We start from the raw sequence: 56683 nt of genomic DNA on the forward strand, positions 1-56683 counted from the left end.
GCTGGCCCGCCTCGGCGAGTCGATCGACGTCATCCGTGAACTCGCCGAGGGCCGCGAGGCGCTGGTGGACGGCAAGCCGCTGCGGCTGCCATGGGTGCGGGACGGGAAACTGCCGGTGTGGATGGCCGCGTACGGGCCGAAGGCGCTGGCCATGGCCGGCGCCCAGGCCGACGGCTTCATCCTCCAGCTCGCCGATCCGTATCTCACCGAGACCATGGTCAAGGCGGTCCGGACGGCCGCGTCCGACGCCGGACGCGACCCGGACTCGGTCACCATCTGCGTCGCCGCCCCGGCCTATGTGAGCGACGATCTCGCCCACGCGCGCGACCAGTGCAGATGGTTCGGCGGCATGGTCGGCAACCATGTCGCCGATCTGGTGAGCCGCTACGGCGAGCACTCCGGCCTGGTGCCCGACGCTCTCACCTCGTACATCAAACAGCGCGAGGGCTACGACTACAGCCACCACGGCCGCGCGGGGAACCCGTCCACGGACTTCGTGCCCGACGACATCGTGGACCGCTTCTGCCTGCTCGGCCCCGTGGAGGCGCACATCGAGAAGCTGAAGGCGCTCAAGGCCCTGGGCGTCGACCAGTTCGCCGTCTACGACATGCATGACGCGAAGGAGGCGACCATCGACACGTACGGCTCCGAGATCATCCCGGCGCTGGCGGACTGAGCCGGTCACCGCACGGGCGCCCCGCCCCCGCACGGATCGGGGCGCCGACGACCGGTTACGGCACCCGGGCCGTCCACTCGTCCGTACCGAACTTCGTCCCGGCCAGCTCCCGGGCCCGCGCCATCTCCTCGTCGGTGACCTTGCCCTCCGTCAGACCGTACCGCCCCCGGAAGGACGCGATCATCCGCTCGATGACGGCCTCGCGCGGCAGACCCGTCTGGCGGCGCAGCGGATCCACCCGCTTCTTCGCGCTGCGCGTGCCCTTGTCGGAGAGCTTCTCCCGGCCGATGCGCAGGACTTCGAGCATCTTGTCGGCGTCGATGTCGTACGCCATCGTCACGTGGTGCAGGACGGCGCCGCCGCCCACCACCCGCTTCTGCGCGGCGCCCGCGATCTTGCCGGCCTCGGTGGCGATGTCGTTGAGCGGCTGGTACCAGGCCTTGATGCCCATGTCGCCGAGCGCGCCGAGCACCCAGTCGTCGAGATACGCGTAGCTGTCGGCGAAGGTCAGACCGTTCACGAGGGAGTCGGGGACGGACAGCGAGTACGTGATGGTGTTGCCGGGCTCGATGAACATGGCGCCGCCGCCCGAGATCCGCCGCATGACCGTGACGCCGTGCCGCTCGGCGGCCTCCGGGTCCACCTCGTTGCGGAGCGACTGGAAGCTGCCGATCACCACGGCGGGGGAGGCCCACTCCCAGACCCTCAGCGTCGGCGGGCGGCGGCCGGCCGCGACCTCGGTCGTCAGGACCTCGTCCAGGGCCATGTGGAGCGCGGGCGACTGCGGCTCCATATGGACGAGCTGCCAGTCGTAGTCCGTCCAGTCCGTGGCGTGCGCCAGTGCGCGCCGTACCGCGATGGCGACACCCTCGCTCGTCAGCCCGTACATCTGGGTGCCGGGCGGAAGAGCCGTCTGGACGCGGGCGGCGAGACCCGCCGCGTCGAGGCCGGCCGGCGCGCCTTCGAGCGCCCCGTCGATGGCGTGGATCGCCTCGTCCGGCTCCAGGAAGAAGTCCCCGGCGACCCGGACATCCCGCAGCACGCCGTCCCGCGCGTCCAGATCCACGACGACGAGTTTGCCGCCCGGCACCTTGTACTCACCGTGCACCGCTGTGCCTCCAGCTCCTGCCGCGTCACCTCACGCGTGAACGCGGGTCTGCTGCTGTGCAACGCACGGGCCCGGGGGGATCATCCCGGGCCCGGCCGACCCGGGGAGTCAGCCGACGGGCAGGCGGGCGCAGTGGCGGCAGGCGCGGGCCGAGGAGGCCACCAGGCCGTGCAGGAGGGCGGTGACCACGCCGGCGACCGTGACCACCGGCCAGTTCGTGGTCAGTGGCGACACGACCGTGAGCGCGACCATCGCGACCACCATCGCCACGCAGGCCGTTGTACCGGCCCACGCGACGGCCAGCGGCAACCGCCGCGGGGTCCGCAGCCTCCGGGCGAGCACGCCGGTGGCGGCGAGCGCCGCCACCGCGAGCAGGGTGGCGACGGCCGCGACGGCCGCCAGCTGGACGGCGACCAGCTGCGGTGTCCGCTGAAGCTGCCAGTCCTGCCCCGAGGTCCAGATCAGATGCCAGCAGGCGATCAGGAACGGGACGGTGAGGGCGACGGACAGGGCGGTCCGCCGGGTCTGCGCGATGGTCAGCTCCCGCTGGCAGCTCGGTGCCAGCTCCTCGGGTGTGCCGAACTCCCGCACCGCCAGCCGGGCCGCCCGCTCGTAGGGCACGCCCTCGCGGGTGTGCGCCTCCACCGTGTCGGTGAGACCGTCCCGTATCTCCTGGATCATCCGGGACTTGGCCCGGCCGGGGCCGTGCAGCGCGTCGGACAGGGCGGCGACATGGGCCGCGACGGGGTCGGGCGCGCTCGGACCGTTCCCGCTGCTCGTGTCGGTCGTCCCGCTCATGACGCGGGCCGAGGCGCCGGGGCGGTGGCGGCCGGGTTCAGGACCGAGCCGATCGCCGCCGTGAACTCGCGCCATGCCGTCCGCTCGCTCTCCAGGCTGCCGCGTCCGGCGTCGGTCAGCCGGTAGCAGCGCCGGCGCCGCTCGCCGACGGACTCCCAGCTGCTGCCGAGCAGTCCCAGCCGTTCAAGTCTGTTCAGGGCCGGATAGATCGTGCCCGTACGGAGCTGGAGCGCGCCCTCGCTCCGCTGCTGGACCGCCGCGATGATCGCGTAGCCGTGCAGCGGGCCGGGTTCGAGCACGGCCAGCAACAGTCCGTCCAGGTGTCCACGCACCGCGTCTGCCTTCATGAGTAGACAGCCTACTCATGGAACGCGTTGACGTGGTACCTATTGGCAGCCAACATATTCACGCTTCTGTCCGAAGGGGCCCCGCGGTGACCAAGCTGCTGCTGTCCATCCATGTCCTCGCCTCGATCCTGGTGGTCGGGCCGATCGCCGTGGCGGCGTCGTTGTTCCCCCGCTATGTGCGCCTGGCCGGGGAGGACGGCCGCTCCGCGGGCGCCGCGGCGCTGCTCCACCGGATCTGCGGCGGTTACGCGATCGTCGGGGTCGCCGTCCCGGTCTTCGGGCTCGCCACCGGCGCGCAGCTCGGTGTCCTCACCGACATCTGGCTGATCACCTCGATCGTGCTGACCTCGATCGCCGCCGCCATACTGGCGCTGGCCATCCTGCCCGGCCAGGAGAAGATGATCGAGACGTCGGGGGCCGGCGCCCCGGCCGGCGAAACGTCACGCGCCGCGGCCCGGCTGGCCGGTCTGACCGGGGTCTTCAACCTGCTCTGGGCGGTGGTCGTCGTCCTGATGATCGTGCGCCCGGGGTCGACGACGGGCGCCTGAGGCGCGTAGCGAATCACGCGGCGGTTTCAGAAGAGACCCGTCCGACGGCGAACTCCCGCACAGGGACCGTGCGGGACCGCGCGAACCGCCGGTGCGGGACGGCCGTCGATGTGCACCTCGATCGTGCCGAGTAAACCGAAGTCCACCCTCATCCCGACCGCCCGCTTGATCAGATTGATCAGAACCCTAGTTTGAATATCACGCGGTTGACGGTTGTTGATCAGTGTCGACCGGTGCCGGTGAGAGGGGGCGTGGGGCGATCGATAGCCTGCTGGGGGTGCGTACGGGGGAGACGGCTGGTCCGGACGCCCGGAATCTCCCCGGGACCGGTCCCCGAGCACCGATCGGCCGGACCGATCGACAGACCCTAGGTGAGAGGTCGTATGTTCACTACCCGTCCCACCCTCCAGGGCACCTTCGGCATGGTGTCCTCCACCCACTGGCTCGCCTCGCAGTCGGCGATGGCCGTGCTGGAGGACGGTGGAAACGCCTATGACGCCGCCGTCGCGGCCGGGTTCGTCCTGCATGTCGTGGAGCCGCACCTCAACGGTCCGGCCGGCGAGGTGCCGATCATCCTCGCCCCGGCCGGAGGCGAGGCCCAGGTGCTCTGCGGCCAGGGACCCGCGCCCGCCGGAGCCACGATCGAGCACTACCGCTCCCTCGGCCTCGAACTCGTCCCCGGCACCGGACCGCTCGCCGCCGCCGTGCCCGGCGCCTTCGACGCCTGGATGCTGCTGCTGCGCGACCACGGCACCAAATCCCTGGAGCAGGTGCTGCGTTACGCCATCGGCTACGCCGAGGACGGCCACGCCCCCGTTGAGCGGGTCGGCGAGACCGTGGAGAGCGTCCGCGAGCTGTTCGAGACCGAGTGGACCTCGTCCGCCGACGTCTACCTGCCCGGCGGACGGTCCCCGGCGCCCGGAGAGCTGTTCCGCAACCCCGCGCTGGCCACCACCTGGCGCCGGCTGACCGCCGAGGCCGAGGCGGCCGGCGGTGACGACCGCGTCGCCCAGATCGAGGCCGCGCGCGACATCTGGCGCCGGGGATTCATCGCCGAGGCGCTGATACGCGCGTCCGGCCGGCCCACCCTCGACACCAGCGGCTCCCGCCACACCGGGACCCTGACCGCCGCCGACCTGGCCGGGTGGTCCGCGACGTACGAGGCGCCCGCCACATACGACTGGAACGGCTGGACCCTGTGCAAGGCCGCCGGCTGGAGCCAGGGCCCTGCCTTCCTCCAGCAACTCGCGCTGCTTCCGCCCGCGCCCGAGCTTCCCGCGTACGGCTCCGAGGAGTACGTCCACCTCCTTACGGAGGGCTGCAAGCTGGCCATGGCCGACCGGGAGGCCTGGTACGGCGACGCCGCCGACGTACCGCTCGCCACCCTCCTCTCGGAGCCGTACAACATCGCGCGCCGCGCGCTTCTCGGTGACAAGGCCTCCTACGAACTGCGTCCCGGCAGCCCCGGCGGACGTGTGCCCGTCCTCAGCGCCCACGCGACCGCCGTCGCCGCCGGTGAGGCGGGCTTCGACGCGCTCGGCGTCCCCGCGGCGGGCGCGGGCGAGCCGACCGTCGCCCGGAACGGCTCGACCCGCGGCGACACCTGCCACCTCGACGTCGTGGACCGCTGGGGCAACATGATCGCCGCGACACCGAGCGGCGGCTGGCTCCAGTCCAACCCGGTCGTGCCCGAACTCGGCTTCCCGCTCGGCACCCGCCTCCAGATGACCTGGCTGGAGCCCGGACTGCCCAACTCGCTCACCCCGGGCCGCAGGCCCCGGACCACGCTCACACCGTCCCTCGCCCTGCGGGACGGCACGCCCGTCATGGCCTTCGGCACCCCCGGCGGTGACCAGCAGGACCAGTGGCAGCTCCACTTCTTCCTGGCCGTCGCGCTGCGCCCGGCGGTACGGGGCGGGCTCGACCTCCAGGGCGCGATCGACGCGCCCAACTGGCACAACGACAGCTTCCCCAGCTCCTTCTATCCGCGCGGGATGCGGCCGGGCAGCCTCACCGTGGAGCCGTCGATGGACGCGGCCGTAGTGGAAGGACTGCGCCGCAGGGGCCACGACGTCGCCGTCGGCGAACCCTGGTCGGAAGGGCGGCTCTGCGCGGTCGCGCGGGACCCGCGGACGGGCGTCCTGTCGGCCGCGGCCAATCCGCGAGGCATGCAGGGATACGCGGTGGGCCGCTAGGTCGTCTTCGAAGGAGCGCCGTCCGCCCGCGGGCCAGGCGGGACTTTGAAGGCACGACCTAGGGTCTGTCTTCGACGACACGGCCTGGGGGCGCCTTTGCGGTCAGGCGGGTCGGCGTGTGGACGCCGGCCCGCCACCGAGTCGTCATCTCCGCTCCCACCTGCCGTGTCGTACCCCTGTGGTTCTCTTGAGGAATGATCGATGACTTCCTGAACGGTGACCTTTCCGCGGTCGAGGCGGCGATGCGTGACGCGGCCGCCGCCGAGATCATGCCGCGCTTCCGGCAGCTCGCCGCACACGAGATCGTCGAGAAGTCCGGCCCCCACGACCTGGTGACCAGCGCCGACCGGGGTGCCGAGGAGCATCTGACGGCGGCCCTGACGGCGCTGCTGCCCGGCTCGGTGGTGGTGGGCGAGGAGGCGGTCCACGCCGACCCCGCCGTGTACGGGGCGCTGCGCGGGGAGGCGCCCGTGTGGATCGTCGACCCCGTCGACGGGACCCGTCAGTTCGTCCGGGGCGAGCCTGGTTTCTGCACGCTCGTCGCGCTCGCCCAGGGCGGCGAGGTGCTGGCCTCCTGGACGTACGCGCCCGCGAGGGACGAGATGGCCACGGCCGTACGAGGGCGGGGCGCCTGGCTGGACGGCACCCGGCTGCGGTGCGGTGCGCCCGAGCCCGGCGCGGTTCTGGACGTCGCGATCTCCCACCCGGACTACACCTCGCCCGAGGAGAAGCGCGCGCTTCTGGGGGTCCGCGACGCCGACGACATCGCCGCCCGCCCTTGCGGCTCGGCGGGGCTGGAGTATCTGGCCGTCGCGCTCGGCCGGCTCGACGCCGTCGCCTTCAGCTGGGAGCTCGCCTGGGACCACGCGGCGGGCCTGCTGCTGGTGGCGGAGGCCGGGGGCGCGCAGATGACGCTCACGGGTGAGCCGTTCCGTGTCACGGGCGGCAACGCGCTGCCCTTCACGGCCGCGCGGGACGAGGCGACCGCGCGGCGCATACGGGAGCGCCTGCTGGCGGGCGCGTGGACGGAGGAGGAGGCGGGCGCGGGAGCGGGACCGGCCTCGGGAGCCTGAGGGCGACCGGGCGACCTGCCCCGCGGCCGTATCCGTCGCCCCGCCGACAGAGTGTCAGAGGCCAGGAATATCCTGGTTCCTCTGGCCATCGGCTGACGAAGGAGTCCGAAGGTGCCGTCGATGCTCGATGCCGTCGTCGTGGGTGCGGGACCCAACGGCCTGACCGCCGCTATCGAGCTGGCACGACGTGGATTCTCCGTCGCCGTGTTCGAGGCCCGCGACACCGTGGGCGGGGGAGCGAGGACCGAGGAGCTCACCCTCCCCGGTTTCCGCCACGACCCCTGTTCCGCCGTACACCCGCTGGGCGTGGGTTCGCCCGCCTTCAACGACATGCCCCTCGGCCGGTTCGGTCTGGAGTGGCTGCACCCCGAGCTGCCGATGGCCCACCCCTGGGACGACGGCACGGCCGCCGTGCTGTCCCGCTCCGTCGCCGAGACCGCGGCCTCCTTCGGCCCGCGGGACGCGGGGGCGTACCGTCGGCTGCTCGCCCCGTTCCTCGGCAAGTGGGACTCGTTCGCACGGGACTTCATGGCGCTGCCCCCCAGGGGCCTGCCGCACGACACCCTCACGCTCGCCCGCTTCGGGCTCGCCGGGCTCCCCAGCTCGAATCTGCTGATGAGGCGGTTCCGGGACGAGAAGGCCAAGGGGCTGTTCGCCGGTCTCGTCGCCCATGTCATCGCCCCGTTGAGCGGGATCGCGACCGGCGGCGTGGGCCTGATGTTCGCGCTCGCCGCGCACGAGAACGGATGGCCGCTGCCGCGTGGCGGCTCCCAGTCCATCTCGGACGCGCTCGCCGCGTATCTGCGCGACCTCGGCGGCACGATCCACACCGGCTTCGAGGTCAAGAGGCTCGACGATCTGCCGCCGGCCAGGGCGTACGTCTTCGACACCTCCCCGACCGCGCTCGCCCGTATCGCGGGGCTCGGCCGGGTGTACGACTCCTACCGGTACGGCCCCGGTGTCTTCAAGATCGATTACGCGCTGGACGGCCCCGTGCCCTGGACGGCGGAGGCCGCGCGCCGGGCCGGCACCGTCCAAGTGGGGCCCACGAAGGGCGAGATCAGCACCGCGCTGGACCTGGCGTACGGCGGCAGCGCCCCCGCCACGCCGTTCCTGATCACCGCGCAGCCCAGCCTCGTCGACCCGTCCCGTGCCCCCGAGGGCAAGCATGTCTTCTGGGCGTACGGCCATGTCCCGCACGCCTGGGAGGGCGATCTGACCGAGGCGATCGAGCGGCAGATCGAGCGCTTCGCGCCCGGCTTCCGGGACCGCGTCCTGGCCCGCGCGACCGCGGGCCCGCCGGAGCTCGCGGTCCGCAACGCCAATTACGTGGGCGGGGACATCGCCAGCGGCTCCGTCGCCGGGCTGCGGCTGCTGCTGCGGCCCAAGCTCTCGCTGTCGCCGTACAGCACCCCGCACCCCGCGGTCTTCATCTGCTCGTCGTCGACCCCGCCGGGCCCGGGCGTGCACGGCATGTCGGGGCAGAACGCGGCGAAGGCGGTCTGGCGCAAGCTCCGCGCGACAGCCTGACCGCGCGCGTCCCGGACGACCCGCCGCCGGCCGGGTCGGTCCTCCCCATCAGCCCGTGGCGTGCCCCCATCACCCCGGGACGTTCCTCGGAGGCGGGACCCACCGATATTCCTGAGACGCTGTTGGCGTCCGGTGTTTACGGTCGGCACGCCCCGTACGGAGAGGGCGAGAGCCCCCCACCCATCGAGGTCGAGGCGGGCGTCGACGCCGCGCCGCGCAGCGAGCGCGCCACGCGTAGGTGATCCCGAAGTACGGCCCGGCCCCACCGACCGTCGCCGGCTGTTCGCGACGTGCGACGCCACCACGGCCGAAGAAGGGGATGGACCTCCATGACCACCATCACCGCCACCGACGGCACCGAGATCTTCTACAAGGACTGGGGCACGGGCCGCCCCGTCGTCTTCAGCCACGGCTGGCCGCTGAACGCAGACGCCTGGGACGGCCAGCTCCGTCTCGTCGCGGAGAACGGCTTCCGCGGCATCGCGCACGACCGGAGGGGACACGGCCGCTCCGGCCAGCCGTGGCAGGGCAACGACATGGACACCTACGCCGACGACCTCGCCCAGCTCCTGGAGACGCTGGACGTCCGCGACGCCGTCTTCGTCGGGCACTCCACGGGCGGCGGCGAGGTCGCCCGCTACATCGGCCGGCACGGGACGTCCCGGGTCTCCAAGGCGCTGCTGCTCAGCGCGATACCCCCGCTGATGCTGCGGACCGACGACAACCCCGACGGCACGCCCCTCGATGTCTTCGACGGTCTCCGCGCGGGCCTGGCCGCCAACCGCTCGCAGTTCTACGAGGACCTCACGGACCAGTTCTACGGCTTCAACCGCCCCGGCGCCGCCATCTCGCAGGGTACCCGCGACGCGTTCTGGCTCTGGAGCACGCAGGTCGGCATGAAGGCGGCGTACGACTGTGTGAAGGTCTTCTCCGAGACGGACTTCACGGAGGACCTCGTGCCCATCGTGGCGGCCAGCCCCAAGTCGGCCGAGCTGATCAAGGACGCCACGCTGAAGGTCTATCCGGGCCAGCCGCACGGTCTGTACGGCGACCACGAGCAGGAGTTCAACTCCGACCTCATGGCTTTCATCAGCTGAGGCGGGCGGGCGTTCGCCGGTCGGCCTCCTGGGCGCGCGGACGAACGCGGACGAACGCGGAAGAGCGCGGGCAGCACGAGGTCGATGTCGGATTCTCGCCAGCGTCCGGCGCCCCGGGTGCCGGATGCTTGACGCATGCACACCGACACCGAGCGCTGCCTGCGTGCCGTCCGGTCCAAGGACGCGCGATTCGACGGATGGTTCTTCACCGCCGTCCTGACCACGGGTATCTACTGCCGCCCCAGCTGCCCGGTCGTGCCCCCGAAGGCCGAGAACATGGTCTTCCACCCGAGTGCGGCCGCCTGTCAGCAGGCCGGCTTCCGCGCCTGCAAGCGGTGCCGGCCGGACACCAGCCCCGGCTCGCCCGAGTGGAACGCCCGCGCCGACTCGGTCGCCCGCGCCATGCGCCTGATCCAGGACGGGATCGTGGACCGCGAGGGAGTCACGGGACTCGCCGGGCGGCTCGGCTACTCGGAACGCCAGATCGAACGGCAGCTCCTCGCCGAACTCGGCGCGGGGCCGCTCGCGCTGGCGCGCGCCCAGCGGGCCCAGACGGCGCGGCTGCTCATCGAGACGACCGCGCTGCCGATGGCGCAGGTCGCCTTCGCCGCCGGGTTCTCGTCCATCCGCACCTTCAACGACACCGTCCGTGAGGTGTTCGCGCTCTCGCCGACCGGCCTGCGGACACGAGGGGCCAGGCGTTCGGACACCGCCCCCGAGGCCGGGACACCCGGGGTGATCTCCCTGCGGCTCCCCTTCCGCACACCGCTCAATCCCGACAACCTCTTCGGACATCTCGCGGCCACCGCCGTCCCCGGGGTCGAGGAGTGGCGGGACGGCGCGTACCGGCGCACGCTCTGTCTTCCGTACGGGCACGGCATCGTCGCCCTGACACCGAGGCCCGACCACATCCGCTGCCGGCTCGCGCTGACGGACCCGCGCGATCTCACCGTCGCCATCAGCCGCTGCCGCCGCATGCTGGACCTGGACGCCGACCCGGTCGCCGTCGACGAGCAGTTGCGTACCGACCCGCTGCTCGCGCCGCTGGTCGACAAGGCGCCCGGCCGCCGGGTGCCCGGCACCGTCGACGCCGCCGAGTTCGCCGTTCGCGCGGTACTCGGCCAGCAGGTGTCGACCGCCGCGGCCCGCACACACGCCGCGCGTCTCGTGAACGCCCACGGCACCCCCGTGGACGATCCCGAGGGCGGCCTCACCCATCTCTTCCCCACGCCCGGGGAGCTCGCCGAACTGGACCCCGAGGCCCTCGCGCTGCCGCGCAGCCGCCGCACCACGCTCATGACGCTGGTCGAGGCGCTGGCCGACGGCACGCTGCCGCTCGGCGCGGACAGCGACCGGGACGAGGCCAGGGCCCGCCTGCACGCGCTGCCCGGCTTCGGCCCGTGGACCGTCGAGGCGATCGCGATGCGCGCGCTCGGCGACCCCGACGCCTTTCTGCCGACGGATCTCGGTATGCGCCGTGCCGCGCGGGCACTCGGGCTGCCGTCGACACCCGCCGCGCTGACCGCGCGCGCCGCCGCCTGGCGGCCCTGGCGCGCGTACGCGGTCCAGTACCTCTGGGCCACCGAGGACCACGCCATCAACGTCCTTCCCGCATAAAGGAGTTCACCGCATGACCAGCGGCATGACCAGCAGATCGCACACCGTGGTCGACAGCCCGTACGGGCCGCTGACGCTCGTGGCCACCGACGGGGTGCTGAGCGGTCTCTACATGGCCGGGCAACGCCATCGCCCGCCCCAGGAGAGCTTCGGCGAGGCCGACGCCCGGCCGTTCGACGGTGTGATCGACCAGCTCGACGAGTACTTCGCGGGCGGGCGCACCGAGTTCGACGTGCCGCTGCGGCTGCACGGCACACCGTTCCAGCGCGGTGTCTGGGAGCAACTGCTGGCCATCCCGTACGGCGAGACGCGCAGTTACGGTCAACTGGCGGGCGCGCTGGGCAAGTCGGGGGCGTCGCGCGCGGTCGGACTGGCCAACGGCAGGAACCCGGTGGGCATCATCGTGCCGTGCCACCGGGTGATCGGATCGACGGGCGGCCTCACCGGATACGGCGGCGGGCTGGACCGCAAGCAGCGCCTGCTGGTCTTCGAGGGCGCGGCGAGCACGTTGGGCGCGGCGCCCGCCGGCACGATCACGAGGGCGGGCGTGGCGGGGACGCTCTTCTGACGACCCCGCGCCCGCCCGACCCGCCCCGGGCCGTCAGCTCGCGTGGAACCGCTTCAGCAGCGCGGGCAGCGCCGTACCGATCGGCTCGCGGATGACCTCGTCGGCCTGCCCGTCGTACGGCGTCGGCTCGGCGTTCACGATCAGGAGCCGCGCGCCGTGCTCGGCCGCGATCCCCGCGAGCGAGGCGGCGGGCTGCACCTGGAGCGTGGTGCCGACGGCGATGAAGACGTCACACGCCTTGGTGATCGACATGGCCTGCCCGAGCACCTCCGGATCCAGCCGTTCGCCGAACATCACCGTCGCCGACTTCAGGACGGCACCGCACACGGTGCACGGCGGATCCTCCTCGCCCGCCTCGACCCGGGCCAGCGCCTCCTCCATCGTGGAGCGGGCGTGACACCCGGTGCACACCACCGCCCGCGCCGTGCCGTGCAGTTCGAGCACCTTACGGGCGGGCGTGCCGGCGAGCTGGTGGAGCCCGTCGACGTTCTGGGTGATCACCCGGACCGCCCCGTCGACCGCCTGGTCGAGCTCGGCGACGGCTCGGTGGGCGACATTCGGCCGGGCGCGGAAGGCCGGGCTGTCCCGGCGCATCCGCCACGAACGGCGGCGGATGTCCGGGTCGTTCATGTACGTGTCGTACGTGACGAGCTTCTCGGCCCCGGGATCGCGCCGCCACACGCCGCCCGGACCGCGGTAGTCGGGAATGCCGGAGTCGGTGGAGATCCCGGCGCCGCTGAAAATCGCGACGAGAGTCATGCCGCGAGGGTACGCAGCGGAGCCGGGACGGGGCGACAAGATATGCGTCAGGGCTGGTGGATGTGGCCCACGTGCCCGATGTGACCGGGATGGGGCGCGTGGCCGGGGTAGTCGGAGTCTTCGGTCGTGCCGTCGGTGACGGCCGTGGGGACCGGGGCGAAGGGGGTCGGCACCTCGCCCGTCCAGCGGTTCATCACCGCCTTGCCCGTCTGCTTGGTGACACCGTCCTCCACGACCGTGCCGGCCTCCGCGAGGTAGTACCGGCCGTCGTCGAGCGAGACCAGACCGTACTGGCCGGTGGACTCCCAGCCGTACGTACCGGACGCGGGGTGGTGCAGCCCCCGTGCGAGCAGCGGCAGCAGCCGCCCGCGTTCGGGCTCCGGCTGGCCGGCGACGGGCCCGGAGACCGGGCGCCTGGAACCGTCCAGGACGAAGAGCGAGTAGTTCGGGAACTGGGTCTTGGTCCCCTTGTACGCGGCCAGCAGCCAGTTGCCGGTGTACGCGTCGTAGTCGAGGTTCTGCACGCCGTAGGTGGTGTTGCCGGTGTAGCTGAAGTACTTGCCGTCGGGCGAGCCGGGGCCGCTGGTGTGCGGGTCGGCCTCGGTGAGCGGGCGCTCGTACTTCTTCCAGCGCCGGATGTCGTACTGGAGCAGGACCTGGTTGTCGTTGTCCTGCCGGGTGGTGTTGGCGTAGACGCCGTACGCGACGGTGAGCAGCGCCCGCGACGGGCGGTGTGCGGCGCCGCGGCGCTTGTCGTCGAAGGCCGGGCCGAAGGCGACGCCGTCGATGCCGCTGCATCCGTAGCGGTGGTCGGCCGTCTTCGCGGTGTCGCCGTCGAAGACGCCGTTGCCGTCCATGTCGGCCGTGTAGTCCTCCACGACCTCCTTCAGATGGACGGTGGTCACGACACCGGTCGTCTCGGCGTCCATGTCCATCGCGGTGATGCGGTCACCGTCGAAGATCGCGATGTAGAAGGCCTTGGCCGCCTTGTACTCCAGGGAGCCGTAGACCCTGCCGTCCTCGGTGTTGAAGTCCAGGTCTCCGAGGTGCCCGGTGAAGCCGGTGACCGAGCCGACCGGCTTGCCGGTGAGGTCGGTCTTGACGAGGAGGTTGGTGAACGAGAAGTACATGAAGCCCTTGCGGCGGTCGACGGCCATGCCCTGGACATGGCCCGACTTCCAGGCGCCGCCGTCCACGGTGGTCGGGAGCGCGGGGAGCCGGCCGGGGCCCGAGGGCTTGGTGGACACCGGTTCGGAGCCGGCGCCGGCCCTCACCGTGTCCGCCGCGGCGGTTCCCGCGCCCGCCGCCACAACCGCCGTCGTGAGCAGTGTGGTCAGCAAGCCGCGAATCTGACGTCGCATGTTCCCTCCGGTGTCCTGGGCCTGGGATTCTGGATCATGCAGGGCGCTCGTGCACGGCGGGCCAACGCGGGGTGAAGGGGTGTCAGCCGGAAGCGGACCACCGGGCGGCGCGTACATGACATATGAGAACAGCTCCCGCCGCACCCGTCACCACCGCGCGCACACGGATCATCCGACCCGGCGGCCGTTCTCCAACTCCGCGGCGCCCGAGCCGGTTTCGAGCACATCGAGCCCCGCGAGAACGCGGCCGGCGAGAGATCCGATCATCAGATCTGGAATCTGGGCGCGGCTCACCAGCCGCCAGGAGAGCAACTCCTCGTGCTGAAGCCGGATCGCGCCGAGCCGTTCCTCGTCCAGGACCCCGCCGTCGTACAGATACGCGACGATGGCCGGCCGGTCCGGCGCCTGCGACCAGTCCACCGCGAGCAACGGCCCCAACTCGACGTCCAGCCCGATCTCTTCGAACGTCTCGCGCCGCGCGGCCTGACGCGGCGTCTCACCCCCGTCGGACTCGACGGTCCCGCCGGGCAGCGCCCAGCCCGGCCGGTAGTTGGGCTCGACGATCAGTACCCGCCCCTCCTCGTCCCGGAAGAGCGCGGCGGCCCCGCAGAGGACGCGGGGGAGTCCGGCGATATAGGTGAGGTAGTCGGCGTCGCGAGAGGTCGTCACGCGGAAAGCGTAGATCAGAGGCACCTGGGGGCGCCGAAACCGGCCCATGTCGTTCCTCCGATTATGGGAGCTTTGCCTGTTCTTCTTGTGGTGCGGACGCGGGGGCGCTTCCCGTGGGCAGGAAGCCACCCGGCCGGATAGGGTCGGTGCGGCGCGACTGCCTGTTCGAAAGCAAGGGATGACAAGGTGACGGACGGAGCAGTAACCGAGGCCGCGCACGTGCTCGTCGCGGCGGACAAGTTCAAGGGGTCGCTCACGGCCGTACAGGTCGCCGAGCGGGTGACGGCCGGGCTGCGCCAGGTCGTCCCCGGCCTCGACGTCGTGGCGCTGCCCGTCGCCGACGGCGGTGACGGCACCGTCGCAGCGGCGGTGGCGGCCGGGTTCGAACGCCGGGAGGTACGGGTCACCGGACCGCTCGGTGACGAGCTGACCGCGGCGTACGCGCTCCGCGACGGCACGGCCGTCGTGGAGATGGCGGAGGCGTCGGGCCTCCAGCACCTGCCCGCCGGGGTCTTCGCGCCCCTCACCGCCGGGACGTACGGCTCCGGCGAACTGCTGCGCGCCGCGCTCGACGCGGGCGCGCGCACCGTCGTCTTCGGTGTCGGCGGCAGCGCCACGACGGACGGCGGCGCGGGGATGCTGGCCGCGCTCGGCGGGCGCTTCCTCGACGCGGACGGGCAGCCGGTGGGCCCCGGCGGCGGCGGACTGCGGGAGCTCGCCACGGTGGACCTGTCCGGGCTCGACCCCCGTATCGCGGAGACGGACATCGTCCTCGCCAGCGATGTCGACAACCCGCTGACCGGTCCGAAGGGAGCCCCCGCGGTCTACGGGCCGCAGAAGGGCGCGTCCCCCGAGGACGTCGCCACGCTCGACGCGGCTCTCGCGCACTACGCGCGCCTCCTGGGGACGACCCTCGGCGCCAGGGCCGCCGAGTCCGCGCTCTCACCCGGCGCGGGGGCCGCGGGCGGTATCGGGTACGGCGCCCTCGTCGGCCTCGGCGCGAGTTTCCGGCCCGGCATCGAGGTCATGCTCGACGTGCTCGGCTTCGGTCCCGCGCTCTCCCGCGCCACGCTCGTCATCACCGGCGAGGGATCGCTGGACGAGCAGACGCTGCACGGGAAGGCCCCGGCGGGCGTCGCGGCGGCGGCCCGCGCGAAGAACATCGAGGTGATCGCGGTCTGCGGCCGCCTGGCCCTGCGTCCGGAGGCCCTGGGCCGCGCCGGTATCCGCCGCGCGTACGCCCTGACGGAGCTGGAACCGGACCCGGCACGCTGCATGGCGGAGGCGGGCCCGCTGCTGGAACGCGTGGCATCGAACATCGCGCGCGATTTCCTGACCTGACGCAAGACGGACGAGAACGCCGCCGGGGCCGGCTCCGGGGCGACCGCCCCGCGGCCTCCTGTCGCCGACGGGGCGCCGGGGCCGGGGCGTACCGCGCGAGATCGCGCGGCGACTGGTTCGCCCGGGCCCGGCTCGCGGCGGTTCGAGTCCGGGGTCCGCGGGTCGCGTGACTCGCGGGGGCCCTTGTCCCCGGCGCCCCGGCGCCGGCACGGGACTGCTCCTCCCTGGCCCTCCGTAGCCGTCCAGGCGCGGGAGCCCCCTCCGCTGCGCCGGTCGGCTGAGTACGCCGCCCCCCCCATGAGCCGATCCCGCCTCGCCACGCGCCGAACCGGCCCCCGCGGGCCGATCCGCGCGGCCCCGGCCGCCGGCCGTCTGCCGAGACCCTTTCGCGCCCGGTCCGCGCGCGGGAATACATGACTGGTCATGTTGTTGTCGGTGAGGACACCGCAGAAAGGCGGACATCATGCAGTTCGGAATCTTCACCGTCGGCGACATCGCCCCCGACCCCGTCACCGGGCACACACAGAGCGAGGCCGAGCGGATCAGCAACCTCGTGCGCATCGCGCGGAAGGCCGACGAGGTCGGGCTGGACGTGTTCGCGCTCGGGGAGCACCACAACCCGCCCTTCATCCCCTCCTCGCCCACCACCCTCCTCGCGCACATCGCGGCGCTGACGGAGCGGATCATCCTCAGCACCTCGGTCACGCTCATGACGACGAACGACCCGGTGAAGATCGCCGAGGACTACGCCATGCTCCAGCACGTCGCGAAGGGCCGGCTGGACCTGATGACGGGGCGCGGCAACACGGTCCCCGTCTACCCGTGGTTCGGCAAGGACATCCGCCAGGGCGTGGCCCTGGCCCTGGAGAACTACAACCTCGTGCACCGGCTCTGGCGGGAGGACGTCGTCGACTGGGAGGGCCGGTTCCGCACCCCGCTCCAGGGCTTCACCTCGACCCCCCGCCCGCTGGACGACGTGCCGCCGTTCGTGTGGCACGGCTCCATCCGCACCCCCGAGATCGCCGAGCAGGCCGCGTACTACGGCAACGGGTACTTCGCGAACCATGTCCTCGCGCCGAACTTCCACTTCAAACCGCTCGTGGAGCTCTACCGCGAACGGTTCGAGCACTACGAGCACGGCACGAAGGAGCAGGCCATCGTCGGTCTCGGCGGACAGGGCTTCATCGCCAGGCGCTCGCAGGACGCCGTGAACACCTTCCGCCCGTACTTCGAGAACTATCCGCTGTTCCGGGGCACGAGGCTGGAGGACTACATGCACGGCACCCCACTGAGCGTCGGCAGCCCGCAGGAGGTCATCGAGAAGACCCTCACCTTCCAGGAGGGCTTCGGGGACTACCAGCGCCAGCTCTGGTCCCTGGACAGCATGGGGCTCCCCGTCGAGATGGCCCTCGAACAGGTCGAGCTGCTCGGCACCGAGGTCGTTCCCGTGCTGCGCAAAGAGATGGCCGCCCGCCGCAAGCCCGGCGCGCCGGAGGCCCCCACGCACCAGAGCCTTGTCCGGGCGAAGTACGGCGACGCCGAGCCGCGCGCCCCGCGCCCGAACCCCAACCGCGGCGACAACCTCTCCGGGACGTCCCCGTACCAGGACAGCGACCCCGAGGTCCAGGCTCTCTTCCCGCAGGTGATCTGAGCGTGGACGGCGACGTACGACTGGCGAACGAGGCCTGGGAGACCCTGTTCCGGGCCCAGGCCACCATCGCCCGCGAGTTCACCGAGGCGGACACCTGGGGCGGCATGCCGCCCCGGGACTACAGCGTGCTCTACGCCCTGTCCACCGCGCCGGAGGGGCTGCGGATCACGGAGCTGGGTGAGGACGTGCTCCTCACCCAGCCCGGAATGTCGCGCATGATCGTCCGGCTGGAGTCCCGCGGCCTGGTCGAGCGCCGGGACGATCCGGACGACGCGCGCGCCTGCCGCATCCGCCTCACCCCGGCGGGTGTCGAGACCCAGCGGCGCCTCGGTACCGCCCACGCACGGCACATCGCCCGCGCGATGAGCCGGGCGCTCGACCGCGAGCAGCTCAAGACCCTCCAGGACCTCTGCCGGGCGCTGCTCGACGCCGCCCCCGCACCTCAGCGACCCACCACCGCACGGCGCACCGAACGGAGCAACCCATGACCACCCCGCCGCCCGCCACGACACAGGACGCTCAGCACGACGGCGCCGGTGAGCCGGTGCGCATCGTGATCGTGAGCGCCGGGGTCAGCGAACCGTCCTCGACCCGGCTGCTCGCCGACCGGACCGCCCAGAAGACCCTCGACCTGCTCCGTGAGTCCGGTGTGCCCGCGACCGCGAGCGTCATCGAGCTGGCGCCGCTCGCCACCCACATCGCACGGGCGATAGTCTCCGGATTCCCCGACGCCGAACTGCGTGCGGCCATCGACCGGCTGGCGTCCGCCGACGCCGTGATCGCGAGCACACCGGTCTACAAGGCCGGGATCAGCGGTCTGTTCAAGTCCTTCGCCGACATCCTCGACAACGATCTGCTCATCGCCAAGCCGGTCGTCCTCGCGGCGACCGCCGGCACCGCCCGGCACGCGATGGTCGTCGACGACCAACTGCGGCCTCTCTTCGCCTTCCTGCGCACGATGCCCGTGCCGACCTCCCTGTTCGCCGCGTCCGAGGACTGGGGATCGCCCGCGCTGGGGGAGCGGATCGGGCGCGCGGCCACCGAACTGGTCGTGCTGCTGCGCAGCGGAGCGAGCAGGGAGATGGCCGACAGCGCCTGGAGCGGATACCAGCACCAGTTCGCCGGCAACGCCACCCGCGCCGAACGCGAGAGCGCCGACGTCGACTTCACCACCGACCTCATGCGCCTGGCCGCCGGGGGCGCCGTCACCCCGGCGTCAGCCGGAACGCGTCAAGGGCCAGCGTCATCTCGATCAGGTCCCGGGGGCGCGACAGCGAACGCGACGTGAGCTGCTCCAGGCGGCGCAGGCGGTTGAAGACCGTGTTGCGGTGACAGTACAGACGCGTCGCGGCGCGCCCGGCGGAGCCGCCGTACTCCAGCCACGCGTCCAGCGTCTCAAGCAGGACCGCGCGGTCCGCCGGGTCCAGTTCCAGCAGCGGTCCGAACACGTCCGCGATCAGCCGGGCCGCGAGCTCCGGCTGGCTGACCACCAGGGCCGTCGGGAGGCGTTCGTCCAGGCGGACGATGCTCTGCGCGTCCGGCGGCAGGGTACGCAGCGCGGTCTCGGCCAGCCGGCGCGCCTGGCCCAGCTCGGACAGGCTGTCCACCACCGGGCTGATGCCGCCGGGGCCCTGGCAGGGCCGTAACAGCACCGCCGCCAGCTCCGCGAGACCCGCGTCGCCCTCCAGCGCGACGACCGCGATCTCGCAGTCCGTACGCATCCGCCAGAAGAAGCGCATCCCGTCCTCGGCCGCCACCCGCTGGAACGGCTCGCGCCCGTCCCGGCGCTCCACCCGGACGACCACCACCACGTAACGCCCCTGCTCGGGCAGGTCGAGACCGGCGGCCGCACGCGCCGCGAGCCCCGGTGTCGACCGCCCCTCCAGCAGCGCGTCCAGCAGCGCCTGCACCCGTTCGTCGCTCCGCCGCCGCATCGACTGCTCCGTGCTGCGGTACGCCTCCGCGACGGTCGTCGCCTGCCGGTCCACACCCGCCCACATGTGGGACGCGGTGTGCACGAGCGTCGACACGTCCTCGGGGTCCTTCTCGCCGACGATGCGCAGCAGTTCGTCCCAGACCAGATACCCGGCGTGCCGGTACGCGTGCAGTACCAGATCCAGCGCGAGCCCCTGCTCCGCCCGCCGCCGGCCGAGCTCCTCCGCGTACGCCAGGTCGCGGCGCGGCGCCGACCGGGGGGCCGCGATGGCCTCGATCCCGTACCGCATCGCCTCGTTGATCTGCCGCCAGTGCTCGTCGCGCGGCACGGCCGCGTCGAACTGCTCGGAATGGTCGTTCAGTTCGTCCATCAGCTGGTCGGTCAGCGCCGGCACGCGTTCCAGAAGGGTCCGGGACGCGGCCACCAGGACCGACCACTCACGATCAGTGCGCGCTCTGCGGCCACCCATGGCTGGTGAGGATGCCACCGCGAGGCGCGCTGCGACAGCCCTTGTGCGCGTGCACAATCCGGCCACCGCGGCGCTGGTCATCGGCAGCGATTCGGCTCCGCGCCGTGGACGGTGCCCCGGCCCGGTGCTGAGGTGTCCCTCCACGGCATGTCAGGACAACCCGGAAACCCAGAGACACGGAACGTACCCAGCAGCCCAGAAGCAGAGGAGAACGCATGGCCGCGCTCGAAGTGCGTGCCCTGTCCGTCGGTTACGGCCCCGTACGAGCCCTGCACGAGGTGTCGCTCGACGTACCGCCCGGCGGGATCACGGCGGTGCTCGGCGGCAACGGCGCCGGCAAGTCCACGCTGCTGAGAGCCATTTCGCGCACGCTCGGCTTCCACCGGGGCACGGCCGGCGGCGGCACCGTCCACTTCGACGGCCGACCGCTCGACGGGCTCGGCGCGGCCGGGGTGGTGGCGGCCGGAGTCGTCCAAGTACCGGAAGGACGGCAGGTGTTCGCACGGATGACCGTGGCCGACAATCTGCGGGCCGGGGCGCTCGGCGCGCGCGGCGGTCGCAAGCGGTACGCGGCCTCCCTCGCCGAGGTGCACGAGCTGTTCCCCGTACTCGCCGACCGGGCGGGTCAGCGCGCCGGACTGCTCTCCGGCGGCGAGCAGCAGATGCTCGCACTCGCCCGGGGCCTGATGGCACGCCCCCGGCTGCTCCTCCTGGACGAACCGTCGCTCGGGCTCGCCCCCCTCGTGGCCGCCCGGATCGGCGAGACGATCCGGCGCATCAACGACACCGGCACGTCCGTCCTGTTGGTCGAGCAGAACGCGTCCATGGCCCTGCGGCTGGCGTCCCGCGCGTACGTCCTGGAGGTCGGCGAGGTCACGCTCGAAGGGGACGCCGCCGAACTGGCCGCCTCCGACGAGGTACGCCGGCGCTATCTGGGGGTCGTGGACGAGACGGCCGCCGAGGACGCCGACCGGGCCCAGGAGTCCGCGCCGGTGCTGCGGAGGTGGACCGCGTGACCGACTCCGAGAAGACGCCGGGCGGCGCCTCGGGCGGCGCGGCGGCCGGACATCCCGAACGGACGGTCGGCCACACCGGCGAGGAATCCCACCCGCCCCCACCCCTCACCGTCACCGACGTCACCGTCCGCTTCGCCGGGCTCACCGCCCTCGACTCCGTCTCCTTCACCGTCGAACCGGGCAGCGTCCACGCGGTCATCGGCCCCAACGGCGCGGGCAAGTCCACCTGCTTCAACGTCCTGTCCGGCGTGTACCGCGCCACCTCCGGCAGCGTCCGCCTCGGCCGTACCGAACTCACCGGCCTCGCCCCGCACCGCGTCGCCGCCCTCGGTATCGCCCGCACTTTCCAGAACCTCGCGCTCCCGCCGCACGCCACCGTCGCCGACAGCATGCTGCTCGGCCGCCACCGCCTCACCCGCGCCGGCTTCCTCGCCACCGGGCTCCGTCTGCCGTCCGCCGCCCGCGAGGCGCGCGAACACCGCGCCAGGGTCGGCGAGATAGCCGAGTTCGTGGGGCTGGCGGGCGATCTGGACCGGCCGGCGGGAGCCCTCCCGTACGGGAAGCAGAAGCTCGTCGAGCTGGGCCGCGCCCTGTGCATGGAGCCCACGGTGCTGCTCCTGGACGAACCCGTCGCCGGGATGACCGCCGACGAACGGCGCCGTACGGCGGCCGTCGTGGCCGGCGTACGCGAGGGCCTCGGCATCTCGATCGTGCTGGTCGAACACGACATGGGGGTGGTGATGCGGCTCGCCGACGCCGTGACCGTACTCGACTTCGGACGCCGGATCGCCGGCGGTACGCCCGCCCAGGTACAGAGCGATCCGGCAGTCGTCCGCGCCTACCTGGGCGAGAGCCCCCAGAGCGCCGAGACCGCCGCCAACGAGGAGGCCACGCCATGACCACCTTCGTCGAACTCCTCCTCGGCGGACTCTCGATGGGCTCCGTCTACGCCCTCATCGCCCTCGGCTTCGTCGTCATCTTCAAAGCCACCGAGGTCGTCAACTTCGCGCACGCCTCGCTCCTGCTGGCCGGTGGCTACGTCACCGCCGTACTCCACGACGACATCGGCTTCTGGCCCGCGCTCGGTGTCGGCATCGCGGGCGCCGCCGTCGTCGGATCGGCCGTCGAGTACACCGTCATGCGGCGCTACCGGGGCGCCGACCACAGCGTCCTCGCCATCGTCACCATCGGCGTCGACATCCTCCTCACCACCGAACTCACCCGACGCATCGGCACCGACGTCCTCGCGCTCGGCGACCCGTGGGGCGACAAGCTCCTCACCGTCGGGGACATCACCATCGCCCAGACGCGCGTCGCGGCCTTCGTCGCCGCGGCCCTCCTGATCACCGTGTTCCTGCTCGCCTTCCGCTACACCACCTGGGGCGTCTCGATGCGCGCGGCGGCCGAGAATCCGCAGACCGCCGCGCTGATGGGCGTACGCCTCGGCCGGGTCTCGCTCTCCGCGTGGGCCGTGGCCGGCTCGCTCGCCGCCGTGGCCGCGCTCTTCCTCACGGTCTTCCCGACCCCCGGCCTCGAACGCGCCACGTCCCTCGCCGCGCTCAAGGCGTTCCCCGCCGCGATACTCGGCGGCCTCGACTCCACGACCGGGGCGCTCGCCGGGGGACTGATCGTCGGGGTCACCGAGTCCTTCGCCACCGGCTACCAGAGCGATCTGACCTTCCTGGGGCGCGGTTTCGGCGACCTCGCGCCGTATCTCGTGATGGTCGCGGTGCTGCTCATCCGGCCCGCCGGGCTCTTCGGTACGAAGGAGCTCGCCCGTGTCTGACACGACCCACGCACCCGCCAAGGCCGCACCGCACCGCACCCCCCGCGCCTACCTCTGGCTCGCCGGCTCCCTCCTGCTCCTCGCCCTCCCCTTCTACCTCGACCGCTTCTGGCTCCAGGCCGGTCTCTTCGCCATGGCCGCCGCCATCGGCGCCATCGGACTCAACCTCCTCACCGGCGCCACCGGCCAGCTCTCCATGGGCCACTCCTTCTTCCTCGCCGTCGGCGCCTACGGCTACTGCGTCTTCGCGGGCGAGAGCGGCGAGGAGAACGGCAGGCAGCTCACCGGGCTCGGTCTGCCGACCTGGCTCGCGGTCGTGCTCGCCGTCCTCCTCGCGGGCGCGGCGGGCGGCCTCTTCAGCCCCATCGCCGGCCGGCTGCGCGGCGCCTATCTCGGTATCGCGACCCTCGCGCTGATCTTCATCGGACAGCACGTCCTCTTCAACGCCGGAGATCTGACCGGCGGGTTCAACGGCCGCGACGTCCCCGTGCTCTCGCTCTTCGGCTTCGACTTCGACGACACCGAGGTCGTGATCGCCGCCGTCCCGTTCGGGTCGTCGGAGAAGCTCTGGTACGCGGGCCTGTTCGCCCTCCTCGTCGGTGGGCTCTTCGCGCGCGGTGTGCTGCGCGGCAGGCCGGGCCGCGCGATGAACGCGATCCGCGACCACCGCATCGCCGCCGGTGTGATGGGCGTGCCGGTGGCCCGCTACCGCGCGGCCGTCTTCGTCCTGTCCTCGATGTACGCGGGGCTGGCCGGCGTACTGATCGCGCTGATCTTCCAGCGGACCGTGCCCGACTACTTCGGCATGATCCTGGCCCTCGAATATCTCGCCATGATCGTCATCGGCGGTCTCGGCACGGTCGCGGGAGCGGTCGTCGGCGCGGCCTTCGTCGCGCTGCTGCCGCAGCTCCTCACCCACTACAGCGACTCGCTCCCGCTGGTGGCCGACCCCGGTTCGGGCGGTGTCACCCCCGGCGAGGCGTCCCGCTATCTGTACGGAGCCGCGATCGTCGCGGTGGTGCTCTTCCTGCCCGGCGGACTCACCCGCCTGTCAGTTCCGATGGTTCGACGGTTCTCACGGGAGAAGTCATGAAGCGACGCGCACGGCACACGAACGCACCGAGGACCGGCGCGGCGCTGCTGGTCGTCCTGGCCCTCGCGCTGGCCGGGTGCAGCGGCAAGGCCACCGAGGGCGACGGCAAGGGCGAGGACGCCGGGGGAGTGAAGACCGGGCAGGGCGTGAGCGACAAGACCATCTCGCTCGGCGTGCTCACCGACATGACCGGCGTCTACGCCTCGCTCGGCAAGAGCGTCACCCAGGCCCAGCAGCTGTGGGCGGACCAGACGAACAAGGCGGGCGGCATCTGCGGCCGTACGATCGAGCTGACCGTACGCGACCACGGCTACGACCCGCAGAAGGCCGTCGCCGCCTACACCGAGCTGGAGCCGGACGTGCTCGGCTTCGTCCAGTTCATCGGCTCGCCGTTCGTCGCCGCCGTCGAGAAGCGCATCGACGGGCAGGACAAGGGCCTGGTCCTGCCGCAGGCCTGGTCGGCCAATCTGCTCGGCAGCCCGTACGTACGGGTCGTCGGCGCCACGTACGACATCGAGACGATCAACGCGATCGACTACCTCCTCGGCAACGAGCGCATCGCCAAGGGCGACAAGATCGGCCATGTCTACTTCGAGGGCGACTACGGCGAGAACGCCCTCGTCGGCTCCGAGTACGCCGCCGAGCAGGCGGGTCTCACGATCGTCGAGCAGAAGATCAAGCCGACCGACAACGACATGTCCGCGCAGGTCGCCGCGCTCAAGAAGGCGGGAGTCAAGGCGATCGTGATCAGCGCGGGACCGCGCCAGGCGGCCTCGCTGGTGGGTGTGGCGGCGGCTGGCGGGTTCAATGTGCCGGTCGTCGGCAACAACTCGGCGTTCGCGCCGCAACTGCTCGCCACGGCGGCGGGCCCGGCGCTGATGAAGGACTACTACATCGCCTCCTCCACGCTGCCCATCGGCTCGGACGAGGCGGCGCCGAAGAAGCTGGCCACCGAGTACGCGGCGGCCTACCCGGACGACGGTCTCGACAACGGCGTCGTCTCCGGCTACACGGCCGCCTCGCTCTACGGCGAGGTGCTGAAGAAGGCGTGCGAGTCGAAGGACCTGACCAGGGAAGGGGTCGACAAGGCGCTGCTGGGCCTCGACGCGTTCTCCACCGGCTTCGGGATCACCCACGACTTCTCGGACCCGGCGGCGCCCTCCACCCGGGAGTCCGTGATCATGAAGCCGGACTCGAAGGTGCCGGGCGGTCTGAAGGTCGTCCAGGAGGCGCGGGTGGCGGAGCCCGCCGAGGGGTTCACCTTCGGCGGCTGACCGGTCGCCCCGCATACGGAAGGCCCCGGACGCTTCGAGCGTCCGGGCCCTTCCGTATACCGATCGGAACGGACGGTGGCTACGGCAGCTGTGCCGCCCGTGCCTCACGCCGGTTGTCACGGAAGGTGTTCACGCGTCGCGCCGTGGCGAAGAGCGGGATCACCGCGCCGGTCACGACCTGGAGGGCGCAGCCCGTCTGGAGCAGCAGCTGCCCGCCCGGCGCGTCGAACGCCCAGGCCACCAGCAGCGCCATCGCGGACACGATCCAGCTGAGCATCGCGACCGCCAGGATGCCCCGCGGCTTCGGATACTCGACCCGGCTCACCATTAGCCATGCCACACCGACGATGGCGAGCAGCGTCGGTACGAAGGGCAGCTCCAGGAGCACGATCGAGACGACCGTGAGCGCGCCGAAGGGGCTCGGCATGCCCTGGAACATGCCGTCCTTCAGCGTCACGCAGGAGAATCTCGCGAGCCGCAGGACCACCGCCAGCAGCACGACGATCGCGGCCAGCGCCGAGACCCGCTGGTGCGCGTCGTCGGCGACCATGCCGTAGACGAGCACGAAGTACGCGGGCGCCAGACCGAAGCTGATCAGGTCGGAGAGGTTGTCCAGCTCCGCACCCATCGGCGAGCTGCGCAGCTTGCGGGCCACGAGTCCGTCGAAGAGGTCGAAGACCGCGGCGCAGAGCATGAGGATCACCGCGGTGGCCGCGGAGTGCCGCGCCATGCCGGTCTCTTCGCTGCCCGTGAGGTGCGGGATCAGGATGCCGGTGGTGGTGAAGTACACGGCCATGAAGCCGCAGGTGGCGTTGCCGAGGGTGAGGGTGTCGGCTATCGACAGCCGCATCGACAACGGCATTTCCTCCGCGTCGTCCTCCTCCTCGGCCTCGTCGACCCAGCCGGCCGGTGCGTCGGGATCAATCAAGGTCAATTCGAGTCACCCCTGCGGTCGTGGCCTGACCGACCTCGACGGCGACGTCGACACCTTCCGGAAGGTAGATGTCGACGCGTGAGCCGAAACGGATCAGACCGATGCGCTCGCCTTGCTCCAGCTTGGTCCCCTGCGGTACGTACGGGACGATCCGCCGGGCCACGGCGCCGGCGATCTGCACCATCTCGATGTCACCGAGTTCGGTGTCGAAGTGCCAGACAACGCGTTCGTTGTTCTCGCTCTCCTTGTTGAACGCCGGGACGAAACCGCCGGGGATGTGCTCCACGGACGTCACGGTGCCCGCGAGGGGAGCGCGGTTGACATGAACGTTCAGCGGGCTCATGAAGATCGCGACGCGGGTGCGCCCGTCCTTCCACGGCATGATGCTCTGCACCACGCCGTCGGCCGGTGAGATGACCCGGCCCTGCGTGATCTCTCGCTCGGGGTCGCGGAAGAACCACAGCATGCCTGCCGCGAGAGCGGTGGCGGGCACGGCGATGGCGGCGGCGCGCTTCGAGCCGCGGGCGCGGACCAGACTGAGTGCTGCGGTGGCGACGGTCGGCAGAAGCCACGGCGATGCTCCGCGCGCAAGGCGGACGCTGCCGCGTCGTGCAGAGGTTTGGCTGTGGGGCATGAATGACCTTCGTAGCGGATGATGCCGCACGGGCAACGGGGACGGCGGCTTTCCGTCGATGGTATCGGTTGCCAGGTGCAACTGGGCAATGCAGAACCCGAGTCGGCGGCCGGAAGACGATGACGGCGTGTGATGTTGTGGGCGGTCAAATGGGGCAATAGACCGCGATCAACCCTGGAATCGGTACTCCTCCAGCAGTCGGCGACCAATGATCATTTTCTGGATCTCGGCGGTACCTTCGCCGATGAGCAGCATCGGTGCCTCGCGGTAGAGACGCTCGATTTCGTACTCCTTGGAGAAGCCGTAACCGCCGTGGATCCGGAAGGCGTCCTCGACGACTTCCTTGCAGTATTCGGAGGCGAGGTACTTCGCCATCCCTGCCTCCAGGTCGTTACGTTCCCCGGAGTCCTTTTTGCGTGCCGCATTCACCATCATCGCATGAGCCGCTTCGACCTTGGTGGCCATTTCGGCCAGCTTGAACTGGATTGCCTGGTGTTCGGCGATCGCCTTGCCGAAAGTCTGGCGCTGCTGGGCGTACGCGACGCCGAGTTCGAAGGCGCGTTGTGCGACGCCACAGCCACGCGCTGCGACGTTGACGCGGCCGACCTCGACGCCGTCCATCATTTGGTAAAACCCTCGGCCGGTGGCGCCGCCGAGGACCCGATTGGCCGGAATGCGCAGCCCATCCATGATCAACTCGGTGGTGTCGACGCCCTTGTAGCCCATTTTGTCGATCTTGCCGGGGATGGTCAGACCGGGCCGTACCTCACCGAAGCCCGGCTCCTTCTCGACCAGGAACGTGGTCATCGACCTGTGGCGCGCGGTGCCCTCGGGGTGGCCTTCGTCACTACGGCACAGCACGGCGACGAGCGTGGACGTGCCGCCGTTCGTCAGCCACATCTTCTGGCCGTCCAGCACGTACTCGTCGCCGTCCTTGACGCCCTTCGACGTGATGGCCGACACGTCCGAGCCGAGCCCCGGCTCCGACATCGAGAAGGCGCCGCGCACCTCGCCGGCGGCCATGCGCGGCAGGAAGGTGTCCTTCTGCTCCTGTGTGCCGTGCTGCTTGAGCATGTACGCCACGATGAAATGCGTGTTGATGATGCCCGACACGGACATCCACCCACGGGCGATCTCCTCCACGCAGAGCGCGTACGTGAGAAGGGACTCACCCAGACCGCCGTACTCCTCGGGGATCATCAGCCCGAACAGGCCGAGTTCCTTGAGCCCTTCGACGATCTGCGCCGGGTACTCGTCGCGGTGCTCCAGCCCCGTGGCCACCGGCAGGATCTCCTTGTCGACGAAGTCCCTTACCGTGGAGAGGATCTCCCGCTGGATGTCGGTCAGGTCCGCGGTCTGGGCGAGTCGGCTCATGGGTCAGCTCTCCTGCGTGATCGGCTCGGGGCGGCCGGGCTGTTCGCCGCCGCGCTTGTCGATGTAGGTCGCGGTCGGCACCATCACCTTGCGGCGGAAGACGCACACGACGGTGCCGTCCTGCTTGTAGCCCGTGGTCTCGACGTACACGACGCCCCGGTCGTCCTTCGACCGCGACGGTGTCTTCTCCAGGACCCTCGTCTCGCCGTACAGCGTGTCGCCGTGGAAGGTCGGCGCGATGTGCTTCAGCGACTCGACCTCCAGATTGGCGATGGCCTTGCCGGAGACGTCGGGGACCGACATGCCGAGCAGCAGCGAGTAGATGTAGTTCCCCACCACGACGTTCTTGCCGAAGTCGGTCGTCTTCTGGGCGTAGTTGCTGTCGAGATGGAGCGGGTGGTGGTTCATCGTGAGCAGACAGAACAGATGGTCGTCGTACTCGGTGACGGTCTTTCCCGGCCAGTGCTTGTAGACGGCGCCGACCTCGAACTCCTCAAACGTGCGCCCGAATCGCATCTCTCACGCCTCCGGGGCTTCGAACTTCGACGTCCGCCGCAGACCGGCGGCGCGTCCCTTGCCGGAGACGACCAGCGCCATCTTGCGGCTCGCCTCGTCGATCATCTCGTCCCCGAGCATCGCCGACCCCTTCTTGCCGCCCGCCTCGGACGTCGCGTAGTCGTACGCGTCGAGGATCAGCTCCGCGTGGTCGTAGTCCTCCTGCGACGGCGAGAAGATCTCGTTCGCGGCGTCGATCTGGCCCGGGTGCAGGACCCACTTGCCGTCGAAGCCCAGCGCGGCGGCCCGGCCCGCGACCTCGCGGAACGCGTCCACGTCCCGGATCTGGAGGAACGGCCCGTCGATCGCCTGGAGATCATGGGTACGGGCCGCCATCAGGATCCGCATCAGGATGTAGTGGTAGGCGTCCGCGCCGTAACCGGGCGGCTGCTGGCCGACCACCAGCGTCTTCATGTTGATCGACGCCATGAAGTCGGCGGGCCCGAACACGATGGTCTCCAGCCGCGGCGACGAGGCCGCGATCTCGTCGACGTTCACCAGGCCCCTGGCGTTCTCGATCTGTGCCTCGATACCGATACGGCCGACCTCGAAGCCCATCGTCTTCTCGATCTGGGTGAGCAGCAGATCGAGCGAGACGACCTGCTGCGCGTCCTGGACCTTTGGCAGCATGACGCAGTCCAGATTGTGGCCGGCGCCCTCCACGACCGTGATCACGTCACGGTATGTCCAGTGCGTCGTCCAGTCGTTGACGCGTACGACCCGCGTCTTGCCCGTCCAGTCACCCTTGTTGAGCGCGTCGACGACGGTGTGCCGCGCGCCCTCCTTGGCGAGCGGCGCGCAGGCGTCCTCCAGGTCGAGGAAGACCTGGTCGGCGGGGAGGCCCTGTGCCTTCTCCAGGAAGCGCGGGTTCGAGCCGGGGACGGCCAGACAGGAGCGCCTGGGCCGCAGCCTGTTGGCGGGCGTGTCCGGCGAATTGGCCGACGTGGTCATGGGGAAACCTCCAGGGGGTCCAGGGGTTCGAGCTTGTTCGCGTGACGGATCTCGTCGACGATACGGCCGATGATCTCGGTGATCCCGAAGTCCTTCGGGGTGAAGACGGCGGCCACTCCGGCGGCCCGCAGCGCCTCGGCGTCGGCGCTCGGGATGATCCCGCCGACGATCACCGGGATGTCCCCGGCCCCCGCCTCGCGCAGCCGGCCCAGCACGTCGGGCACCAGCGCGGCGTGCGAGCCCGACAGGATCGACAGGCCCACGCAGTGCACGTCCTCGGCGACGGCGGCGTTCACGATCTGTTCGGGTGTCAGCCTGATGCCCTGGTAGACCACCTCGAACCCGGCGTCCCGCGCGCGTACGGCGATCTGCTCGGCCCCGTTGGAGTGGCCGTCCAGCCCCGGCTTGCCCACCAGCAGCCGCAGCCGCCCCGAGCCGAGTTCCGCGGCCGTACGGGACACCTTCTCCCGTACGGCGGCGAGCGGCGTCCCGGCCTCGGCGGCGACCGCGACCGGCGCGCCGCTCACCCCGGTCGGCGCCCGGAACTCGCCGAAGACCTCCCGCAGCGCCCAGGCCCACTCGCCGGTCGTCACACCGGCCCGCGCGCACTCCACGGTCGCCGCCATCAGATTGTCGGTGCCGGCCGCCGTCCGCTTCAGCGCGGCCAGCGACTCGCCCGCCCGCGCCTCGTCCCGGCTGTCCCGCCACTCCCGCAGCGCCGCCACGACCCGCGCCTCGTTCGCCGGGTCGACGGTCATGATCGCGGTGTCCAGATCGGCGGTCAGCGGATTGGGCTCGGTGGACTCGAAACAGTTGACGCCGACGATCTTCTCCTCGCCCGACTCGATACGCGCCCGGCGCTCGGCGTGCGAGGAGACCAGCCGCGACTTCAGATAGCCGGACTCGACGGCGGCCATCACACCGCCCATCTCCTCGATCCGGTCCATCTCCGCCAGCGACTCCTCGACGAGGGACGCCACCTTCGCCTCCACGACGTGCGACCCGGCGAAGATGTCGTCGTACTCCAACAGATCGCTCTCCAGGGCGAGTACCTGCTGTATCCGCAGCGACCACTGCTGGTCCCACGGCCGGGGCAGCCCCAACGCCTCGTTCCACGCCGGGAGTTGTACGGCGCGGGCCCGCGCGTCCTTGGAGAGCGTCACGCCCAGCATCTCCAGCACGATGCGCTGGATGTTGTTCTCCGGCTGCGCCTCCGTCAGACCGAGGGAGTTGACCTGGACGCCGTACCGGAAGCGGCGCTGCCTCTCGTCCGCCACGCCGTACCGTTCGCGGGTGATCCGGTCCCAGATGCGGCCGAAGGCGCGCATCTTGCACATCTCCTCGACGAACCGCACCCCGGCGTTGACGAAGAACGAGATACGGGCGACGACATCGCCGAACCGCTCCGCCGGCACCTGCCCGCTGTCGCGCACCGCGTCCAGCACGGCGATCGCCGTCGACATCGCGTACGCGACCTCCTGGACCGGGGTCGCCCCCGCCTCCTGGAGGTGGTAGCTGCAGATGTTGATCGGGTTCCAGCGGGGGATGCGCGCCACCGTGTACGTGATCATGTCGGTGGTCAGCCGCAGCGAGGGCACCGGCGGGAAGACATGCGTCCCGCGCGACAGGTACTCCTTCACGATGTCGTTCTGCGTCGTCCCCTGGAGCAGATCGCTGTCCGCGCCCTGCTCCTCGGCGACCACCTGGTAGAGCGCCAGCAGCCACATGGCGGTCGCGTTGATGGTCATCGACGTGTTCATCTTCGCCAGCGGGATGTCCTGGAACAGCCGCCGCATGTCGCCGAGATGGGAGACGGGGACGCCGACCCGGCCGACCTCGCCCCGCGCCAGGACGTGGTCCGGGTCGTAGCCCGTCTGCGTCGGCAGGTCGAAGGCGACCGAGAGACCGGTCTGGCCCTTGGCCAGGTTGTTCCGGTACAGCGCGTTGGACGCCTCGGCGGTCGAATGGCCGGCGTACGTCCGCATGAGCCACGGCCGGTCCTTCGGCCGCCTGCCGCCGGCGGGGCCGGCGGCCGCCCGTTCGGGGTCCGCTTCCGGCATGTCACACGTCCCGGAAGCGGTTGATGGCGTCGATGTGCTTGGCCCGGGTCCCCGGGTCGCTCACCCCCAGGCCCTCGCGGGGTGCCAGCGCGAGCACCCCGACCTTGCCCTGATGGCGGTTGCTGTGCACGTCGTAGGCGGCCTGGCCGGTCTCCTCCAGGGGGTACACCTTCGACAGCGTCGGGTGGATCTTCGCCTTGCCGACGAGCCGGTTGGCCTCCCACGCCTCGCGGTAGTTGGCGAAGTGCGAGCCCACGATCCGCTTCAGCGACATCCACAGGTAGCGGTTGTCGTACTCGTGGGTGAAGCCGGACGTCGAGGCGCAGGTGACGATCGTGCCGCCCTTGCGGGTGACGTACACGCTGGCGCCGAAGGTCTCCCGGCCCGGGTGCTCGAAGACGATGTCGACGTCCTCGCCGCCGGTCAGTTCACGGATGCGCTTGCCGAACCGCTTCCACTCGCGCGGGTTCTGGCGGTGCTCGTCCTGCCAGAAGCGGTACTCCTCGGCCGTCCGGTCGATGATCGCCTCGGCGCCCATGCGCCGGCAGATCTCCGCCTTCTGGTCGCTGGAGACCACACAGACCGGGTTGGCTCCGCCGGCGAGCGCGAACTGGGTCGCGTACGAGCCGAGTCCGCCGCTCGCCCCCCAGATCAGCACGTTGTCGCCCTGCTTCATCCCGGCGCCGTTGCGCGACACCAACTGGCGGTACGCGGTGGAGTTGACCAGGCCGGGGGCCGCGGCCTCCTCCCAGCTCAGGTGTGCGGCCTTCGGCATCAGCTGGTTGGACTTGACGAGCGCGATCTCGGCCAGGCCGCCGAAGTTGGTCTCGAAGCCCCAGATGCGCTGTTCGGGGTCGAGCATCGTGTCGTTGTGCCCGTCCGAGCTCTCCAGCTCGACGGAGAGACAGTGCGCGACGACCTCGTCTCCCGGGTGCCAGGTGTTGACCCCGGGGCCGGTGCGCAGCACGACCCCGGCCAGGTCGGACCCGATGACGTGGTACGGCAGGTCGTGACGCCTGGACAGCTCGCTGAGCTTGCCGTAGCGCTCCAGGAAGCCGAAGGTCGACATCGGCTCGAAGATCGACGTCCAGACGGAGTTGTAATTGACCGAGCTGGCCATGACGGCCACCAGGGCCTCGCCGGGGCCGAGTTCGGGCACCGGCACGTCGTCGATGTGGAGAGACTTGCGCGGGTCCTTCTCGCGGGAGTCGACACCGGCGAACATGTCGGTCTCGTCCTTGTGCACGGTCACCGCGCGGTAGGTCTCGGGCAGGGGCAGTGCGGCGAAGTCGGCGGGCGAGCTGTCCGGCGACATGATGGCGTCCAGGATGTCCTTCACGGTGTGGCCTCCGGCGGAGCGTGTTGCGGGAACGCTGAACAGGTCCCTGAGGGATGGGACGTGGGGTTGCGCTGTGCGCGTGGGGTGGTGGAGGTGTGCCGTCGGTTCGGCGCGGGGTGGTGCACGGCGACGCTGGGTGGGCGTGCGGAATGCCTGTGACGCAGGCGTCCGGGCGCACGGGCCGGGTGGCTCGCGGGGACAGCCGGCGCAGAAGAGATCTCGGTGCGCCGGCCGCCCGGACACCCATAACGTATGGCACGCCGTGTCATACGACAAGGCACTGCGTGCCAAGAATCTGTCTCAGTTGTCATCCGGGTGGCACGCATGAGCACCAGCAGTCCACTCTGTGAGGTGAAATGTCACCTTAGGTGGCTGTTTGGTGGCGGCGTGGCTCAGTTGAGGCGTGTCACCGCGGGCGTGTCGGTGGAGGGCCGGCCGGGGCCGGTCACCGACGCGGGTCAGGCGTCCTTGAGCGCCTGCTTGATCGTGCGCATGACCTCGTCCAGCGGCGCGTCCGTACGGGCCACCGCCACCAGGACCTCGCCGCTGGTGCTCACCGTCGCCGCCGGCTGCCGGTCGCCGCCCATGGTCCGGCCCGCGGCGATGCCCGAGCCGAACGTGTCGCGGACGATCGCGAAGGCGTGGTCCAGCTGCGCCTCCACATCGCCCTGGCCGTCGGCCCGCAGCCAGCGCCGCAGCACATGGTTGTGCGCGGTGACGACGGCGGACGCGGCAACCTCGGCGAGCAGCGGGTCGTCGTTGCCCTCGGGGTGGTCGTGCTCGTCGAAATGGCCCAGCAGATAGCGGGTGAAGAGCCGCTCGTAGCGGGCCACCGAGGCGATCTCGGCCTCGCGCAGGGCGGGCACCTCGCGGGTGAGCTGGTAGCGCGCCACGGACAGGGTCGGCGAGGCCGCGTACATTCGCATGACTTCCTTGATGCCCCGGCACACCGTGTCGAGCGGATGCTCGTGCGCGGGCGCCGCGTTCAGGACGGCCTCCGCGCGGACGAGGGTGTCGTCGTGGTCGGGGAAGATCGCCTCTTCCTTGGAACGGAAGTGCCGGAAGAACGTCCGGCGCGCGACCCCGGCCGCCGCGGCGATCTCGTCGACGGTCGTCGCCTCGTACCCCTTGGTCGAGAACAACTCCATCGCCGCCGCCGACAGTTCCCGGCGCATCTTCAGCCGCTGGGCCGCCGCGCGGCTGCCCGCCGCGCTCTCCGGCGTGTCGGACGTCGTGTGCGTACGGGCGGGCCGTCGGGCGGAGTCAGCGGGCTGAGCCATGACCCGAACGTACTGCATCCGCGCAGGACGGCGCGCCTGTGGGGGCCGCCACCGGGGCCTGCCGCCGGGCCCCGGCCGGGCCTGTCACCGGGCCTACCTCCCGGCGGCGTACTCGCGGAAACCCCGGCCCGTCTTACGGCCGAGACAGCCCGCCGCGACCAGGTGCTCCAGCAGCGGTGCCGGAGCCAGCCCCGGATCGCGGAACTCGCGGTGCAGGACCTGTTCGATGGCCAGCGAGACATCCAGACCGACCACGTCCAGCAGCTCGAACGGCCCCATCGGATAGCCGCCGCCGAGCTTCATCGCCGCGTCGATGTCGTCCAGCGTCGCGTAGTGCTCCTGGACCATCTTCACCGCGTTGTTCAGATAGGGGAACAGCAGGGCGTTCACGATGAAACCGGCCCGGTCGCCGCAGTCCACCGGATGCCTGCGGATCGTCGCGCACACCTCGCGGACCGTCGTGTGGACCTCGTCGGAGGTGAGGACCGTCCGGACCACCTCGACCAGCTTCATCGCGGGGGCCGGGTTGAAGAAGTGCATGCCGATGACATCCTGCGGGCGCGTGGTGGCGCGGGCGCAGGCGACGACCGGCAGCGACGACGTCGTGGTGGCCAGCACCGCACCCGGCTTGCAGACCTTGTCGAGCGCCGCGAACAGCTGCCGCTTGACCTCCAGATCCTCGGTCACCGCCTCCACGGCGAGATCCACCTCGTCGAAGGCGTCCAGCGAACCGGCGGGCGTGATGCGCGCCAGCGCGTCGTCGCGCGCCTCTCCGGTCAGCCGCCCCTTCTCGACGGAACGGCCCAGGGACTTGGCCACGCGCGCCTTCGCGGCGTCCGCCTTCTCCTGGCTGCGGGCCGCGAGCACCACGACGTAACCCGCCTTCGCGAAGACCTCGGCGATCCCGCTCGCCATCGTGCCCGAGCCCGCGACGCCGACCGAGCGGACGGTCCTCTCGCTCCCGGCGCCGCTCCCGTCGGCCAGTGGGGTCAGCGCGTCGCGTACGACGGTGCCGCTGCCCGGCGCCTCGTACGTGTAGAAGCCGCGCCCGGCCTTACGGCCGGTGAGCCCGGCCTCGCTGAGCTGCCTGAGCACCGGCGCGGGGGCGTGCAGCCGGTCGCGCGAAGCGGCGTACATGGCCTCCAGGACCGTGCGTGCCGTGTCGACGCCGATCAGGTCGAGCAGCGCCAGCGGGCCCATCGGCAGCCCGCAGCCGAGCCGCATCGCGGCGTCGATGTCCTCGCGCGACGCGTACTTGGCCTCGTACATCGCGGCCGCCTGGTTCAGATAGCCGAAGAGCAGCCCGTCCGCGACGAAGCCGGGCCGGTCGCCCACGGCGACGGGCTCCTTGCCCAGCTCACGCGCCAGCCCGGTGACGGCGGTGACGGCCGTGGGCGCCGTCAGCACCGACGACACGACCTCGACCAGCCTCATCGCGGGGGCCGGGTTGAAGAAGTGCAGGCCGAGCACGCGCTCGGGGTGCGCGGAGTCGGCGGCGAGCCGGGTCACCGACAGGGCGTTCGTGCCGGTGGCCAGGATGGCGGTGGGGGAGACGATCCCGTCCAGCGCCCGGAAGACCTGCTGCTTGATCTCGTACGACTCCGGGACGACCTCGATGACGAGATCGGCGTCCGCGGCGGCCCCGAGATCGGTGAAGGTACGGAAGCGGGCGAGCATCGAGCGCCGCTCCTCCCCGGTGATCCGCCCGCGCTCCACGGCGCGCGCGGTGGACGCTTCGAAGACGCCGACCGCCTGGGCGGTGGCGCTCTCGTCGATGTCGATGCCGATGACCTCACGGCCGGCGCGGGCGAGGACCCCGGTGATGCCGGTCCCCATCGTGCCGAGACCGACGACGGCGATGGTGGAGAGAGGGATGTCCATCAGGGGACTCCAGGGGTGAGTGACGACTGAAGAGGGGGGACAGCGCGTGTCGCGTGTCGCTTGCCGCGCGGGCGTACCGGCGGCGGTCGATGGCAGGGAGGAACGAGAACCGGCGGACCCTGTCCCGGGGTCGCGCCGTGCGGCGGAGGTGAGGACGGCCGTGGTGAAGACGGCCGCGGTATTGCCGAACCGCGTTGTGCCGAACCGACGGACACTCACGGTGGCTGCGTCACCAGGCCACCGGGAGCCGCGGGGGTTTCCCGCTCACTTGAGATTAACCGGCGGGTAACGAGCGCGCCAGCCCTGCGCGGATGTGCGGTGCGTCACCGGCGGAAACCGGCCGTTCGCGGCCCCGCCGGTCACGGAGAGCACCTCGGCGGACACGGAGCGCGGATACCCTGCCCGGCATGAGCGAGCTGGAACGGCAGGCAGGACCTGCCAAGACGGCGGGAGCGGCACAGGCGGCCGGGGTGACCTCACCCCGCGCGTCGGTCACCGCCCGTGCCGCACACGGCATCACCGACGAGGACTTGCGCTCACTCGCCGAGCGGGTACGGGCCGAGTCCGGCGGCTCGGCCACCTACCGGCGGCTGATCGCCACCGACGACCACGAGGAGCTGGCCGAGGTCCTCATCGCGCCCCAACACCCCCTCTGGGCACGGGAGATGGCCGCCTTCCGGCTGGGCTGCGCGGGGGACCGGCGGGCGTTCGAGACGCTCGTCCTGCTGCTCAACCACCGCGACCCGGAGCGCTGCGTCTCGGCCTCCCACGCGCTGGCCCGGCTGGCCGACCCCCGTACCCCGCGCGCCGCCGCCGCGCTCGCGACGAACGTGCTGCGCACCGCGTACGCGCTCCACCCGGTGCGGCTGCTCACCGAGCTACGGGCACCGGAGTCCGTACCGGCCCTGCTGACCACCCTGGAGAGGCTGCTCGCGCCGGACGAGACGCACTGGCGGGTGGCACTGGCGTGCGTCGAGGGGCTGGGGCAGCTGGGCGACAGGCGCGCGCTGCCCCTGCTCCGGGCCGCCCGTGCGCACCCCCGGCTCTCCGGCGCCGCGTCGGAGGCGCTCAGCCGGCTCGCGTGAGGGTCCGCGCGTAACGCACCTCGGGCACGTCGACGCCGCCGGCCTCGAACGGCTCCCGCGCGCCGTCGGGTGTGAATCCGGCCTTTTCGTAGAAGCGCCGGGCCCGGTCGTTCTCCTCCAGGACCCAGAGGAGGAGTGGTGAGCGGCCGCCGGCGGTGGCGCGCTCCAGCCAGGTGTCCATCAGCGCGCGGCCGACGCCGGTGGAGACGTTGTCCGGGCGTACGTACAGCGCGTAGAGCTCCTCGGCGCCGGGGGGCGCGTCCTCGTCCCGGCACGGCCCGAAGCAGGCCCATCCGACCACCGCGCCGTCACGCTCGGCCACGACGTTCACGACCGTGCCGTCCCCGTCGGCGAGCCGGCCGCGCCGCCGGGCCGCGTCCGCCTCGACGCTCAGCGCGTCGAGGTACGCCCGCGGCATCAACCCGGCGTACGCCCACCGCCAGCCGTCGATCCGCACGGCGGCGACGGCCTCGCAGTCGTCGGGGGTCATCGCGCGTATACGGAGGTCCATGGCGGTCAGGCGTCCTCGCCGACGATCGCGAACGCCTCGATCTCGACGAGCAGTTCGGGCCGGAAGAGCGCCGCCACCTGGACGGCGGAGCTGGCCGGGGGCCGCTCCGTGTCGATCACCTCGTCCCGCGCGACACGTACGGCGGGCAGATGCGCGACGTCGGTCACGAAGTACGTCAGCTTGACGACGTCACCGAAGGTGGCGCCGGCCTCCGCCAGACAGCGCCGCAGATTCTCGAACACCTGCCGCGCCTGCGCCCCGGCGTCCCCCACGCCGACGATCCCGCCGTCCGCGTCGAAGGCGCACTGCCCGGACACGGCGACGAAGCGCCCGGTGCCCCAGACGACATGGCTGTAACCGGTGCCGGGGGCGACGCCGGCGGGGGAGTGCACATGGGTGAGTCGGCTCATCCCCCCATCCTCACGGACATCCCGACGCTGGGACGACCGTTTTTCCCGCACCGGGAGAGGCCGGCCGACCGCGTCGCCCCGGCGGGCCCTCCCTCCGGCGGTGCCGACGGCCGCCACCCGCCACCCGCCACCCGCCGCTCGCCTGTAACGCGGGCGTCGGCGTCCGTACGGCATCGACGCGCCCGCCCGGCCGGCGGGTCTTCCGGCCCACGGACCCCGTTACTCCGCCGCGACCACCGCCGTCAGCAGTCCGTGCGTTTCCCTGTCGAACGCCATCAGCCTGATCCGTTCGACATCCGTCCGCGTGGACCGGAGCGTGTCCACCGCGATCCGGGCCGCCCGGTCCGGCGGGAAACCGAAGATGCCCGTGGAGATCGCCGGGAACGCCACGCTCCTGGCGCCCAGTTCGTCCGCCACCTCCAGACAGCGGCGGTAGCAGGACGCCAGGACGTCCTCCTCACCCCGGTCGCCGCCCTTCCAGACCGGGCCCACCGTGTGGATCACATGCCGGATCGGCGGTGGCAGATCGAAGCCGGGTGTCGCCTTCGCGTCGCCCCGCTCGCACGGCGCGATCGCCGCGCCCGCCTCCGCGAGCCGCGGGCCCGCCGCCCAGTGGATCGCCCCGTCCACACCGCCCCCGCCGCGCAGCGACTCGTTCGCCGCGTTGACGATGGCTTCCGTGTCCTGGCGCGTGATGTCGCCCTGTACGACCTCGATCACTGTCATGCCCGGATGATCGCACCGGCACCCCCCGCGCTCGCGGTGCAGGGGCGGAGCAACCGGGAGATCAGCCAGACTCTCTGCGCGTCACGGTGAGCACCGTGGAGCAGCATCTCACCCGCGTCTACCGGAAACTCAAGGTCAGCAATCGCTCCAGCCTTCCCCTGGAGTTGAGCCTGCTGGATTCCTGATCGGGACGGCTGCCCGCCGGGTCTCCGGCGGGCAGCCGTCCCGGCCGGTCAGCCGATGCGGTGGGCGGCGAGTGCGCGCGTCAGCTCCTGGTACGTGGGTTCCGGCGAAAGCAGCGGAGTCCGCCGCTCGCCGGCCAGCACGGCGCGCAGCCGCTCGTGCACCTCCGGGGTGTCCAGGCTGTCCGGATGCACGAGCAGGTTGATACGCCGTTGCGCCAGCTCCCCGAGACGTGGGTCGTGCCGGCCGGCCAAGGCGACCAGCACGACCAAAGACAGTTCACCATCCGCTCGGTGAGCACCGGGCGACTCCGGCCCGTCGGCCCGGGCGCCGACCGTCGCGCGCCAGCTTCTGGTGCGCTCGGCGTCCTCGTGCACCGCGTCGTCGTACCAGGGGCGGACGTCGTCGCGGGCGTGTGCCCGCATCCCCGCACCCACGGCCTCCAGTTCAACGTTCCCGTCCGCCATCAGCTCGCTCAGCCGCGCCGCGCCGGCCAGGGCGAGCGACGTACCGCGCCCCATGATCGGGTACGTGGTGCACAGGACATCCCCGATCGGCAGGTAGCCGACCGGCGCCGAAGGCGGCAGCTCACGCCAGGTGTTGGAGAACCCGGCCATCGAGACGACGGAGCCGACCGGCTCGGCGCTGCCGTCGCGCAGCCACGGTTCGAACTGGGGCACCGCCCGGGTGGCGGCCTCGAAGGCACCGTCTTCGCGCAGCCTGCCGAGCAGGTCGTCCTCGGGCAGCCGGGCGAACAGCACCGTGAAGGTGCGATTGTCGTGGGTGTAGAGCCCGCCGCCGAAGCCCATGCCGCCCGCGAAGATGATGGGGTCGGGGAACGGCGCCGGCTGCGGGACGCCGTTGCGCAGCCGGTAGAGACGGCTGTAGGAGACGATGCCGCTGGGGCTCTCCTCGACCTCTCCCGCGCAGGCGTCGGCCAGCGGCGAGTACCGCCCCGTGGCGTCCACCACGGCGTCCACCTCGATCACCCCGCCGTCGATGCGCAGGCCGCGGACCCGCCCCGCGTCGACGACGACCTCCCGGGCGGACACGCCGTGGTGGATCCGGACGGCGTCCTGCGCCCACACCGCGCGGTGCAGGGCCCATTCGATGGTCGCCCTGCGGCACCCGGTGCCCGCCAGGTCGATGCCGTGTGTGAGGAGGTCGGCCTGCACGTCCGGCAACCGGGTGCGGAGCAGGTGGCGGAAGAGGCCGAGGAACATGTGCGGGTGACGGATCTGCGGAGCACCGGGCCGGTGCCAGTTCTGGACGCCGTCGAGTCGCTCCGGTGGGGGCCCGTCTCTCTCCACCAGGACGATCTCGTAGCCCTGCCGGGCGAGCAGCAGCGCGGCGCTCAGCCCGGCAATGCCGCCGCCCGCCACTGCGATTCGAGTAACCATGCAAACCCCCGAGGTCGAGCTGCCGGCACAAGCCGCCGCAGCATGACGGAAGGGCCCGCTGAACCCGACGCGCCGTCAGCCGGTCGCCCCGGGTGCTGCACTCGGACCGTTTCCGTGGAGTTGGGCCGGTCGCGGTCGCAGTGGCCGGACGCCGGGCTCGGGGGCGGCGGCCCCTGGCATGGCGTCCACGATTGGGAGGGTGGCGCACTTCTTCCGCGGAAGATCTTGGCCGAATCAACTCCCCTGGCGAACGAGGCGACAGCGAATTCGCTCTGCGTAGCGCGTAGCCTTGTCGTGCTCCGGCACGGCGCTATTATGCCCACACTTCACCCGGTCAGGCCATGGATTCTAGCCGCGCGCCCGGCCGCATCGGGAGGCCGCCGGGCAAGGAATAGGGGTTCTGTCGGGCACGATAGGGGATGTTTCGTCGGCGGGTGCCGGGCAGCCGTGCTGGGAGCCGAATCGGTCAGTCGGTCTCGTCGGCGGCCTTGGCAGGTGAGGCGGGGAGCCGCAGGGCGATGAGGAGGGCGAGCGCGGCCGAGATGGCCGCGCTGGTGAGGAAGACGCCGGACATCGCCCGGGTGAACGCGTCGGCGGCGGCACCGGCGAGTTCCGCACCCTGGGGTTCGCCGATGCGCTCCGCGGCGGCGTACGCACCGGCGATCTGATCTCTGGCTGCGTCGGCCACCGGTTCCGGCAGATTCTCCAGATGCCCGTCGAGGTTGCGGGTGTAGATCGCGTTGAGCACCGTGCCGAGGATGGCGATGGCGAAGGCGGCGCCGACCTGGCGGATCGCCATCAGCAGACCGGAGCCGGCGGCCGCGCGGTGCTCGGGCAGAGTGCCCATGACGAGGTCGACCGCCGGGGTGAGGCCGAGCCCGGCGCCGAAGCCGATCGCCGCCAGGCAGAGGGCGCTGTAGGTGTAGGAGGAGTCCGGGGAGACGCGGGAGTAGGCCACGAACGCGGCGGTGGCGAAGGCCAGCCCGGCCACCATGGGGATCTTGGGCCCGATCCGGGTGACGATCTTGTCGACCGCGCCGGCGCCGACCAGCAGGGCCAGCACGAGCGGCACGAGGCGGACGCCGGTCTCGAACGCGGTGTGGCCGCCGAGGATTTGCAGGTACTGCGGCACGACGAACAGCACGCCGACGAGGGTGAAGGTGCCCGCGGTGGCCGCCAGGGCGGGCCAGGTGAAGGAGGGGTTGGTGAACAACCGAGGGTCGATGAGGGGGTGTTCCGCCCGGCGCAGCCGGTGGACGAAAGCGGCCAGGAGCGCGATGCCGCCGGCGATCGCGACCAGCACACCCGGATCGGCCCAGCCGTCGTCGGGGCCCTGGATGATGCCGTACACCAGGGCGGCGGTGCCCAGCACGGAGGTGGCGATGCCGGGCAGATCCACCGGGGGCGCGGCCGGATCGCGGGATTCCGGCAGCAGGACGACCGCGGTGATCAGCGCGGCGGCGCCGATGGGCAGGTTGATGAGGAAGATCGAGCCCCACCAGAAGTGCTCCAGCAGCCAACCGCCGACGATGGGCCCGAGAGGAAGACCGACTCCCAGGGCACCGACCCAGACGGCGATGGCGCGCCGGCGCTGCTCCGGCGGGAAGAGGACGGGCAGGATGCCCAGCGAGAGCGGCACAATGACGGCCGCGCCGACCCCCATGGCCGCACGGGCGGCGATCAGCATGGCGGCGCTGCCGCTGTAGGCGGCCCAGACGGAGGCGGCGGTGAACGCCGCCAGCCCCGCCAGCAGCAGCTTCTTGCGGCCGTAGCGGTCACCGAGGCTGCCGGCGGGCAGCATCAGGGCGGCGAAGATCACGGTGTAGGCGTTGACGATCCACTGGAGTTGGCTCGTGCTCGCCTCGAGGTCGCCCGCCAGGGTGGGCAGCGCGACGTTGAGCACCATCACGTCCAGTCCGACGGTCAGGAGCGCGACCGCCAGGGCGGCCAGACCCAGCCACCGGCGCAGCGGGGACAACGTCGGCGCCGGGTGCGGGCCGTCTGCCTGTGACATGCAACACCTCAGAAAAGTCCGGTCGTCGGGGCGATGCCGCCGAGGAACAAAGAAGTGCCCGCCGCGTGCGCGTGTGGGCCGGCCGCTTGGACGCACCCACGGGCGCTCGCTGGAGTGACAGCTTCCAGTTGTGTCATCGCTGAAGGGCGATGATAGCGAAGCTCAACGCCCATGTCTACCGGGAACCGGTCTTGGGCGAGGCCGGACGGACACCGCGGCACTCGTATCGTTGCTGCTGTGACCGAACATTTGAGCAAGGCATCCGGAGTGGACGAGGAGCCGTCCGCCGACGAGGAGGCGTGGCTGCTGGTGGCGGTGAGCACGGCGGGCGCCGCGGATTCGCTGCGGGTGCACGTATGGCGGAAGCTGCACGGCCTGGGCGCGGTCTACCTCCAGCAGTCGGTATGCATGCTGCCCGACCGGCCGGCGGTCGCCGAAGTGCTCCGGAAGCTGGTCGCCAGGATCGAGGCCGACGGCGGCAGCGCCCGCTGTCTGCACCTGCGCATCGACGACAAGGTGGAGCGCCGTGAGCTGATCGACGAATTCCGCCGGGCCGTGACGATCGAGTACGGGGAGGTGCTGGAGCGGCTGCCCACCCTCTCCGCCGGGGTGGAGACCGGCCAGAGCCGGGCGACGCTTCGGGAGGTCGAGGAATACGCGGCCGAGCTGGCCCGCCTGGAGTTCCTGGTCACCAAGGTGCGGTCCCGGGACTATTTTCACGCGCCGGCCGGTGCCGAGGTCTGCGCCGAACTCGATCGCGCCCGCGCCGCGATCGCGCATGCCAAGTCGCTGTTCTGACCGCCGCCGCGGACCGGAACCCGTCCCCGCCCGCGAGCTGCCGGGCTCCGCGGGGGTGATCGCGCGGGATGCCGCTGGGTATGAGTGGTGGACAGTGCAGTTACTATAGCCGTTATGGTGACGGCAAGTGAGTCTGCGGCCCGGACGCGGGGTGAGCTGGCCCCTGCGGCAGCGTTGTTCCACGGCCTGTCCGATCCGACTCGTCTTTCGATCGTGCAGCGGCTCACCGCCGGCGAGGCGCGGGTCGTCGATCTGACCGCCCTGCTGGGCATGGCGCAGTCCACCGTGTCGGCGCACCTGGCGTGTCTGCGGGATTGCGACTTGGTCGTGGCGCGGCCGGAAGGCCGGCAGATGTTCTACTCCCTCGCCCACCCGGAAGTGCTCGATGTGCTTGCCTCCGCGCAGGTGCTGCTCGGGGTCACGGGAAACGGCATGGACCTGCGCCCGGCCGGCGGCAGTGACGTTCCCGCAGCCGGCGGCGAAGTCGCCTGAGCGCGGTGGTCCCGGGCCCCGCCGAGCCCTACGTCATCGGCGCTTGACCGCGCACGCCGCCGCGTAGCCGGCCGCCGCCGGCAGGTCGGCCACCCGCCACCCCTCCGGTTGGGCCGGGACGGCTTCCACGCCGGAACAGACGGTGGCCAGGCCGGCGTTGAGCCCCGCACCCGTCCCCTTCAGCAACGCCTCCTTGCGCGACCAGCATCGGGTGAACGCGATCCGGCGGCGCATACCCGACATGCCGTCGAGCGCGCTGCGCTCCGCCGGGTGCAGGGTCCCCGCGAGTTCGGTCACCGCCGTGGCGTCGGGGACCTTTTCGACGTCCACGCCGACGGGCTCGGTGGCCAGGGCGATGAGGAGCTGGTCACCCGCGTGGGAGAGCGAGAAATGCACGGGGTCCCGGGGGATCACGGGCCGCCCGTGGGGGCCGCCGCACACGAAGCACGGCGCACGCCGGATCACCACCTCGGCGGGATCCCCGCCGAGGTGGTCCGCGAGAAGCCGGCGCAGCGCCACATGCGCGGTGCGGTAGCGGTCCCGGTCCTCGGTGCGCCGCAGGCTCGCGAGGCGCTCGCGTTCCGCCGCGTCCAGCCAGTGCTCGTAGCGGCGCGCCTCGGCGGCGTGGCTCGGCACGTGGCCGGACCACACCAGCTCCAGCCCCGGGACCTCGGGTCCGGTCTGCGGGTCGGCGGCCATGCGGCTGCCCGGCGATGTCTCGGTGAACACCTGTCCAAGCCTCCCGGGGCGGGCTGGGTGAGGGTCGGTACGGGCGCTCGCTAGCGGGCGGCGTCCGCCACGAGCCCCGCGTCGTCCGCGCTGCCGTGCGGCTGGGTGTCTTCGTCCTTGCCTGGTGGGCCGATGATCCAGGTCAGCAGGGGTCCTGCCATCGCGGTCGTGACCACGGCCATCACCACCATCAGGGAGTACAGGTCCTGGCCGATGAACCCCAGTTGAAGGCCGACGTTCAGGACGATGAGTTCGGTCAGGCCGCGGGTGTTCATCAAGGTGGCGAGTGCGGCCGATTGCCGGACGGGCATGCGGTTGAGGCGAGCTGCGGCGAAGGCGCCCGCGAACTTGCCGCCGATGGCGACGAGAAGGATCAGCGCGAGGGCGCCGAGTCCGGCGGTGTCCAGCTCCGACAGGTCCACGTTCAAGCCGGCGACCAAGAAGAACACCGGCAGCAGCAGCGTGCCGTTCATCTGCCCGAGCCGGTCCTGTATCTGGTCGCGCACCTGCTCGGTGCCGGTGCGCGGCAGGATCGCGCCGAAGAGGAACGCCCCGAAGATGTAGTGCAGGCCCACCCACTCGGTGGCGGCGGCTGACAGCAGCAGGCCGGCGAGCGTCCACGCGAAGAGCGTCGGGGAGAGCCGGAGCCCGGGCCGGGCGGCCACGAAGCGTTGCAGCAGCGGGCGGACGACGAGGAGCATGGCCAGCAGGTACGGGACCGTGAGCAGGATGCGCCATTGCTCGGAGGCGTCGGAGCCGCTGATCGCGACCACCCCGGCCAGCAGCGTCCAGGCCAGCACGTCGTCGATCGAGGCGCACGCCAGGGCCATGACGCCGAGCGAGGTGTGGGTCATGCGCCGGTCGGTGAGGATGCGTGCGAGGACCGGGAACGCGGTGATCGACATGGCGATGCCCATGAAGAGCATGAACGCCGTTCTGTCGTCGGATCCGTAGTCGTCCATCAGGTACAGCGCCAGGAGCGCGCCCAGGCCGAACGGCACCACGATCGACGTCAACGACACCGAAGCCGCCAGGCTCCCGCTGCCGCGGATCATCGCCGCGTTCCACTCGAGGCCGACGATGAACATGAAGACCGCGATTCCTATGACGGACAGCGCGGCGAGCAGCGACCGGATGGAGTCCGGGAAAAGAGCCTCCGTGATGGCGCCGTTGAACAGGGTCGGACCCAGTGCGATCCCCGCGAGGACTTCACCGATCACCGCCGGCTGCCCCAATCTCCGGGCCAGCACGCCGAGCATGCGCGCCAGCAGCACGATGACCGCGAGCCCGATGAGAAGTGAGGTGGTCTGATGCGCATCCATCGCTTTCCCGTTTCCGTGAGTGAGCGGCCGGTCCTGTCACCCGCCAGGACGAGGTGGGGCGCGACGACTCGGGGCGAACCGGGGGCATGAGGGGAATCCGGACGTACCGCAGCAGTGTGTGAGGGGCCGGAGGAATTAGCCGTGTCACGCCGGCAGGAGGCCCGGTTACCGGGCGGGCGAATCGTGGATTCTGCGTCGACGAGTTGCGGCCACCACCCCCGTACCCGTGTGGACCCGTCACCCGCAGATCAACCGGGCTGCGCTGATGCTAGCGTCGTTGGACGATGATATCTAGTCCCGCCTGTGCGGGTGCGTCGCGACCGGCGTTCAGCGGGTCTGGCCTGGGATTACTCGAAATCTGCGATGCATGGCGGGTGTGGTCGACCGCATCCTCGACTCCGTACGGTGTCGCTTCAGTTGCATTCCGCGAGCAGGCTGAACCCTCTTGACGGGCTCCAGCGCCTCACTTTACAGTCTGGCGATGTTAGCGAGTTTCACTATCGACATCGTCTAAAGTCGATGTTAGCGAATGCTTCGAGGTGGCGCCGGGTGCCACCATCGGCGGCCGCACACGGGGTTGAGCACACGCGTGCGGCAAACAGGAAAAACTGTGAACGGGGAACCCTTTCGCGACGTCATGTTCCCGTGACACAGATGATCTCCGCGGTACGACTGCGGCAATGGTTTTCGTCGCATAAGGGGGAGCGTTGGAGTTCGGGTTCACCGCTGCGCAACAACAGAGGTACGACGCGATCCTCTGCGCCAGCCGGGAGAAGTTGGGCCGCGCGGGAACTGAAGGCGCCGGCAGTTATTTCACGCGTCAACAATGGAAGGCCGCTGCCGAAATTGGGCTCACCGGCCTGTGCCTGCCGGAAGAGCACGGTGGTGGCGGTCTTTCCGCTCTGGACACCGCTCTTTCCCTCGAAGCTTTCCAGCGCGGCTGCCGGGACGCGGGTCTTGTCTTCTCGGTCTCCGCGCACCTGCTCGCGTGCGGTGTACCGATCCGCGACTTCGCAGCGGGAGAGGTGCGGCAGGACTTCCTGCGTGGGATGGCCGACGGCAGTCTCGTCGCGGCGAACGCGATGACGGAGGACGACGCCGGCTCCGACGTGGGCAATCTGGCCGTCACCGCACGAAGCGAGGACGGCGCGTACGTCCTGGACGGAGAGAAGTCCTTCTCCAGCAACGCCCCCGCCGCGGACGTCATCGTCACCTACGCCGTCACCAACCCGCGCGCAGGATTCCTCGGTGTGACGGCGTTCGCCGTACCGCGCGACCTCTCCGGCATCCAGGTGGGAGAGCCCTTCAGGAAGATGGGGCTGGACAGCTGCCCGGCGGCGCGCGTGACCTTCCGGGACTGCCGCGTCCCGGCCCGCTACTGCCTCGGTGAAGAAGGCCAGGGCGGCGCCGTGTTCCAGCACTCGATGGGGTGGGAGCGCGCCTGCCTCTTCGCCGGCTACGTCGGGCTGATGGAGCACCAGCTCGAGCGCTGCATCGAACACGCCAAGCAGCGGAAGCAGTTCGGCAGCCCTCTCGGGAGCTTCCAGGCGATATCCCACCGGATAGCGGTGATGAAGCAGCGCCTGGAGAGCGCCCGCCTGCTGCTCTACCGGGGCTGCTGGCTGATGGACCAGGGCCGCGACTACACCGAGGCCGTGGCCTTGGCCAAGGTCGCCGTGTCCGAGGCGGCCATCGCCAACAGCACCGACGCGGTGCAGATCTTCGGCGGCGCCGGCTATCTGGCGCAGACCGGCGTGGAACAGCACCTGCGCGACAGCGTGCCAAGCGCCATCTTCTCCGGGACCAACGAGATCCAGCGGGAGCTCATCGCCCGGGAGGCCGGCCTGTGAACCTCCACCAGTGCGTGATCGACTTCGCCGGCAAGGAGCCCGACAGACTCGCCGTGACCGGTCCGGCCGACGCGCTGACCTACGGCGTCCTGGACGAACGCGCCGGCGTCCTCGCCTGGCGCCTGCGCGCACTCGGCGTCGGCAGGGGCGACCGGGTCGTCATCTGGGCCGAGAAGTCCCCGGACGTGGTGGCGGCGATGCAGGCGGTGCTCCGCCTCGGCGCCGCCTACGTCCCCGCCGACGGTACGAACCCGGCGGCGCGGGTGGCCGGCGTCGTCCGGGACTGCAGCGCCCGCGTGGTGCTGAGCACCGCGACCCTTCTCCCGCAACTGCACGACCACCTGCCCGAGGACTTCCTCTTACAGGATCTCGCCGAGGACCTGGACGGCGCGCCGGAGCAGATCAACGAGTTCGTCGAGCCGGACAGCCTCGCGTACATCCTCTACACCTCGGGCTCGACCGGGACGCCGAAGGGCGTGAGCATCAGCCACCGCAACGCGTGGGCCTTCGTCGACTGGGCAGTGCGGGTGCTGGAGCCGACCCCCGCGGACCGCTTCGCCAACCACGCGCCGCTGACCTTCGATCTTTCCGTCCTGGACCTCTACGCGGCCTTCGCCGTCGGCGCCTCGGTCCACCTGATCCCCGCGGAACTGGCCTACGCCCCCACGCAACTCGTGGACTTCCTCCACCAGAGCCAGATCAGCATCTGGTACTCGGTGCCGTCCGCCCTCACCCTGATGATGCGCGACGGCGGCCTGCTGGAGCGGACGGCCCCGCCGCGGCTGCGGGCAGTGCTCTTCGCCGGCGAGCCCTTCGCCATCGACCAGGTCCGCAGGCTGGCGGACTGGACGTCCGCCCGGCTCCTGAACCTCTACGGTCCGACGGAGACGAACGTCTGCAGCTTCCACGAAGTCGCCCCCGCGGATCTGTCCCGGGACCGGCCCCTGCCGATCGGCGGCACCGCCTCCGGCGCCCGGCTCTGGGCACAGCGTCCCGACGGGATGGTGGCCGGGCCGGGTGAAGAGGGCGAACTCCTGGTCGAAGGACCGACGGTGATGCTCGGGTACTGGGGGCGCGGCCGGCACGACGGCCCGTACGCCACCGGCGACATCGTCCGGGTGCTGCCGGAGAACAGGTTCGAGTACGTCGGCCGGCGTGACCACATGGTGAAGGTGCGCGGCCACCGCGTGGAACTCGGCGATGTCGAGGCAGCGCTCGCCGCCCACCCGGACGTCTCCGAGGCGGTCGTCGTGGTCGCCGGCACCGGGATGGACGCGCGGCTCACCGCCTTCGTGCTCCCGGGCGGCGACGGGCAGCCGGGCCTGCTCGACCTGAAACGCCACCTGGCGCGGCGGCTGCCCCGCTACATGCTCGTCGAGGACGTGCACGTGGTCACGGAACTGCCGCGGACCCGCAACGGCAAAGTCGACCGAGCCGCCCTCGCCGCCACAGCCAGGCAGCCGGTGACTTCCCGCCCCTTATAGACGCCGCCGCAGCCGGCATCGAGCCCGCCCGGCGGACGCGCAAGCCCTTATCTCCATTCACATCCACGGAGGGAAATTCCACGTGTCCGATGACGTGACTTCAGAGCGTATCTCGGGGTACATCCGAGAACGCTTTTTGAACGGCGACAAGAAAGGGGAGCTGGAGGAGACCACGCCGCTGCTCGAATGGGGCGTGCTCAACTCCATGAACACGGCTCTGCTGCTCATGTTCATTCGCGACGAACTCGGTGTCGTGATACCGCCCACGAAGATCAACGCGGGCAACTTCCAGGACGTGAAGAGCATTACCGCGATGGTGACCGACCTCGCGCGCCAGGACCAGGCGACCATCGCCGCCGGAACGGAGTGAAGGCCGCATGAGTACTGACCACGACGTCGTCATCATCGGTGCCGGGCCGGCCGGTTCCACCGCCGCGGCCTACCTGGCCAAGGCAGGCCTGTCCGTCGCCGTCTTCGAGGGCGAGCAGTTCCCCCGCGAGCACGTCGGCGAGTCACTGGTGCCCGCCACGACCCGCGTGATGACGGAAACCGGCGCCATGCCGAAGATCGACAAGGCCGGCTTCCCGCGCAAGTACGGGGCTGCCTGGACCTCGAAAGAGACCCGCAACATCGTGACCAACGACTTCAGCAAGTTGGCTCACGAATTCGGCGCCGCCGAAATCCAGTTCAGCGAGCGGGACCAGGAAGGCATCGACCGCGACTACACGTACCACGTGGACCGCGGGAAGTTCGACCTCATCCTGCTGGAGCACGCCGAGAGCCTGGGCGCCAGGGTCACGCAGTCCACCCGCGTGCTGCGGGCCGACTTCGACGACCCCGACAAGGTGACCATCACCTGCCGCAACGACTCCGGCGAGTTCCAGGTCACCACGAAGATGCTGGTCGACGCCTCCGGCCGGCAGACGATGCTGGGGCGGCAGCTCCGCGTGAAGCAGCCCGACCCGGTCTTCGACCAGTACGCCGTCCACGCCTGGTTCGACGGTCTCGACCGCAAGGCCCTGACCTCCAACCCGGACAAGCTCGACTACATCTACGTCCACTTCCTGCCGATCAGCGACACGTGGGTGTGGCAGATCCCCATCACCGACACGATCACCAGCGTCGGTGTGGTCACGCAGAAGCACCAGTTCACCAAGGCCAACACCGACCGTGACAAGTTCTTCTGGGAGCTCATCGAAAGCCGCCCGGAACTCGCCGCGGAACTGCGCAAGGCCGAGCAGGTCCGCCCGTTCAAGGTGGAGGCGGACTACAGCTACGCCATGGAGAAGATCACCGGCGACCGCTTCGTCATGATCGGCGACGCGGCCCGGTTCGTCGACCCGATCTTCTCCAGCGGCGTCAGCGTCGCCCTCACCAGCGCCAAGTTCGCCAGCGCGGACATCATCGCCGCCCACGAGGCTGGGGACTTCGCCGAGTCGCGCTTCAAGACGTACGAGGCGAAGCTGCGCAACGGCGTACGCAACTGGTACGAGTTCATCTCCGTCTACTACCGGCTGAACGTGCTGTTCACCGCCTTCGTGCAGGACCCCCGCCACCGGCTGGACGTCGTCCGGCTGCTCCAGGGCGACCTGTACGACGACGAGGAGCCGGAGGTGCTGCGCGTCATGCGGGAGACCGTGACCGCCGTGGAGAACGACCCCACGCACCTGTGGCACCCGTACCTCGGAACGCTCCGTGCCCCCATGGCGGCACCCGCGTTCTGACCAGGCCCCGCCCGCCCGGCGACGGCTGAATCCCCCGGCAACACCAAGCAGCACCCGATGAAGCGCACAACCACGACCCGACCGATGCGTCGGGCGCCAGGAGGGAAGAAGAAGATGCTCGCGGACGCGACCAACGCGCAAGAACCCGCAGAGCCCATCGCCATCGTCGGCGTGGGCCTGCGGTACCCCGGTGGTGTCCGCGACCTCGACGCGTTCGGCGCGCTTCTCGGGTCCGGTACGAGCATCGTGACGGAGGTGCCGCCCGACCGGTGGGGTCCCGAATTCTGGGACCCCGAGGGCAACCGGCCGGGCACCATCGCCAGCCACGTCGGGATGTTCCTCGACGACATCGACAAGTTCGATCCGGCGCACTTCGGGATCGCCGCCAGGGAGGTCGGGTCCCTCGACCCCCAGCAGCGGCTGATCATGGAGATCGCCTGGGAGGCGATGTGCGACTCCGGCCGCCCCGTGGAGAGCTGGTACGGGACGCGCACCGGGGTGTTCACCGGCATCCTCGCCCACGACTACGCCCTGCTGCACAGCAAGACCCTCGGCACGGCGGGCATCGGGCCGCACTACGCGCCGGGCACCGAGTTCAGCTTCGCGGCCGGCCGCCTGGCGCACGCCTTCGACCTGCGCGGTCCGGCCGCGGCGGTGGACACCGCGTGTTCGTCGTCGCTGTACGCGGTCAGCATGGCCTGCCAGAACCTGCGGTCGGGCGAGTGCGACACCGCCCTCGCCGGCGGCGTCAACGTGATGACCGCGCCGGAACTCAGCGTCTTCATGAGCCGGGTCGGCGCGATCTCCCCCACGGGGCAGATCCGTCCCTTCCACGCGGCTGCCGACGGCGTCGTCCGCGGGGAGGGCTGCGGCTTCGTGGTGCTCAAGCGGCTGTCCGACGCCGTCGCGGACCGCGACCAGATCTACGCGACCATCCGCGGCTGGGCCGTGAACCAGGACGGCCGCAGCCTCGGCGTCACCGCGCCCAACGCGATGGCGCAGATAGACCTCCACCACCAGGCGCTGCGCCACGCGGGCCTCGGCCCCGACGACGTGGACTTCGTCGAAGCGCACGGCACGGGCACCCCGCTGGGCGACCAGACGGAACTGATGGCCCTGGCCGACGCGTACAAGACCCGCAGCGCGGACCGGCCGGTGTACATCGGCTCCAGCAAGGCCGTCTACGGCCATACCGACGCCGCCGCCGGCATCACCGGGCTGCTCAAGGCCGTCTGGATCGCCAGGGCCGCGCACGTCCCGGCGCAGCCGGGACTCGACGAGCTGTCCCGCGCGGTGGACTGGAAGAAGAGCGGCATCGCGATACCCACCAGCGGCGAGTCCCTGAACGGCCTGGACCGGCCCGTACGGGCCGGGGTGTCCTCCTTCGGGCTCAGCGGCACCAACGTGCACGTCTTCGTCGAGACCGCCGCCTTCGACGACCCGCCCCGGCCGCCGGCACCGGATCAGCCGCTGGTGCTGCTCGCCTCCGCGTCCGGCGAGCGCGAGCTGGCGGAACAGGTGACCCTGCTGCGCGACCGCGCCACCGAGGAGCAGCAGCACCTGGGCGACGTGATCGCCTCCGCGGCGACGCGCCGCACCCACGAGACGCACCGCTACGCCGCCGTGGCGGCCGAGCCGGCCGCACTGCTCGCCGCGCTCGACGACCCCCAGGACCCGCCGGACGGCGCGTACACGGGCATCGTGGATCCCCGCGGCGTCCCCGCCCCGGTTTTCGTCTTCTCCGGCCAGGGCAGCCAGTGGCCCGGCATGGCCGCCGACTTGGTGGATGGCGACGCCACCGTCCGCGCCACCCTGGAGGAGTGCGACGCACTCGTCCGCACGCACACGTCCTGGTCGCTGATCGACGAACTCCGCCGGGTCGACGGCAGCAACCTGAACCGCACCGACATCGCCCAGCCCGCCATCTTCGCCGTGCAGCTCGCCGCGACGCGCTGGCTGGCCGAGCGGGGCGTACGCCCCGCCGCCGTCGTCGGGCACAGCATCGGCGAGATCGCCGCCGCGCACGCGGCCGGCGCCCTGCCGCTCGCCGACGCCGTCCGTCTGGTGGTCCAGCGCGGCGAGATCCTGCACGAAACGGCGGGCACGGGCGGCATGCTCGCCGTCAAGGCGGCCCCCGCGTCGGTCACCGAGGTCCTGGGCGACCTCGACGGCTCGGTGGTCGTGGCCGCCGTGAACGGGCCCGACGCGGTCGTGGTGGCAGGGCCGCACGATGGCCTCGAAGCGGCCGAGGCCGCCTTCACCGCACGCGGACTGCGCGCCAAGCGACTCGACATCGACTACGCCTTCCACAGCCCCCTCGTCGCCGCGAGCGGCGGCCGGCTGCACGGCGCCCTCACCGGAATCGAGCCCGCCGAGCCGTCGCTGCGGATGCTGTCCTCGGTCGACCCGGACGCCGACGTGACGCGCCTCGACGCCGACTACTGGGCGCGCAACGTCACCGAGCCCGTGCAGCTCTGGCCCGCCGTCGAGCGGCTGCTGCGCGAAGACCACTGTGCCCTGGTCGAGATCGGCGCCCACCCCGTCCTGGCACGTGCGCTCGCCGCCGGCATGGCGCAGGCCGAGCGCCCGGGACCGGTCATCCCCACCCTGCGCCGCGACGAGCGCGGGGCGCTGGCCCTGCACCGGACGCTGGCCCGGCTCCACGTCGCCGGTATCTCCGTCGACTGGGAGAAGACCACCGGCACGCCGCAGCGCTACCGCCGGCTGCCGGTGCCGTCCTGGGGCGGCGACCGGTACTGGCTGCCGGGCGTCGACCGCGGTGAACAGGGCGGTACGCAGCCGGCCGTACCGGCGCAGGCCAGGCTGAGCCTGCTCAGCTCCGACGGGCGCGTCATCGCCGAGATGCTCGCCGAGCCCACCGGCGGTCCGGCTCCGGCCGCCGCGCAGGCGCCGGCACTCCAGGCACCCGCTGCGGCGCCCGCGGCCCCCGCTGCCGCCGCACCCGCCCCGCCGCCCGCCGCGGCAGGGCCCTCGATCGCGCCGGTGGCGGACCGGGTGGAGAAGGTGACGCGCGCGGTCCTGGGCAACGGGTCCGACAAGCCGCTGCCGCGCCGCCGCGGGCTGTTCGAGCAGGGGATGGATTCACTGACCGCCGTCGAACTGCGCACCCGCCTGGAAGCCGAGTTCGGCCTGGCGCTGTCCTCGACCGTCGTCTTCGAGCACCCCACGATCGAAGCCCTCGGCAAGCACCTGGCCGGGCTGCTCCCCGCCGACGGCCCCGGGCAGACCCCTGCCGCCGACGCGGCGGCCCGCTCCGGAGCCGACGCCGGCCGCGGTACGGCCGAGGACGGCGTCGCCGTGGTCGGGATCGCCTGCCGGCTGCCCGGTGCGGGGTCGCCCGACGAGTACTGGACGCTGCTGAGCGAGGGCCGCAACTCCGTCGGCGAACCGCCCGCGGACCGCAGGAAGGACGCCATCTGGGCCGAGGCCGACCCGGACGTCCCCACCCGCGGCGGCTACCTGGCGGACGTCGCCGGCTTCGACGCCGACTTCTTCCGCGTCTCGCCGCGCGAAGCGCGCTCCCTCGACCCCCAGCAGCGCCTGATGCTCGAGGTCGCCTGGGAAGCACTGGAGGACTCCGGGCACCCGGCGGGTGCCCTGGAAGGCCGGCCAGTCGGCGTCTACCTCGGCCTGAACACCGCCGACTACCAGCAACTGCTCACCCGCGACATGCGGCAGGTCGACCACTACTACGGCACCGGCACCTCGTTCGCCGCCACCGCGGGCCGGCTCTCCTACTTCCTCGGCCTGCGCGGTCCGAGCATCGCCGTGGACACCGCGTGCTCGGCCTCCCTGACCGCGCTCCACCTGGCCTGCCAGGGCCTGGAGAACGGCGACTGCGAGGTCGCCGTGATCGGCGGCGCCAACGTCATCGTCGCCCCGACCGTGTCCGTGTCCATGACCGCCGCCGGAGGTCTCGCGCCCGACGGCCGCTGCAAGACGTTCGACGACGCCGCCGACGGCTACGGTCGCGGCGAAGGCGCCGTGGCGCTCATCCTCAAGCCGCTGGCGGCGGCGAAGCGTGACGGCGACCGCGTCTACGCCGTGGTCCGCGGCAGCGCGGTCAACCAGGACGGCGCCAGCGGCGGCATGACCGTACCCAACGCCGCCGCCCAGACCGCCGTCGTCCGCCAGGCCCTCGAACGGGCCGGCTGGGCACCCGGCGACGTCGACTACGTCGAGGCACACGGCACCGGCACGCCCCTCGGCGACCCCATCGAGGTGCACGCGCTGGCCGAAGCGCTCGGCCGGGACCGGCCCGAATCCGCCCCCGTCCTCATCGGCTCGGCGAAGGCGAACATCGGCCACCTGGAGGCCGCGGCCGGCGCCGCGGGACTGCTCAAGACCGTCCTCTCGCTCCACCGCGGCGAGATCCCGCCGCACCCGCTCGACCGGCCGTCGACCCGCATCGAGTGGGACCGCCTGCCCGTCTCCATCGCGACGACCCGGCAGCAGTGGCCCGACCGGGGCCGCCCCGCACGCGCGGGCGTCAGCGCCTTCGGGTTCAGCGGCAGCAACGCCCACGTCCTCGTGGAGCAGGCGCCGCAGCCTGCGCGCGCCGAGGTTTCCCCGCGCCGTACGCCCCCGTACGTGCTGCCCGTCACCGCCGCCACTTCTGCGGCGCTGCGCCGGACGGCCGCCCGCATGGCCGCACGGCTCAGGGCGGCACCGCACGAGCTGGACGACGTCGTCTTCACCGCCGCGTACCGGCGGACCTGGCTCGACCACCGGCTCGCCGCCGTCGGCGAGAGCGCCGACGAACTCGCCGCGGCACTGGAGGAGTCCGCCGAAGGCCGCCCGTCGCCTCTGGTGCGTACCGGAGAGGCCGCGAGCGACCAGCAGCGGACGGTCGCGCTGTGGTATGGGCCGGAGCTGCCGGGGGCGGAGCTGCGTCGGCGGCTGGCCACGGTGCCCGGCTACGCGCGCGCCCTGGAGACCTGCGCCGAGGCCATCGGCAACGCCACCGGAAGCACCCCGGACCTCATGGCGGAACCGCCCGGCGACCTCTACGACACCTACCTGTTCTGCCACCAGGTCGCGGCGACCATGCTGTGGAGCACGGTCGGCGTCACCCCGTACGCCGCCGCAGGGCAGGGCGGCGGCCAGATCGCCGCCGCCTGGACGGCCGGGCAGTTGACCATCGCCGACGGCGTGCGACTGCTCACCGCGGGCCCCGAGGGCATCCGGCTGCTGCCCCCGCGCCTTCCCGTACTTGCCGCCGACCACGCCACGCCGGCCGACAGCGCGGAAGAACTCGCCGCCCGGGTCGCTTCGCGGCCCGAGCACGCCGCGACGCCCGACGAGGCGTACGCCGGCCGTTTGGCAGACGCCGGTGTCGACGCCGTCGTGGACGTCGCCCTGGGGGAGTTGCCGCAGGCGCTGGACGAGCTATTCCGCGTGCCCGTCGACGCCGACGACGCGCTCCGGCGCCTGGCGCTCACCGCCGCCGACCTGTTCGTCACGGGCGGCCTCCCGGCCGCCGGCGCGACGCAGCCCCGGCCCCCGGTGAGCCTGCCGAGCTACCCGTGGGAGCACCGCCCGTACTGGTACCGGAACGCCGACGACGACACCGCCGGCCGGCTGCTGCCCTTCGTCGTCTCCGCAGGCAGCCCGTCGGCACTGCGCGACCGCGCCGAACGCCTGCACGGGTGGGTGGCGGACCGCCCGCAGGTGAGCACCGCCGACCTGGGCTGGTCGCTGGCCACCACGGTGAACGCACAGGAACACCGCGGGGTCGTCCTCGCCCGCGACCGGCACACGTTCCTCGACGGGCTGCAGGCGCTGTCCCGCGGCATCCCGGGCGGCGCCGTCCTGAGCGGCAACGCCATGGGCGGCAACCCGGTCGTCGTCTTCCCGGGCCAGGGGTCGCAGTGGGCCGGTATGGCGGTGGAGCTGTTCGAGGAGTCGCCGGTCTTCGCGGAGCAGTTGCGGGCGTGCGCGGACGCTCTTGCTCCGCACGTGGACTGGGACTTGCTCGCGGTGCTGCGCGGCGAGAAGGGCGCGCCGGGGCTGGA

General features: G+C 71.5%; 48 protein-coding genes and 1 pseudogene (1 of these 49 only partly in view). 26 read left to right on the forward strand and 23 right to left on the reverse strand.

Going from position 1 to position 56683, the window contains the following annotated elements:
* Positions 1-676, forward strand: partial view of a TIGR03842 family LLM class F420-dependent oxidoreductase gene (locus tag IEY79_RS08640; RefSeq protein WP_189106741.1) — the 3' portion only. It extends 326 nt beyond the left edge of the window; the window shows 676 of its 1002 coding nt (coding positions 327-1002); its start codon lies off the left edge, out of view; the stop codon is at positions 674-676.
* A gap of 55 nt (positions 677-731) precedes the next feature.
* On the opposite strand, the gene lplAB is transcribed toward IEY79_RS08640, so the two are convergent.
* From lplAB to IEY79_RS08655, 3 genes are all read right to left on the reverse strand, one after another.
* Positions 732-1784, reverse strand: coding sequence for a lipoate-protein ligase LplAB (lplAB, locus tag IEY79_RS08645; protein ID WP_189106742.1), 1053 nt, complete (start codon positions 1782-1784; stop codon positions 732-734).
* Between the two features lie 108 nt (positions 1785-1892).
* Positions 1893-2582 (reverse strand): permease prefix domain 1-containing protein, encoded by a 690-nt coding sequence (locus IEY79_RS08650; RefSeq protein WP_189106743.1) that lies wholly within the window; start codon positions 2580-2582, stop codon positions 1893-1895.
* Positions 2579-2929, reverse strand: coding sequence for a helix-turn-helix transcriptional regulator (locus IEY79_RS08655; protein ID WP_189106744.1), 351 nt, complete (start codon positions 2927-2929; stop codon positions 2579-2581). Before IEY79_RS08655 ends, IEY79_RS08650 begins: the two co-directional genes overlap by 4 nt.
* Before the next feature lie 86 nt (positions 2930-3015).
* On the opposite strand from IEY79_RS08655, the gene IEY79_RS08660 reads away from it, so the two are divergent.
* The 7 genes from IEY79_RS08660 (at position 3016) to IEY79_RS08690 (ending at position 11557) form a co-directional block, all read left to right on the forward strand.
* Positions 3016-3477, forward strand: a complete 462-nt coding sequence (locus tag IEY79_RS08660) for a hypothetical protein (protein ID WP_189106745.1) — start codon at positions 3016-3018, stop codon at positions 3475-3477.
* 383 nt (positions 3478-3860) lie between these two features.
* Positions 3861-5672 (forward strand): gamma-glutamyltransferase family protein, encoded by a 1812-nt coding sequence (locus IEY79_RS08665; protein ID WP_189106746.1) that lies wholly within the window; start codon positions 3861-3863, stop codon positions 5670-5672.
* Positions 5673-5866: 194 nt separating this feature from the next.
* Complete coding sequence (locus tag IEY79_RS08670; protein WP_189106747.1) at positions 5867-6745, forward strand: inositol monophosphatase family protein; 879 nt, start codon at positions 5867-5869, stop codon at positions 6743-6745.
* Positions 6746-6865: 120 nt separating this feature from the next.
* Positions 6866-8275: a phytoene desaturase family protein gene (locus IEY79_RS08675; RefSeq protein WP_189106812.1), complete on the forward strand. Its 1410-nt coding sequence runs from the start codon at positions 6866-6868 to the stop codon at positions 8273-8275.
* A gap of 329 nt (positions 8276-8604) precedes the next feature.
* Positions 8605-9372: an alpha/beta fold hydrolase gene (locus IEY79_RS08680; protein ID WP_189106748.1), complete on the forward strand. Its 768-nt coding sequence runs from the start codon at positions 8605-8607 to the stop codon at positions 9370-9372.
* A 135-nt stretch (positions 9373-9507) separates the two neighbouring features.
* Complete coding sequence (locus IEY79_RS08685) at positions 9508-10989, forward strand: AlkA N-terminal domain-containing protein (RefSeq protein WP_189106749.1); 1482 nt, start codon at positions 9508-9510, stop codon at positions 10987-10989.
* A 13-nt stretch (positions 10990-11002) separates the two neighbouring features.
* Positions 11003-11557, forward strand: a complete 555-nt coding sequence (locus IEY79_RS08690) for a methylated-DNA--[protein]-cysteine S-methyltransferase (RefSeq protein ID WP_229700751.1) — start codon at positions 11003-11005, stop codon at positions 11555-11557.
* 33 nt (positions 11558-11590) lie between these two features.
* On the opposite strand, the gene IEY79_RS08695 is transcribed toward IEY79_RS08690, so the two are convergent.
* The 3 genes from IEY79_RS08695 to IEY79_RS08705 all read right to left on the reverse strand — a co-directional run bounded on the left by IEY79_RS08695 (position 11591) and on the right by IEY79_RS08705 (position 14346).
* Positions 11591-12316 carry an SIR2 family NAD-dependent protein deacylase gene (locus IEY79_RS08695; protein ID WP_189106750.1) on the reverse strand — a complete coding sequence of 242 codons (726 nt, stop codon included), beginning with the start codon at positions 12314-12316 and terminating at the stop codon, positions 11591-11593.
* 47 nt (positions 12317-12363) lie between these two features.
* On the reverse strand, positions 12364-13677 hold the full coding sequence (locus IEY79_RS08700) for a hypothetical protein (RefSeq protein ID WP_229700752.1): 1314 nt from the start codon (positions 13675-13677) through the stop codon (positions 12364-12366).
* Positions 13678-13845: 168 nt separating this feature from the next.
* A complete protein-coding gene (locus IEY79_RS08705) occupies positions 13846-14346 on the reverse strand; it encodes an NUDIX domain-containing protein (RefSeq protein WP_189106751.1) in 501 nt (166 codons plus the stop codon).
* Between the two features lie 186 nt (positions 14347-14532).
* On the opposite strand from IEY79_RS08705, the gene IEY79_RS08710 reads away from it, so the two are divergent.
* The 4 genes from IEY79_RS08710 (at position 14533) to IEY79_RS08725 (ending at position 18626) form a co-directional block, all read left to right on the forward strand.
* Positions 14533-15687, forward strand: a complete 1155-nt coding sequence (locus IEY79_RS08710; RefSeq protein WP_189106752.1) for a glycerate kinase — start codon at positions 14533-14535, stop codon at positions 15685-15687.
* A 463-nt stretch (positions 15688-16150) separates the two neighbouring features.
* Complete coding sequence (locus IEY79_RS08715) at positions 16151-17338, forward strand: CE1758 family FMN-dependent luciferase-like monooxygenase (protein WP_189106753.1); 1188 nt, start codon at positions 16151-16153, stop codon at positions 17336-17338.
* Between the two features lie 2 nt (positions 17339-17340).
* Positions 17341-17826: a MarR family winged helix-turn-helix transcriptional regulator gene (locus tag IEY79_RS08720; RefSeq protein WP_229700753.1), complete on the forward strand. Its 486-nt coding sequence runs from the start codon at positions 17341-17343 to the stop codon at positions 17824-17826.
* On the forward strand, positions 17823-18626 hold the full coding sequence (locus IEY79_RS08725) for a CE1759 family FMN reductase (protein ID WP_189106754.1): 804 nt from the start codon (positions 17823-17825) through the stop codon (positions 18624-18626). The genes IEY79_RS08720 and IEY79_RS08725 overlap by 4 nt, the downstream gene beginning before the upstream one ends.
* On the opposite strand, the gene IEY79_RS08730 is transcribed toward IEY79_RS08725, so the two are convergent.
* Positions 18544-19743, reverse strand: a complete 1200-nt coding sequence (locus IEY79_RS08730) for a PucR family transcriptional regulator (protein WP_189106755.1) — start codon at positions 19741-19743, stop codon at positions 18544-18546. The genes IEY79_RS08725 and IEY79_RS08730 overlap by 83 nt on opposite strands.
* Positions 19744-19958: 215 nt before the next feature.
* On the opposite strand from IEY79_RS08730, the gene IEY79_RS08735 reads away from it, so the two are divergent.
* From IEY79_RS08735 to IEY79_RS08755, 5 genes are read left to right on the forward strand one after another with little or no spacing between them, the layout of a single operon-like run.
* Positions 19959-20759, forward strand: coding sequence for an ABC transporter ATP-binding protein (locus tag IEY79_RS08735; RefSeq protein ID WP_189106756.1), 801 nt, complete (start codon positions 19959-19961; stop codon positions 20757-20759).
* Positions 20756-21658, forward strand: a complete 903-nt coding sequence (locus IEY79_RS08740; protein ID WP_189106757.1) for an ABC transporter ATP-binding protein — start codon at positions 20756-20758, stop codon at positions 21656-21658. Before IEY79_RS08735 ends, IEY79_RS08740 begins: the two co-directional genes overlap by 4 nt.
* Positions 21655-22545: a branched-chain amino acid ABC transporter permease gene (locus IEY79_RS08745; RefSeq protein ID WP_189106758.1), complete on the forward strand. Its 891-nt coding sequence runs from the start codon at positions 21655-21657 to the stop codon at positions 22543-22545. The genes IEY79_RS08740 and IEY79_RS08745 overlap by 4 nt, the downstream gene beginning before the upstream one ends.
* On the forward strand, positions 22538-23638 hold the full coding sequence (locus IEY79_RS08750; RefSeq protein ID WP_189106759.1) for a branched-chain amino acid ABC transporter permease: 1101 nt from the start codon (positions 22538-22540) through the stop codon (positions 23636-23638). The genes IEY79_RS08745 and IEY79_RS08750 overlap by 8 nt, the downstream gene beginning before the upstream one ends.
* On the forward strand, positions 23635-24912 hold the full coding sequence (locus IEY79_RS08755) for an ABC transporter substrate-binding protein (RefSeq protein WP_189106760.1): 1278 nt from the start codon (positions 23635-23637) through the stop codon (positions 24910-24912). Before IEY79_RS08750 ends, IEY79_RS08755 begins: the two co-directional genes overlap by 4 nt.
* Before the next feature lie 79 nt (positions 24913-24991).
* On the opposite strand, the gene pssA is transcribed toward IEY79_RS08755, so the two are convergent.
* From pssA to IEY79_RS08800, 9 genes are all read right to left on the reverse strand, one after another.
* Positions 24992-25846 (reverse strand): CDP-diacylglycerol--serine O-phosphatidyltransferase, encoded by an 855-nt coding sequence (pssA, locus tag IEY79_RS08760; RefSeq protein ID WP_189106761.1) that lies wholly within the window; start codon positions 25844-25846, stop codon positions 24992-24994.
* On the reverse strand, positions 25833-26480 hold the full coding sequence (locus IEY79_RS08765) for a phosphatidylserine decarboxylase (RefSeq protein ID WP_189106815.1): 648 nt from the start codon (positions 26478-26480) through the stop codon (positions 25833-25835). Before IEY79_RS08765 ends, pssA begins: the two co-directional genes overlap by 14 nt.
* Positions 26481-26648: 168 nt before the next feature.
* Positions 26649-27854 (reverse strand): acyl-CoA dehydrogenase family protein, encoded by a 1206-nt coding sequence (locus IEY79_RS08770; protein WP_189106762.1) that lies wholly within the window; start codon positions 27852-27854, stop codon positions 26649-26651.
* Positions 27855-27857: 3 nt separating this feature from the next.
* On the reverse strand, positions 27858-28370 hold the full coding sequence (locus IEY79_RS08775; protein WP_189106763.1) for a MaoC family dehydratase: 513 nt from the start codon (positions 28368-28370) through the stop codon (positions 27858-27860).
* Between the two features lie 3 nt (positions 28371-28373).
* The gene (locus IEY79_RS08780) at positions 28374-29360 is read right to left on the reverse strand and encodes an HpcH/HpaI aldolase/citrate lyase family protein (protein ID WP_189106764.1); all 987 of its coding nucleotides are present in this window, start codon (positions 29358-29360) and stop codon (positions 28374-28376) included.
* Complete coding sequence (locus IEY79_RS08785; protein WP_189106765.1) at positions 29357-31420, reverse strand: ethylmalonyl-CoA mutase; 2064 nt, start codon at positions 31418-31420, stop codon at positions 29357-29359. Before IEY79_RS08785 ends, IEY79_RS08780 begins: the two co-directional genes overlap by 4 nt.
* A gap of 1 nt (position 31421) precedes the next feature.
* Positions 31422-32735 carry a crotonyl-CoA carboxylase/reductase gene (ccrA, locus tag IEY79_RS08790; RefSeq protein ID WP_189106816.1) on the reverse strand — a complete coding sequence of 438 codons (1314 nt, stop codon included), beginning with the start codon at positions 32733-32735 and terminating at the stop codon, positions 31422-31424.
* A 482-nt stretch (positions 32736-33217) separates the two neighbouring features.
* Complete coding sequence (locus tag IEY79_RS08795; RefSeq protein ID WP_189106766.1) at positions 33218-34057, reverse strand: TetR family transcriptional regulator; 840 nt, start codon at positions 34055-34057, stop codon at positions 33218-33220.
* Positions 34058-34132: 75 nt separating this feature from the next.
* Positions 34133-35920, reverse strand: a complete 1788-nt coding sequence (locus tag IEY79_RS08800) for a 3-hydroxyacyl-CoA dehydrogenase family protein (RefSeq protein ID WP_189106767.1) — start codon at positions 35918-35920, stop codon at positions 34133-34135.
* A 515-nt stretch (positions 35921-36435) separates the two neighbouring features.
* On the opposite strand from IEY79_RS08800, the gene IEY79_RS08805 reads away from it, so the two are divergent.
* Positions 36436-37005: an adenylosuccinate lyase gene (locus tag IEY79_RS08805; RefSeq protein WP_229700763.1), complete on the forward strand. Its 570-nt coding sequence runs from the start codon at positions 36436-36438 to the stop codon at positions 37003-37005.
* Here IEY79_RS08805 and IEY79_RS08810 read toward each other — a convergent pair.
* From IEY79_RS08810 to IEY79_RS08820, 3 genes are all read right to left on the reverse strand, one after another.
* A complete protein-coding gene (locus IEY79_RS08810) occupies positions 36989-37516 on the reverse strand; it encodes a GNAT family N-acetyltransferase (RefSeq protein WP_189106769.1) in 528 nt (175 codons plus the stop codon). The two genes, IEY79_RS08805 and IEY79_RS08810, sit on opposite strands and share 17 nt — an antisense overlap.
* A 5-nt stretch (positions 37517-37521) precedes the next feature.
* Complete coding sequence (locus IEY79_RS08815) at positions 37522-37926, reverse strand: RidA family protein (RefSeq protein WP_189106770.1); 405 nt, start codon at positions 37924-37926, stop codon at positions 37522-37524.
* Between the two features lie 219 nt (positions 37927-38145).
* Positions 38146-38652: an O-acetyl-ADP-ribose deacetylase gene (locus tag IEY79_RS08820; RefSeq protein ID WP_189106771.1), complete on the reverse strand. Its 507-nt coding sequence runs from the start codon at positions 38650-38652 to the stop codon at positions 38146-38148.
* 30 nt (positions 38653-38682) lie between these two features.
* On the opposite strand from IEY79_RS08820, the pseudogene IEY79_RS38345 reads away from it, so the two are divergent.
* Positions 38683-38837, forward strand: a pseudogene (locus IEY79_RS38345) (response regulator transcription factor); the annotation flags it as partial.
* A 48-nt stretch (positions 38838-38885) separates the two neighbouring features.
* Here IEY79_RS38345 and IEY79_RS08830 read toward each other — a convergent pair.
* Entirely contained in the window at positions 38886-40235 is a 1350-nt protein-coding gene (locus tag IEY79_RS08830) for an FAD-dependent oxidoreductase (RefSeq protein WP_189106772.1), read from the reverse strand.
* Between the two features lie 466 nt (positions 40236-40701).
* Complete coding sequence (locus IEY79_RS08835) at positions 40702-42249, reverse strand: DHA2 family efflux MFS transporter permease subunit (RefSeq protein ID WP_189106773.1); 1548 nt, start codon at positions 42247-42249, stop codon at positions 40702-40704.
* Positions 42250-42486: 237 nt separating this feature from the next.
* On the opposite strand from IEY79_RS08835, the gene IEY79_RS08840 reads away from it, so the two are divergent.
* Together IEY79_RS08840 and IEY79_RS08845 are read left to right on the forward strand one after the other, a co-directional pair.
* Positions 42487-43047 carry a Chromate resistance protein ChrB gene (locus IEY79_RS08840; RefSeq protein ID WP_189106774.1) on the forward strand — a complete coding sequence of 187 codons (561 nt, stop codon included), beginning with the start codon at positions 42487-42489 and terminating at the stop codon, positions 43045-43047.
* Positions 43048-43161: 114 nt separating this feature from the next.
* Positions 43162-43539 carry an ArsR/SmtB family transcription factor gene (locus tag IEY79_RS08845; protein ID WP_189106775.1) on the forward strand — a complete coding sequence of 126 codons (378 nt, stop codon included), beginning with the start codon at positions 43162-43164 and terminating at the stop codon, positions 43537-43539.
* Positions 43540-43572: 33 nt separating this feature from the next.
* Here the strand turns inward: IEY79_RS08845 and IEY79_RS08850 are convergent, their stop codons facing one another.
* A complete protein-coding gene (locus IEY79_RS08850) occupies positions 43573-44268 on the reverse strand; it encodes a 4'-phosphopantetheinyl transferase family protein (protein ID WP_229700754.1) in 696 nt (231 codons plus the stop codon).
* 50 nt (positions 44269-44318) lie between these two features.
* On the reverse strand, positions 44319-45590 hold the full coding sequence (locus IEY79_RS08855) for a cation:proton antiporter domain-containing protein (protein WP_189106776.1): 1272 nt from the start codon (positions 45588-45590) through the stop codon (positions 44319-44321).
* A 707-nt stretch (positions 45591-46297) separates the two neighbouring features.
* Here IEY79_RS08855 and IEY79_RS08860 point away from each other — a divergent pair.
* The 5 genes from IEY79_RS08860 to IEY79_RS08880 all read left to right on the forward strand — a co-directional run.
* Positions 46298-47440, forward strand: a complete 1143-nt coding sequence (locus IEY79_RS08860; RefSeq protein WP_189106777.1) for an acyl-CoA dehydrogenase family protein — start codon at positions 46298-46300, stop codon at positions 47438-47440.
* A complete protein-coding gene (locus IEY79_RS08865) occupies positions 47437-48924 on the forward strand; it encodes an amino acid adenylation domain-containing protein (protein ID WP_189106778.1) in 1488 nt (495 codons plus the stop codon). The genes IEY79_RS08860 and IEY79_RS08865 overlap by 4 nt, the downstream gene beginning before the upstream one ends.
* 82 nt (positions 48925-49006) lie before the next feature.
* Positions 49007-49294 (forward strand): acyl carrier protein, encoded by a 288-nt coding sequence (locus IEY79_RS08870; protein WP_189106779.1) that lies wholly within the window; start codon positions 49007-49009, stop codon positions 49292-49294.
* A 7-nt stretch (positions 49295-49301) separates the two neighbouring features.
* On the forward strand, positions 49302-50648 hold the full coding sequence (locus tag IEY79_RS08875) for an NAD(P)/FAD-dependent oxidoreductase (protein WP_189106780.1): 1347 nt from the start codon (positions 49302-49304) through the stop codon (positions 50646-50648).
* A 57-nt stretch (positions 50649-50705) separates the two neighbouring features.
* A partial coding sequence (locus IEY79_RS08880; protein WP_229700755.1) for a type I polyketide synthase occupies positions 50706-56683 on the forward strand: 5978 nt, incomplete at its 3' end.

Source organism: Streptomyces camponoticapitis (assembly GCF_014646115.1).
In the GTDB taxonomy this organism is placed as follows: Bacteria; Actinomycetota; Actinomycetes; order Streptomycetales; family Streptomycetaceae; genus Streptomyces; species Streptomyces camponoticapitis.

Excerpts from the sequence above, each read along its gene's own strand:
- IEY79_RS08650 (WP_189106743.1), bottom strand. The coding sequence starts at position 2,582 with ATGAGCGGGACGACCGACACGAGCAGCGGGAACGGTCCGAGCGCGCCC.
- IEY79_RS08655 (WP_189106744.1), bottom strand. The coding sequence starts at position 2,929 with ATGAAGGCAGACGCGGTGCGTGGACACCTGGACGGACTGTTGCTGGCC.
- IEY79_RS08665 (WP_189106746.1), top strand. The coding sequence starts at position 3,861 with ATGTTCACTACCCGTCCCACCCTCCAGGGCACCTTCGGCATGGTGTCC.
- IEY79_RS08670 (WP_189106747.1), top strand. The coding sequence starts at position 5,867 with ATGATCGATGACTTCCTGAACGGTGACCTTTCCGCGGTCGAGGCGGCG.
- IEY79_RS08675 (WP_189106812.1), top strand. The coding sequence starts at position 6,866 with ATGCTCGATGCCGTCGTCGTGGGTGCGGGACCCAACGGCCTGACCGCC.
- IEY79_RS08680 (WP_189106748.1), top strand. The coding sequence starts at position 8,605 with ATGACCACCATCACCGCCACCGACGGCACCGAGATCTTCTACAAGGAC.
- IEY79_RS08685 (WP_189106749.1), top strand. The coding sequence starts at position 9,508 with ATGCACACCGACACCGAGCGCTGCCTGCGTGCCGTCCGGTCCAAGGAC.
- IEY79_RS08690 (WP_229700751.1), top strand. The coding sequence starts at position 11,003 with ATGACCAGCGGCATGACCAGCAGATCGCACACCGTGGTCGACAGCCCG.
- IEY79_RS08695 (WP_189106750.1), bottom strand. The coding sequence starts at position 12,316 with ATGACTCTCGTCGCGATTTTCAGCGGCGCCGGGATCTCCACCGACTCC.
- IEY79_RS08700 (WP_229700752.1), bottom strand. The coding sequence starts at position 13,677 with ATGCGACGTCAGATTCGCGGCTTGCTGACCACACTGCTCACGACGGCG.
- IEY79_RS08715 (WP_189106753.1), top strand. The coding sequence starts at position 16,151 with ATGCAGTTCGGAATCTTCACCGTCGGCGACATCGCCCCCGACCCCGTC.
- IEY79_RS08725 (WP_189106754.1), top strand. The coding sequence starts at position 17,823 with ATGACCACCCCGCCGCCCGCCACGACACAGGACGCTCAGCACGACGGC.
- IEY79_RS08730 (WP_189106755.1), bottom strand. The coding sequence starts at position 19,743 with ATGGGTGGCCGCAGAGCGCGCACTGATCGTGAGTGGTCGGTCCTGGTG.
- IEY79_RS08735 (WP_189106756.1), top strand. The coding sequence starts at position 19,959 with ATGGCCGCGCTCGAAGTGCGTGCCCTGTCCGTCGGTTACGGCCCCGTA.
- IEY79_RS08745 (WP_189106758.1), top strand. The coding sequence starts at position 21,655 with ATGACCACCTTCGTCGAACTCCTCCTCGGCGGACTCTCGATGGGCTCC.
- IEY79_RS08755 (WP_189106760.1), top strand. The coding sequence starts at position 23,635 with ATGAAGCGACGCGCACGGCACACGAACGCACCGAGGACCGGCGCGGCG.
- IEY79_RS08765 (WP_189106815.1), bottom strand. The coding sequence starts at position 26,480 with ATGCCCCACAGCCAAACCTCTGCACGACGCGGCAGCGTCCGCCTTGCG.
- IEY79_RS08770 (WP_189106762.1), bottom strand. The coding sequence starts at position 27,854 with ATGAGCCGACTCGCCCAGACCGCGGACCTGACCGACATCCAGCGGGAG.
- IEY79_RS08775 (WP_189106763.1), bottom strand. The coding sequence starts at position 28,370 with ATGCGATTCGGGCGCACGTTTGAGGAGTTCGAGGTCGGCGCCGTCTAC.
- IEY79_RS08780 (WP_189106764.1), bottom strand. The coding sequence starts at position 29,360 with ATGACCACGTCGGCCAATTCGCCGGACACGCCCGCCAACAGGCTGCGG.
- IEY79_RS08785 (WP_189106765.1), bottom strand. The coding sequence starts at position 31,420 with ATGCCGGAAGCGGACCCCGAACGGGCGGCCGCCGGCCCCGCCGGCGGC.
- ccrA (WP_189106816.1), bottom strand. The coding sequence starts at position 32,735 with ATGTCGCCGGACAGCTCGCCCGCCGACTTCGCCGCACTGCCCCTGCCC.
- IEY79_RS08795 (WP_189106766.1), bottom strand. The coding sequence starts at position 34,057 with ATGCAGTACGTTCGGGTCATGGCTCAGCCCGCTGACTCCGCCCGACGG.
- IEY79_RS08800 (WP_189106767.1), bottom strand. The coding sequence starts at position 35,920 with ATGGACATCCCTCTCTCCACCATCGCCGTCGTCGGTCTCGGCACGATG.
- IEY79_RS08810 (WP_189106769.1), bottom strand. The coding sequence starts at position 37,516 with ATGGACCTCCGTATACGCGCGATGACCCCCGACGACTGCGAGGCCGTC.
- IEY79_RS08815 (WP_189106770.1), bottom strand. The coding sequence starts at position 37,926 with ATGAGCCGACTCACCCATGTGCACTCCCCCGCCGGCGTCGCCCCCGGC.
- IEY79_RS08820 (WP_189106771.1), bottom strand. The coding sequence starts at position 38,652 with ATGACAGTGATCGAGGTCGTACAGGGCGACATCACGCGCCAGGACACG.
- IEY79_RS08830 (WP_189106772.1), bottom strand. The coding sequence starts at position 40,235 with ATGGTTACTCGAATCGCAGTGGCGGGCGGCGGCATTGCCGGGCTGAGC.
- IEY79_RS08835 (WP_189106773.1), bottom strand. The coding sequence starts at position 42,249 with ATGTCACAGGCAGACGGCCCGCACCCGGCGCCGACGTTGTCCCCGCTG.
- IEY79_RS08845 (WP_189106775.1), top strand. The coding sequence starts at position 43,162 with ATGGTGACGGCAAGTGAGTCTGCGGCCCGGACGCGGGGTGAGCTGGCC.
- IEY79_RS08855 (WP_189106776.1), bottom strand. The coding sequence starts at position 45,590 with ATGGATGCGCATCAGACCACCTCACTTCTCATCGGGCTCGCGGTCATC.
- IEY79_RS08875 (WP_189106780.1), top strand. The coding sequence starts at position 49,302 with ATGAGTACTGACCACGACGTCGTCATCATCGGTGCCGGGCCGGCCGGT.